Source organism: Pseudomonas sp. BN417 (genome assembly GCF_029871205.1).
In the GTDB taxonomy this organism is placed as follows: Bacteria; Pseudomonadota; Gammaproteobacteria; order Pseudomonadales; family Pseudomonadaceae; genus Metapseudomonas.
This window is the reverse complement of the sequence record NZ_SSOJ01000140.1, coordinates 1-56,048: the sequence shown is the minus strand read 5'-3', so window position 1 is coordinate 56,048 and position 56,048 is coordinate 1. Positions and strand designations below refer to the sequence as shown.

The window sequence follows — 56,048 nt, the reverse complement described above, 5'->3', positions numbered from 1 at the left end:
AATTGAAGCAGTGCGCGGCGTGCCAGCCGAAGGCGCCGAAGCTGTTGGCAAAGCCGCGGTAGAGCGGGCCGGCGGCGTAGATGCCGACGAGATCGAGGCCAGCTGCCGCGGCATCAATTTCCGCCAGCACCGTGGCGCAGTCGGGCAGGGCGGCCTCGTCCACCGAGCGCCGGTGCCAGGCCGAGCGCTCCAGCTGCAGGTAAGGGTCGGGGGGAATCTGGCCGACGACCAGGCGCAGTTGCACCAGGCCTTCGGCCAGGTTCCGGCGGTCGCAGTCGAGGTCGCCGGAGAGGGTGATGGCGATCTCCGCGCTGCGCTCGTCGCGAATCAGCCGCAAGCGGCCGGTGGCCTGGCTGACATGGCCTGCCTGGCGCACCTGGGCACGATTGAGGCGGATGAACTCGGACTCCTCGGCGCTGTACCAGAGGCTGAAGTCCTCGCCCGGCTGCAGGCTGGCGCCGAGGCTCTCGGCGAGGGCGGTGAAGCGGGATTCTGCGTCGGCCATCACTGGGCTCCTCCAAAGACTTCCACTTGTCTGAAGACGCATGCCGGCGAGGCATGGCCCACGCGTACCACCTGGTTGGGCTCACCCTTGCCGCAGAAGGGCGTCCCGTGGACTTCGAGGGTGCTGGCGTCGCCCACGGCGGCGAGGCTGCGCCAGAAGTGCGCGGAAACGCCCCGGTAGTTGGGGTTCTTCACCACACCCCGGAGTTCGCCGTCCTCGATCAGCCGGCCCCATTCGCAGCCGAACTGGAACTTGTTGCGCGCATCGTCGATGGACCAGGACCTGTTGGTGCTCATCAGCACGCCGCGCTCGATGCCGCCGATCAGCTGCGCCAGGGTCTGGTCGCCCGGTTCCAGGTTGAGGTTGGCCATGCGGTCGATGGGGGCGCGGTTCCAGCTGCTGGCGCGGCTGTTGGCCACCCCCGGCAGGCCGCTACGCAACTGCGACAGGGCGCCGCCCAGCGGCCGCAGCAGCAGGCCGCCCTGGATCAGCATTTCCTTGCGTGCCGGCATGCCGTCGTCATCGTGGCTGTAGCTGGCCAACTCTTCGGCGATGCCGGGGTCGAAGCTGATGTTGAGAAGCTCCGAGCCGTATTGATAGCGACCGAAGTCCGCCAGATCGATGAAGCTGGTGCCTGCGTAGTTGCGTTCGTCGCCGAGGATGCGGTCCAGCTCCAGCGGATGGCCGATGGATTCGTGGATCTGCAGCATCATCTGGTCCGGCATCAGCAGCAGGTCAGTGGTGCCGCTCGGGGTGTTGGGCGCCAGCAGCAGCTGCAACGCCTCGTCGGCCACCCGCGCGGCGGCGCCCTGGAAGCCCAGACGCTGCAGCACTTCGCCGCCGCCCTGCTGGCCGCTGCCGTAGCCGCCGAAGCTGCGGGTCTGGCTGTCGTTGCCGTCGAAGGCGGTGACGCTGATGCCGGGATAGGTGAAGCGCAGGTCCTGCCATTGCTCGGCGCCGGCGCTGTTGAGGTAGAGCTGCTCGAAGCGCTGGCAGTCCAGGTAGAGGCTCCAGTTGACCAGGCGCGGGTCGGTGGGAATGCGCGCGGACTCCTCCGCCAGCAGGTCGAAGCGTTCGGCGAGGCCGGGGAAGGGCGCATCCAGCCCCGGCGACTGGTAGCGCGCGCCATCTCGTGGCGGCTCCAGGCGGCTCTGCTCCACCAGGGCATGGCGGGCGATGCGCCGGGCCAGTTCCTCGGCCTTGTCCAGCGCCCGCTGCAGGCCGGCCGGGCTGAGGTCGGCGGTGGCGGCATAGGCTTCGACGCCGGCCAGGCGCACACTGAGCATGGCGCCCAGGTCGCGGGTGAGGAACGGCGGCTCGGCGACGCCGCGGCGCAGCAGGGTCTGCTCCGCGGTCTGGCGGACAACGCGCAACGAGTGGAACTCGGCGCGGGTGGTGAGGGCGGCGAAACGCTGCCGGATACCTTCGAACACGGAACTCTCCCAGTACCTGTGAATTCACTGCGTGCCAGGCCAAGGCGGCGGTCGGCACGCCACTAGTCTAGCCAGCGGCGTAAGCGCTAGGTAAATAGCCGGTAAATTGGCTTTGCCTTCTGCTTTCAACTGCTTATCGTTCACGCTCTCGCATAGCTCGACCTCGATCATGTCCCCGAAAACTGAGAAGACCCCGCTTTCCCGTTCCCTCCGTCACTGGCTGACCATTGCCTTCACCTTGCTCGCGCTGCTGGCGCTGATCTGGTGGTTCTGGCCGGAAACCGCCGCCAAGGCCAACCAGCAGGGCGGCAGGGGAGGGCCGGGCCGTCCGGGCTTCGGCGCCTTCTCGGGTCCCGTCCCGGTGCGCGTAGCCACCATCACCCAGGGCGACTTCCCGGTCTACCTCAAGGCCCTCGGCACCGTCACCGCGTTGAACACGGTGAACGTGCGTGGCCGCGTCGACGGCGAGCTGGTCAAGCTGCAGTTCGAAGAAGGCCAGCAGGTCAAGGCCGGTGACCTGCTGGCGGTGATCGACCCGCGTCCCTACCAGGTGGCCCTGCAGCAGGCTGAAGGCACGCTGGCGCAGAACCGCGCCCAGCTGAAGAACGCCGAGATCGACCTGGCGCGCTATCGCGGCCTGTATGCCGAGGACAGCATCGCCAAGCAGACCCTGGACACCCAGGAAGCGCTGGTGAACCAGTACCGCGGCACCCTCAAGTCCGATGAGGCGGCGGTGGCCGAAGCCAGGCTCAACCTCGGCTTCACCCAGGTGCGCGCGCCGATCGCCGGCCGCCTCGGCCTGCGCCAGGTGGACCTGGGCAACCTGGTCAGCAGCGGCGATACCACGCCACTGGTGGTCATTACCCAGACCAAACCCATCAGCGTCGCCTTCACCCTGCCCGAGGGCCAGCTGCCCGCGGTGGTCAGCCGCTTCCGCGCCGGCCAGCCGCTGGTGGTCGAGGCCTGGGACCGCGACGACAAGCGCCTGCAGGCCGAAGGCGTGTTGCAGAGCCTGGACAACCAGATCGACACCACCACCGGCACCCTCAAGCTGAAGGCTCGATTCGCCAACGAGGACGAAATCCTCTTCCCCAACCAGTTCGTCAATATCCGCCTGCGCGCCGAGCTGCTGCCCAAAGCCGTGCTCATCCCCTCGGCCGCCGTGCAGTTCGGCAGCCAGGGCACCTTCGCCTACGTGATGGATGGCGAGAAGAAGGTCAAGGTGCGCAAGCTGGAGACCGGTCCGGACGACGGCGAGCACACTGTGGTCAGGAGCGGCCTGCAACCGGGCGAGCGGGTGGTGCTGGAAGGTACCGACCGCCTGCGCGACGGCAGCGAGGTGGAAGTGGTGCACGACAGCGACGAAGTGCCCGTCCAGCCCACCGAGCAGTTGCAGGGCGCCAAGCCTGAAGGCCAGGACGCGAAAGGCGGCGTATGAACCTCTCCCGCCTGTTTATCCTGCGGCCGGTCGCCACCACCCTGAGCATGCTGGCGATCCTCCTCGCCGGCCTGATCGCCTACCGCCTGCTGCCGGTTTCCGCGCTGCCGGAAGTGGACTACCCGACCATCCGCGTCCTGACCCTCTATCCGGGTGCCAGCCCGGACGTGATGACCAGCGCCGTCACCGCGCCCCTGGAGCGCCAGTTCGGGCAGATGCCGGGCCTGACCCAGATGTCGTCCACCAGCTCTGGCGGTGCCTCGGTCATCACCTTGCGCTTCAGCCTGGAAGTGAAACTGGACGTGGCCGAGCAGGAGGTGCAGGCAGCCATCAACGCGGCTACCAACCTGTTGCCCAACGACCTGCCAGCGCCGCCGGTCTACAACAAGGTCAACCCGGCGGACACCCCGGTGCTGACCCTGGCCATCAGTTCGAAGACCATGCCGCTGCCCAAGCTGCATACGCTGGTGGACACCCGCATGGCGCAGAAGCTGGCGCAGATCAATGGCGTCGGCATGGTCAGCATCGCCGGCGGCCAGCGCCAGGCCGTGCGCATCCGCGTCAATCCCGAGGCCCTGGCGGCCAATGGCCTGAACCTGTCGGACGTGCGCAGCCTGGTGGGCGCGTCCAACGTCAACCAGCCCAAGGGCAACTTCGACGGCCCGACCCGCGTCTCCATGCTGGATGCCAACGACCAGCTGAAGTCCGCCGAGGAGTACGCCAACCTCATCCTCGCCTACCAGAATGGTGCGGCCCTGCGCCTGAAGGACGTGGCCGAGATCGTCGACGGTGCCGAGAACGAACGCCTGGCCGCCTGGGCCAACCAGAACGAGGCGGTGCTGCTGAACATCCAGCGCCAGCCCGGCGCCAACGTGATCGAGGTGGTGGACCGCATCCAGGCGCTGCTGCCGGCGATGACCGCCAACCTGCCGGCGGGCCTGGACGTGGTGGTGCTCACCGACCGCACCCAGACCATCCGCGCGGCCATCACCGACGTGCGGCACGAGCTGTTCCTCGCCGTTGCCCTGGTGGTGATGGTGACCTTCCTGTTCCTGCGGAGGATGAGCGCCACCATCATTCCCTCCATCGCCGTGCCGCTGTCCCTGGTGGGCACCTTCGCGGTGATGTACCTGGCCGGCTTCTCCATCAACAACCTGACCCTGATGGCCCTGACCATCGCCACCGGCTTCGTGGTGGACGATGCCATCGTCATGCTGGAGAACATCGCCCGCCACCTGGAGGAGGGCGCGACACCGCTGGAGGCTGCACTCAAGGGTGCCCGGCAGATCGGCTTCACCCTGATCTCGCTGACCTTCTCGCTGATCGCCGTGCTGATCCCGCTGCTGTTCATGGCCGATGTGGTGGGCCGGCTGTTCCGCGAGTTCGCCATCACCCTGGCGGTGGCCATCCTGATTTCGCTGGTGGTGTCCCTGACCCTGACGCCAATGATGTGCGCCCGGCTGCTCAAGCGCGAAACATCGGGCGAGGAGGGCGGCTTCTACAAGGCCAGCGGCGATTTCATCGACGGCATGATCGCCCAGTACGGCCGCGGCCTGACCTGGGTGCTCAGGCACCAGGGGCTGACCCTGCTGGTGGCCGTCGGCACCCTGGCACTCACCGTTGTGCTTTACCTGGCCGTGCCCAAGGGCTTCTTCCCGGTGCAGGACACCGGCGTTATCCAGGGCATCACCGAGGCGCCGCAATCGGTGTCCTTCCGCTCCATGAGCGAGCGCCAGCAGAAGGTCGCCGCGCTCATCCTCAAGGACCCGGCGGTGGCCAGCCTGACCTCCTACATAGGGGTGGACGGCGACAACGTCACCCTCAACAGCGGGCGCATGCTGATCAACCTCAAGCCCCACGGCGAACGCGACGTTACCGCCAGCGAGGTGATCCAGCGCCTGCAGCCCGAGCTGGACCGGCAGAGCGACATCCGTCTTTACCTGCAGCCGGTGCAGGACCTGACCATCGAAGACCGGGTCAGCCGCACCCAGTTCCAGTTCAGCATGGAGTCGCCTGACGCCGAGCTGCTCAACGAGTGGACCGGCAAGCTGGTGGACGCCCTGCGCCAGCAGCCGGAGCTCTCGGACGTGGCCAGCGACCTGCAGGACAAGGGCCTGCAGGTCTACCTCAACATCGACCGCGACATGGCCGGGCGCCTGGGCGTGGAAATATCCGCCATCACCGACGCGCTCTACGACGCCTTTGGCCAGCGGCAGATCTCCACCATCTTCACCCAGGCCAGCCAGTACCGCGTGGTGCTGGAATCCGCCGCCGGCGAGCGCATCGGCCCGCAGGCGCTGCAACAGATCCACGTCGCCACCAGCGCCGGCACCCAGGTGCCGCTCTCGGCCCTGGCCAAGGTGGAGGAGCGCCAGGCGCAACTGGCGATCAACCATATCGGCCAGTTCCCGGCGGTGACCCTGTCTTTCAACCTGGCCCCCGGCGTCGCCCTGGGCGAGGCGGTGGCGGTGATCGAGCGGGTGCAGCAGGAGATCGGCATGCCGGAAGGCATCCAGACCCGCTTCCAGGGCGCGGCGGCGGCCTTCCAGGCGTCGCTGTCCAGCACCCTGCTGCTGATCCTGGCCGCCGTGGTGACCATGTACATCGTCCTCGGCGTGCTCTACGAGAGCTACATCCACCCGGTGACCATTCTCTCGACGCTGCCGTCGGCCGGCGTCGGCGCCTTGCTGGCGCTGCTGCTGACGGGCAACGACCTGGGCCTGATCGCCATCATCGGCATCATCCTCTTGATCGGCATCGTCAAGAAGAACGCGATCATGATGATCGACTTCGCCCTGGAGGCGGAGCGCAACCAGGGGATGCCCCCGGAGGCGGCGATCTACCAGGCGGCGCTGCTGCGCTTCCGGCCGATCCTGATGACCACCCTGGCGGCCCTGTTCGGCGCCATCCCGCTGATGCTCGCCACCGGCTCCGGCGCCGAACTGCGCCAGCCCCTGGGCCTGGTGATGGTCGGCGGGCTGCTGCTGTCCCAGGTGCTGACCCTGTTCACGACGCCGGTGATCTACCTGGCCTTCGACCGCCTGGCCCGTCGCTTCACCGGCCGCAGCGCGGCGGGGGTGGCGGTATGAACCGCCTTTGCTCCCTCTCCCTCTGGGGCGAATCAGGCACGCTTTTGGAAGCACTGCTTCCGGTGCCTGTGAGCGCCAGAAGGCGAAGCGTTCTGGCCGGGGCGCAGAGCGGGGCTGGGGTGAGGGTAACCATGCCCCGCTCGGTCTCCAGCGACATCCACCATCCCTCATCCGACCCTTCGGGCCACCTTCTCCCAGAGGGAGAAGGGAAATGAACCTCTCCGCCCCCTTCATCCACCGTCCGGTGGCCACCATGCTGCTGAGCCTGGCGATCCTGCTGCTGGGCAGCGTCAGCTTCGGCCTGCTGCCGGTGTCGCCGCTGCCGCAGATGGACTTCCCGGTAATCACGGTGCAGGCCAGCCTGCCCGGCGCGAGCCCGGAGATCATGGCCTCCAGCGTCACCACGCCGCTGGAGCGGTCCCTCGGTACCATCGCCGGGATCAGCCAGATGACCAGCCGCACCAGCCAGGGCTCGACGCGGATCATCGTGCAGTTCGACCTGGACCGCGACATCAACGGCGCGGCCCGCGACGTGCAGGCGGCCATCAATGCCTCGCGCAACCTGCTGCCGAGCGGCATGCGCAGCATGCCCACCTACAAGAAGGTCAATCCGTCCCAGGCGCCGATCATGGTGCTGTCGTTGACCTCCGACGTAAAGGAGAAAGGCCAGCTCTACGACCTCGCGTCCACCATCCTGGCCCAGAGCCTGTCCCAGGTCAGGGGCGTGGGCGAAGTGCAGATCGGCGGCAGCTCCCTGCCGGCGGTGCGGGTGGAGCTGGAACCGCAGTTGCTGACTCAATACGGCATCGCCCTGGACGACGTGCGCAGCACCATCGCTGCGGCCAATCAACGCCGCCCCAAGGGCGCGGTGGAAGATGCCGGCCGGCATTGGCAGGTGGGCGCCAACGACCAGCTGGAGAAGGCCGCCGACTACGCGCCGCTGATCCTCCGCTACCAGGACGGCGCCGCGCTGCGCCTGGGCGACGTGGCCAAGGTCCGTGACGCGGTGGAAGACCGCTACAACAGCGGCTTCTTCAACGACGACTCGGCGGTGCTGCTGGTGATCAACCGCCAGGCCGGTGCCAACATCATCGAGACCATCGAAAGCATCAAGCAGCAGCTTCCCGCGCTGCAGGCGGTACTGCCGGCCAGCGTCAAGCTGGACCTGGCGATGGACCGTTCACCCGTGATCCGCGCCACCCTGCACGAAGCCGAGCGCACCCTGCTGATCGCGGTGGCGCTGGTGATACTGGTGGTCTACCTGTTCCTCGGCAACCTGCGCGCCTCGCTGATCCCGGCGCTGGCGGTACCGGTGTCGCTGGTGGGCACCTTCGCCGTGATGTACCTGATGGGCTTCTCCCTCAACGTGCTGTCGCTGATGGCACTGATCCTCGCCGCCGGCCTGGTGGTGGACGATGCCATCGTGGTGCTGGAGAACATCTCCCGGCACATCAACAACGGCATGGCGCCCTTCAAGGCGGCGTTGCAGGGCACCCGCGAGGTGGGCTTCACCCTGCTGTCGATGAACCTCTCGCTGGTGGCGGTGTTCGTCTCCATCCTGTTCATGGGCGGCATCATCGACCGGCTGTTCCGCGAGTTCTCCCTGACCCTGGCGGTGGCCATACTGGTCTCGCTGCTGGTGTCCCTGACCCTGACGCCCATGCTCAGCGCGCGCTGGCTGAAGCCTCATGTGCCGGACCAGGACAGCCGCCTGCAACGCTGGAGCGAAGCGCTGCACCAGCGCATGGTCGGCGCCTACGACCGTACCCTGGGCGTGGCCCTGCGCCATCCGCGCCTGACCCTGGCCAGCCTGCTGGTGACCATCGCCTGCAACGTCGCCCTCTATGTGCTGGTGCCCAAGACCTTCCTGCCGCAGCAGGACACCGGCCAGCTGATCGGTTTCATCCGCGGCGACGACGGCCTGTCCTTCAGCGTGATGCAGCCGAAGATGGAAATCTTCCGCCGCGCCGTGCTCGAGGACCCGGCGGTGGAAAGCGTGGCCGGCTTCATCGGCGGCAGCGGCGGCATCAACAACGCCTTCATGATCGTGCGCCTGAAGCCGATCAAGGAGCGCAAGGTTTCGGCGCAGAAGGTCATCGAGCGGCTGCGCGCCAGCCTGCCCAAGGTACCCGGCGGCCGGTTGATGCTGATGGCCGACCAGGACCTGCAGTTCGGCGGCGGCCGCGAGCAGCGCAGCTCGCAATACGAGTACGTGCTGCAGTCCGGCGAACTGACCGACCTGCGCACCTGGGGCCCGAAAGTCACCGCTGCGCTGAAGTCCCTGCCGGAGCTCACCGCCATCGACGCCAACGAAGGCGAGGGCGCCCAGCAGATCACCCTGGTGGTGGACCGTGACACCGCCAAGCGCCTGGGGGTGGACATGGCCATGGTCAGCTCGGCGCTGAACAACGCCTACAGCCAGCGGCAGATTTCCACCATCTACGACACCCTGAACCAGTACCAGGTGGTGATGGAGGTCAACCCGAAGTACGCCCGGGATCCGGAAACCCTCAAGCAGGTCCAGCTGATCACCGCCGATGGCCAGCGGGTGCCGCTGTCCAGCTTCGCCCGCTACGAGCGCAGCCTGGAGGAAGACCGGGTCAACCATGAGGGCCAGTTCGCCTCGGAAAGCATCGCCTTCGACCTGGCGCCCGGCGTCAGCCTGGACAAGGCCACCGTGGCCATCGAGAAGGCGGTGGCCGCCATCGGCCTGCCCAGCTCGGTGATCGCCCGCATGGGCGGCAGCGCCGATGCCTTCCAGACTACCCAGCAGAACCAGCCCTGGATGATTCTCGCCGCCCTGGTGCTGGTGTACCTGGTGCTGGGCATCCTCTACGAGAGCTACATCCACCCGCTGACCATCCTTTCCACGCTGCCTTCGGCGGGCGTCGGGGCGCTGCTGGCGATCCTGCTCACCGGCGGGGAGTTCAGCCTGATCTCGCTGCTCGGCCTGTTCCTGTTGATCGGCGTGGTGAAGAAGAACGCCATCATGATGATCGACCTCGCCCTGCAACTGGAGCGCCAGGATGGGATGTCCCCGGACGAGTCCATCCGCCAGGCCTGCCTGCTGCGCCTGCGGCCGATCCTGATGACCACCATCGCCGCCATCCTCGGCGCCGTGCCGCTGCTGATCGGCGGCACCGAGGGGGCGGAAATGCGCCAGCCCCTGGGCATGGCCATCATCGGCGGCCTGGTGCTGAGCCAGTTGCTGACCCTCTACACCACCCCCGTGGTCTACCTCTACCTCGACCGTCTGCGCCACCGCTTCAACCGCTGGCGCGGCGTTCGTACCGACGCTGCTTTGGAAACACCGCTATGAACACCGCCGCACTTCCCGTCAAACCCCTGCGCCGCGCCGTGGCCCTGGCCCTTGCCGGCCTGCTGCTCGCCGGCTGCGCCATAGGCCCGGATTACCAGCGACCGGAGCAGAGCGTGCCGGCGCAGTTCAAGCACGCCGAAGGCTGGACCCTGGCCAGCCCGGCGGACCTGGAACACCGTGGCCGCTGGTGGGAGCTGTACGGCGACGCCACCCTCGACGACCTGCAGCGGCGCCTGGAGGCCTCCAACCAGACTCTGGCCCAGTCCGTCGCCCAGTACCGCCAGGCCCAGGCCCTGGCCCGTGGCGCCCGCGCGTCCTTCTTCCCCTCGGTCACCGCCAACGCTGGCAAGACCCGCTCGGGGCAGGGCGGTGGCGACAGCACGGTACGCCTCGCGGACGGCTCCACCGTCACCAGCTCCGGTGGCGGCGGCGTGTCCAAGAGCTATGACGCCAGCCTCGGGGTGAACTGGGAAATCGACCTCTGGGGCAAGCTGCGCCGGCAACTGGAGGCCGACACCGCGAGCATGCAGGGCAGCGCCGCCGACCTCGCCGCCGTGCGCCTCAGCCTGCAGTCGGAACTGGCGCAGAACTACCTGCAGCTGCGCGTGCTGGACGCCCAGAAGCGCCTGCTCGAGGCCACCATCGCCGCCTACCAGCGCGCCCTGACCCTCACCGAGAACCAGTACAGGGCCGGCATAGTCACCCGCGCCGATGTGGCCCAGGCCACCACCCAGCTGAAGAGCACCCAGGCCCAGGCCATCGACCTCAAGTACCAGCGTGCCCAGCTGGAGAACGCCATCGCCGTGCTGGTGGGCCTGCCGCCGTCGGAGTTCAGCCTGGCCGAGGTGGACAGCGTGCCGGCGCTGCCCGAAGTGCCGACCCTGCTGCCGTCGCAACTGCTGGAACGACGCCCGGACGTGGCCACCGCCGAGCGCGACGTGATGGCCGCCAACGCCCAGATCGGCGTGGCCAAGTCGGCCTACTTCCCCAGCCTCAGCCTGAGCGCCGCCGGCGGCTACCGCAGCGGCAGCCTGCAGGACTGGATCACCACGCCCAACCGCTTCTGGTCCATCGGCCCGGAATTCGCCATGACCCTGTTCGACGGTGGCCTGATCCGCTCCCAGGTGGCCCAGGCCGAGGCCAGCTACGACCAGACTGTGGCCTTCTACCGCCAGACCGTGCTCGACAGCTTCCGCGAAGCCGAGGACTACATGGTCCAGCTCGATGTGCTGGAAGAGGAGAGCGGGGTGCAGCAGGAGGCCCTGGACGCCGCCCGCGAAGCGCTGCGCCTGATCAGCAACCAGTACAAGGCCGGTACCGTGGACTACAACAGTGTGGTCACCAACCAGGCCACCGCCCTGAACAACGAGCGCACCGTCCTCACCCTGCTCGGCAGCCGCCTGACCACCAGTGTCCAGCTGATCGCCGCCCTCGGCGGGGGTTGGGACCAGGGGCAGCTGGAGAAGGTGGATTCGGATTCCGAGGAAACCCCCTGATTCACGGGGCATCGCTCCCACATCTGTTTCCCCCTAGGAAGACAGTCAGTAGCCCGGATGAAATCCGGGAATAGTCCCACCGCGGCTCCCGGATTTCATCCGGGCTACGATTTGCTTCTTTGTGGGGGCGAATTCATTCGCGAAGGACAGCGCAGCTGTCCCATTGGAACATCCAGGGCGTGCCTGCGGCCCGCTTAGCGAATGAATTCGCCCCCACAAGGGTCATTCCCCTCACACACACCCTTCAACCGTTCCACCAACTCCTCTCCTGCACCACCCAACCCGGCCCGCCCATAAAGCGCCAGGCGCAAGCCCTGGATCTCCGGCAATCCTTCTTCCTCTCCCAGCAACCGATGCTCCGGCCCCAGCACGCGCAGCGGCAGCAAGCTCACCCCCAGCCCCGCCGCCACCGCCGCGCGCACGCTGGCCAGGCTGGCGCTGGAGTAGGCGATGCGCCAGCGCCGGCCTTGCACGTCCAGGCCATGGAGCATTTCGTTGCGGTACAGGCCGCCGGCGGGGAACACCACCAGCGGCATGGGCTCGCGGCCGAAGGCCGGTTGCCTGGCGCTGTCGACCCAGCCGAGGGGCTCCGGCCAGGACGCCAGGCTGTCGCTGTCATCGCCCATGCGCTTGATCAGCAGCAGGTCGAACTCGCCGCCCTGGTAGAGCCGCAGCAGTTCCGGGCTGAGGCCGCTGGTCACCTCGAGGCGCACGCCGGGATGGGCGGCGGAGAACTCCGCCAGTACCGGCATCAGCCGTTCGGCGGCGAAGTCCTCGGGCACGCCCAGGCGCAGCACGCCGCTGCCGGGCTGGTGGAGCAGTACCTCGGCGGCTTCTTCCTGCAGGGCGAGGATGCGCCGGGCGTAGCCGAGCAGCTGTTCGCCCTCGGCGGTAGCCACTACCTGACGCTGGCTGCGGTCCAGCAGGCGGCAACCCAGGCTTTCCTCCAGCCGGCGCAATTGTTGGCTGACGGTGGACTGGGTCAGGTGCAACCGCTCGGCGGCGCGGGTGAAATTGCCGCAGTCGGCCACCGCCACGAAGCTGCGAAGGAGGAGCGGATCGAACATGTGAGTATTCCTGGATCAACTGATAGGCATGGTTATATTTAATTTCAGAATACTTGACCAGAAGGACATAATTTCGCCCATTCTTTCGCGCCCGGAGGTACGCCATGAAAGCCGGAATCATCCCGACCCTGTCCCTTGCCGCCGGGCTCCTCCTCGGCGGCCAGGCGAACGCCGACCAGGCGTCGGCACAGCGCCTGCTGCAGGCCGCCGGCGCTGGTGACCTGCCGACGGTCGACGCCCTGCTCGAGCAGGGCATGGCCGTGGACGTGCGCGATGCCCAGGGCAACACGCCGCTACTGCTGGCCACCGCCGCCAACCGGGTGGAGGTGGCGCGCCGGCTGATGGACGCAGGGGCCGACGTCAACCTGCAGAATCGCATGCAGGACAGCGCCTACCTGCTGGCCGGCGCCAGTGGCTACCAGCAGATCCTCGAACTGACCCTGGCCCATGGCGCCGACCTGCGCAGCACCAACCGCTTCGGCGGCACCGCGCTGATCCCCGCTTGCGAGCGCGGCCATGTGGACACGGTGCGCACCCTGATCGCTGCCGGAGTGGACCTCGACCACGTCAACAAGCTGGGCTGGACCTGCCTGCTGGAAGCCGTGCTGCTGGGCGACGGCGGCCCGGCCCACCAGCGCATCGTCGAGCTGCTGATCGCCGCCGACGCCGACCTCGACCTGCCCGACAAGGATGGCGTCACCCCCTTGCAACATGCCGAGCAGCGCGGCCAGCGGGAAATTGCCGCCAAGCTGCGCGCTGCCGGCGCCCGCTGAATACTGGAGTACCCCATGACGGAAGACCGCAACTACCTCGAACAGGCCGTGGAACTGGCGCGACAGAATGTCGAGCAGGGCGGCCGTCCTTTCGGCGCGCTGCTGGTGCGCGATGGCCAGGTCCTGTCCCGCGCAGTGAACGAAATCCACCTCAGCCAGGACCCCACTGCCCACGCCGAACTCCAGGCCATCCGTGCCGCCAGCCGGCAGCTGGGCCCGCGCCTGGACGGCTGCGTGATCTACGCCAGCGGCCAGCCGTGCCCCATGTGCCTCGCGGCCATGCACCTGTGCGGGGTGGCGCGGGTGGTATTCGCCGCGGCCAATGCCGAGGGCGAACCCTTCGGTCTTTCCACCGCCGCCGTCTACCAGCAGATGGCCCTGCCGCTGCAGCAGCAGAAGCTGGACATCCAGCACCTGCCGCAACCGGCCATGGCCGAGATCTACGCCCGCTGGAAGACCCTGCATGCCGCGCGCTGATCGCCTCGAAACCTTCGCCGCCTGGGCGCTGCTGGTGGTCCTGGGGCTCAACCTGCGGCCCATCCTCAGCTCGGTCAGCCCGTTGCTGGCGGACATCCGCGCCGCCACCGGCATGGGCTTCCAGACTGCCGCCCTGCTCACGACCCTGCCGGTGATCTGCATGGGCCTGGTGGCCTTGCTGAGCAACCGCCTCGGCGGCCTGGGCGAGCGCCGCGGCATTGGCCTCGGCCTCGCGCTGATCGCCGGGGCCTGCGTGGCACGGCTGCTCTGTGGCCAGGCGGGGCCGCTGCTGGCCACCGCACTGCTGGGAGGCGCCGGCGTGGCGTTGATCCAGGCGTTGCTGCCGACCATGATCAAACGCCGTTTCGAAGGCCACGTGGCCCTGGCCATGGGCGTCTACTCGGCGTCCCTGATGGGCGGCGGTGGTCTGGCGGCGCTGTTCAGTCCGCTGCTGGCGCAGCAGTTCGAGCACTGGCAGGCGGGGCTCGGTCTGTGGATGCTGCCGGCGCTGCTGGCCCTGGCGCTCTGGCTGGCACGCCCCTTGCCCAGTCCGGCACCGGTTGCCGCCGCCAGGCCGACGAGCTTCCTCGGCAATCGCCGCGCCTGGTTGCTGGCGCTCTATTTCGGCCTGGTGAATTGCGGCTACATGAGCATGGTGGCCTGGCTGCCGGCCTACTATCAGCAACTCGGCTGGAGCCCGACCCGCAGCGGCTCGTTGCTGGCATTCATGACCATCTTCCAGGTGCTGGCCGCCCTCAGCATGCCGGCCCTGGCGCAACGCGGCAGCGACCGCCGGCCACTGCTGTCGGTGAGCCTGCTGGCTCAGGTCGTGGGCTACGCCGGCCTGATCTGGGCGCCCCTGGCGTTCGCCGGCCTTTGGGTGGCGCTGATCGGTTTCGGCCTGGGCGCCTGCTTCGCCCTCAGCCTGATCCTCACCCTCGACCACCGCCGCGACCCGCGCGAGGCTGGCCAGCTGGCGGCTTTCGTGCAGGGCGTGGGTTTCCTGATCAACGCCGTCTCGCCCTGGCTCAGCGGCTGGCTGCGGGAGCTCACCGGCAGCTTCACAAGCGCCTGGCTGGTGCTGGTGGTGAGCGTGGTGTTGATGTTGGGGGTGACCCGGCTGTTCAGCCCGGCAAGCTACCGGCCGGTGGCGGAGAGGCGGCCACTGGTGGAGTTGAACTAGAGGGCGCTCCCTCTCCCTCTGGGAGAGGGCGGGGGTGAGGGCAGTGTCCGTCCACTCGGACCAGCGTTGGGCTTCGCTGCGCTCTGCCCAACCTACGAAGTCCGCTGATGGCCGGTGCCGCACACCGCGCCAACTCCGGCTATACCACTGAAATACCCTGCAGCCGGCATAGGCCGGGGCTTCGAGGGGTACCCGGGAGGCTCGCATGTCGCAATCCGCTAGAACCGCCATCGTCACCGGGGCATCCCGTGGCATAGGCGCCGCCATTGCGCGACGCCTGGCCGCCGATGGCATCCAGGTGGTGGTCAACTACGCCACCCGACCGGAGGCCGCGGAACAGGTGGTACAGGAGATCAGGCTGGCGGGGGGCCAGGCCTACCCGATACTGGCCGATATCAGCGACCCGGTGGCGGTGGCCGTGTTGTTCGACCAGACGGAAATGGAGTTCGGCGGCATCGACATCCTGATCAACAACGCCGGGGTGATCCAGCCCGGTCTTGTACCCCTGGCCGACACCGACATGGCGCTCTACGACCGCCTCTTCGCCATCAATACCCGCGGCACCTTCAACACCCTCAAGTTGGCGGCCACGCGCCTGCGCAGCGGTGGGCGCATCGTCAACCTGTCCAGCAGCGTAGTGGGGATGGGCCTGCCGGGCTATGCCATCTACGCCGCGTCCAAGGCGGCGGTGGAAACCATGAGCGCGATCTTCGCCCGCGAGTTGCGCGGCCGGAACATCTCGGTCAACTGCGTGGCACCGGGGCCCACGGCCACCAACCTGTTCCTCGAAGGCAAGCCGGCCGAACTGGTGGAGCGCCTGACCCGGCAGGCGCCCCTGGAACGAATAGGGAATCCGGAGGACATCTCCAGCCTGGTGGCCTTTCTGGTCGGGCCGGAAGGAGCCTGGGTCAACGGCCAGACCCTGCGGGTCAATGGCGGGATCGTGTAGCCCCGGATCGGCTCAGGCCGCGACATCCAGCAGCGTCTCGGTTTCTTCCAGCAGTTCCTCCAGCAGGAAGTCGTCCATGTCCGGCTCCAGCGCCGCGGCGCTGCCGAGCTGTCCGGTGGGGACCAGGCGCACCTGGTTGCCGTCCCGCTCGACCCGATGCTCGCCGCCGCAGGCGCGGCAGTAGACGAGGGATCCGCTGGGCTGGCTGTGCTTGACCACGATGATCGGTCCGCAGCCGGCGCAGTGCTGCAGCGGGATATGCGGCTCACTATGGCCGACTATGTGCTCCAGGGCGCCGCGCTCGCCCAGGGCGATCAGCCGTTCGCCGCATTCGCGATCGAACTGTCTGCCGAGGTACTCGGCGACGATGTCCAGCGCCGTGGCGATGGGCATGGCACTGCGATAGGGGCGGGTGCTGGTCATGGCGTCGAAGGCGTCCGTGACCCCGACTATCCGCGCTTCCAGGGGAATAGCCTCGCCGCGCAAGCCCTGCGGGTAGCCGCGACCGTCCGGGGTCTCGTGGTGCATCAGCACCGCCGGCAGCACCAGGGGCGCCAGCGGGTGACCGCTGAGCAGGCGCTGGCCGACTTCCGGGTGGGTGCGCATGATTTCCAGCTCATGCTCGTCGAGCGGCCCTGGCTTGTTCAGCACGGCGTCGGGCACGCCTATCTTGCCGAGGTCATGGAGAAATCCGCCGAGGGTGATGCGCGCCACCTCTGAGGGGGGCAGGCCCAGGTCCATGGCCAGCAGTTGGGAAAACTGGGAAACGCGCCAGAGGTGGCCGCCGGTATAGGCGTCCCGGGCCTCCACCAGGGCGGCCATCACGTAGAGGCTTTTCAGCAGCGGGTGGATGGCGCTGGCCGCGACGCCGAGACGGGGCCGGTAACCGGGGATGTTCATCAGGTGTTCCTCCGCAGGGTTGGAGGTGGAACAGCACGTGAGGGACCTTCCTGATTACGCCCGACCGCGGCCGTTGGGAAGGGCGCTTCATCGGCTGGTGCCGGCCATCGACAAAGGGGCGCCGTCCACGGTCCGGGTGCCATGCTTGAATTGGGCAGGAGGCAGTCATGAAGGGTTACCAGCTTACGCTCTACACGCAGCAGAACCGCCGGCACCAGGGCAAGATGCTCGCCGACTGGGTAGTCGGCCTGGCCATGGACATGGGCTTGCGCGGCGCCACCCTGGTTTCCGGTATCGAGGGGTTCGGCCATACGAGGCAGTTCCATTCCCACCACTTCTTCGAGATGGCCGACCAGCCGATGCTGATCCTCATGGCCCTTTCCGAGGACGAATGCGACGCCCTGCTGAAGCGCCTGGACGAGGAGGGCGTGCCGCTGTTCTACGTCAAGGTGCCGGCCGAGTTCGGGCTGCTGGGCACACCGGTGGATGCCTGAGCCGCGCGGCTCTGCGACAATCGCCCATCCGTGTCCGCTTTCTCGAGAGCTCGATGAATCCTGAAGACCTGCTGCTCCTGGTCACCCGCGAAATGCCCTACGGCAAGTACAAGGGCCGGCTGCTCGCCGACCTGCCGGGGAACTACCTCAACTGGTTTGCCCGCGAGGGCTTTCCCAAGGGCGAGATCGGGCGGCTGCTGATGCTGATGCAGGAGATCGACCACAACGGGTTGAAGCCGCTGCTGGAGCCGTTGCGCAAGAAGCGCTGATGCCGCGCTTTCCCTTTTTGTGGGGGCGATTTCAATCGCTGAGCAGTCCGCAGGACTGCCCCGCAGACATCGAATCGGGGCAACTGCGTTGCCCTTAGCGAATGAATTCGCCCCCACAGGGACTTGAGTCCACTGAGGGATTCCACGAATCCCGTCCGATAACCGCCCACCCCCGCCACACCCCATCCCCGCACCAACCGCTCTACCTCGCCGCCCGCCCGCCATTGTTCTCGATTCGCAAACACTCAAATCGCCGAAACCGGAATTGTTGGGGGAGGAGGGCGCTTGTAGCTTGCGATCCAGCCGGACGACAGGACCTGCATTGCCAGCAGGACCCGCCTCGGCACCAGGCTGACTAATAACAACAAGGTAGCTGCCATGATCCCTCGCAAGCATCTTTCCGCGTCCTCCCTGCTCGGCCCGGTCCTGGCGGCCGCTGCGCTCTTCCCCCAGTTCGCCCAGGCCGCCGAACCCGGCGCGAGCGGCTCGCTGTTCCGCAGCGCCTTCGGTGACGGCCTGGAGAAGGATTACGGCATCAAGGTCCACGGCTGGGCCCAGGCCGGCTGGATCTACAACGACAACGGCAGCGACGACGTGAGCAAGCAGGCCTTCTTCAACAATGACGAAGGCTTCAACCTCAACCAGTTCGCCCTGGCCATCGAGAAGGTGCCCAAGGGCAACGTGGTCGGCCGCGTCGGTCCCTTCCCCGGCCCCATGCCGCAGGAAGCCGACTGGGGCTTCAATGTCACCGCCCTCTACGGCAAGGATGCGCGCTTCTTCAAGACCTACGGCTTCGACGAAGACCTGGGCGTCAACCGCGATGCCGACGGCAACGACGAGAACTTCAACATCGCCCAGGCTTACCTGGATTTCTACATCCCGGTGCTCGGCGGCTCCAACCTGATGCTCGGCGTGTTCCACACCCCGCTGGAGAACGAGATCGGCTTCGCCCTCGGCAGCCCGGCGCCGGCGGACTTCTACAGCCACACCTATTCCTTCATGCACGGCCCGGCCAAGCACACCGGCGCGCTGTATTCCTTCAAGCTGCCGCAGGAAGATGGCGGCAGCATGCTCGGTTTCGAGCTGGGCCTGGTGCAGGGCTGGAACAACATGCAGGACCCCAACGGCGACCCGGATGTGATCGCCAACCTGCGCTGGCGATCGGCGGACTTCCGCACCTGGGTGGACTGGGAAAACATCTACGGCAATGGTGCCGGCGACAGCTTCGCCGAGTGCGCCTGCGGCTCGCCGATCCCCGCCGGCACCGACGACGAGAACCTGACCCGCTACGCCTCCTACCTGACGGTTTCCCATGTGCTGGACGAGCGCAATCGCGTCGCCGTCGAGTTCAACTACGGCCAGCAGGAAGACGGGGCCTTCGCCGGCTTCGCCAACAAGGACAATGCCCACTGGTACGGCACCGACGTCAACTGGTACCACCGCCTGGGCGACAACCTGATGTGGAACAGCCGCGCCGAGTGGTTCTACAGCGACGCCCCGGTGCATGTGGTGATGGCCAACATCGACCCGCAGACCGGCATCCCCGACCCCAGCTGGGGCAGCTTCTATGGCTTCACCACCAACCTGGCCTGGACCCCGGTGCCGAACCTGCGCCTGCGGCCCGAGCTGCGCTACGACATCCACAGCGGCAACGGGCGTGACGCCTTCGGCGACGGTCGCGAGGACAGCCAGCTGGTGGGCTCCTTCGACGTCACCCTGTTCTTCTGATTCGCCTCCTTCCCACTGCACCCCGGCCGGGCCCGCGTGCCCGTGCCGGTACGAGGTATCCGTCATGGACAACAACAAGAAACTCCTCGGTGCCGGGTTTTCCCGGCGTGATTTCCTGCGGGCCAGCGGCGTCGTGGCTGGCGGCTCGCTGCTCGCAGGCTTTTCTTCAGGTCCGCTGCTGGCAGCGGAGAAGGTCATCCGCATCGGCTACGTCAGCCCCCAGACCGGGCCGCTGGCGCCGTTCGCCGCGGCGGATGCCTACATCATCGAAAGCCTCGCTTCGGTGCTGAAGAACAGCATCACCGTGGGCGGCCAGCGCTGCCGCCTGGAGGTGCTGGTCAAGGACAGCCAGTCCAACCCCAACCGCGCCGCCGAAGTGGCCAACGAGTTGATCCTCGAAGACGGCGTCGACCTGATGCTGGTGTCGTCCACCCCGGAAACCACCAACCCGGTGTCGGACCAGTGCGAGATCAACGAGATCCCCTGCATCTCCACCGTGGCGCCCTGGCAGCCCTGGTTCTTTACCCGTGGCGGCAAGCCGGACCAGGGCTTCGAGTGGACCTATCACTTCTTCTGGGGTCTGGAAGACGTGATCGCCAGCTACACCGCCATGTGGGGCGGCATGGGCAGCAACAAGGTGATCGGCGGGCTGTTCCCCAACGATGGCGACGGCAATGCCTGGGGCGACGACAAGCTGGGCTTCCCGCCGGTGCTGTCGCAGAAGGGCTTCCAGCTGGTGGACCCGGGCCGCTTCCAGAGCCTGACCGACGATTTTTCGGCGCAGATTTCCGCCTTCAAGAAGGCCGAGGCGGAGATCGTCACAGGCGTCGTCATTCCGCCGGACCTCACCACCTTCTGGACCCAGGCGCGCCAGCAGGGCTTCCAGCCCAAGGCGATGTCGGTGGGCAAGGCGCTGCTGTTCCCCTCGGCGGTGGAGGCCCTGGGCAAGGCCGGGCACAACCTCTCCACGGAGATCTGGTGGAGCCCGAGCCACCCCTTCAGCTCCTCGCTCAACGGCCTCACCGCCGGGCAACTGGCCGCGCGCTACACCCAGGCCACCGGCAAGCAGTGGACCCAGCCGCTGGGCTTCGTCCATGCGTTGTTCGAGCTGGCGGTGGACATCCTCCAACGCACCGAGGAGGTCGGCAATCCGGCGGCCACGCGGGATGCGTTGCTGAAGACCGAGCTGAACACCGTGGTCGGCCCGGTGAGCTGGAAGAACGGCCCGGTGAAGAACGTCGCCAAGACTCCGCTGGTATCCGGCCAGTGGCGTCTCGGCGGGCCCTTCACCTACGACCTGGTGATCACCAGCAACCAGACCGCGCCGCAGATTCCCCTGGGTGGGGAGATGCAGGCGATCACCTATGGCGGTTGAGTCCGAGCGCGGGCTCCCTCTCCCCAGCCCTCTCCCTGAAGGGAGAGGGGGCCGTTCGTAGCCCGGATGAAATCCGGGAATCCCCGCACGGTTCCCCCGGATTGCATCCGGGCTACAGATTCATACAGGTAACGAAACATGCAACAACTCCTCGTACTGGAGCAGGTGCACAAGCGCTACGGCTCGGTGAAGGTGACCGACGACCTCAGTCTGGCCCTGGCGCCGGGCGAGGCGCTGGGCATCATCGGGCCCAATGGCGCCGGCAAGAGCACCCTGTTCAACCTGATCGCCGGGGGCGTGGCCCCCGACAGCGGGCGTATCCACTTCCAGGGCCAGGACGTGACCCGCGAGCCGGTGTTCAAGCGCTGTCAGCGCGGCATCGGCCGCTCCCACCAGATTCCCCACCCCTTCGTGAAGATGACGGTGTTCGAGAACCTGCTGGTGGGCGCCACCTTCGGCGCCGGGCAGGCGGAGCAGGACAGCTACGCCTGGTGCGCACACATCCTCGAGCTCACCGGCCTGATGAAGAAGGCCAACGCCCTGGCCGGCTCCCTGACCCTGCTGGAGCGCAAGCGCCTGGAAATGGCCCGCGCCCTGGCCACCCGGCCGCAGCTGCTCTTGCTCGACGAGATCGCCGGTGGCCTCACCGAGCCCGAGTGCCTGGAGCTGGTGGGCACCATCCAGGGCATCCACCGCTCGGGTACCGCGATCATCTGGATCGAACACATAGTCCACGCGCTGCTGGCGGTGGTCGGCCGCCTGGCGGTGATCAACTTCGGCCGCAAGCTGGACGAAGGCGAGCCCCATGCGGTGATGGCCAACCCCAGGGTGCAGGAAATCTACATGGGCATCGGGAGCTGAAGCCATGCTGACGATCCGCAAACTGCGCGCCGGCTACGGCGACTTCCAGGCCTTGTTCGACATCGACCTGGACCTGACCGAGGGCGAGACCCTGGCCATCATCGGCTCCAACGGCGCCGGCAAATCCACCTTCCTGCGCTCGCTCGCCGGGCTGATCCGCAACGACCCCGGCGCCATTCGCTTCAAGGGCGAGTACATCGGCAGCCAGCCGGCCAACCGCGTGCTGGAGCGGGGCATCGCCCTGGTGCCGGAAGGGCGCAAGCTGTTCCCTTCGCTCAGCGTCGAGGAAAACCTGCTGATCGGCGCCTACAGCAAGCGCCCGGGCGCCTGGAACCTGCAGCGCATCTACGCGCTGTTCCCGGTGCTGGAGACGCTGCGCAAGCGCCCCGGCACCGCGCTGTCCGGCGGCCAGCAGCAGATGGTCGCCATCGGCCGTGCGCTGATGTCGAGCCCGAGCCTGCTGCTCTGCGACGAGATCAGCCTGGGCCTCGCGCCCACCACCATCAAGGACATCTATTGCGCGCTGCCGTCGATCAAGGCCGACGGCACGGCGGTGATCCTGGTCGAGCAGGACATCAACCAGGCCCTCGGCGTCGCCGACCGCTTCTACTGCTTCCAGGAGGGGCGCATTTCCCTTTCCGGCAAGCCGGGCGAAGTGAGCAAGGAGCGGATCAAGGCGGCCTATTTCGGCCTGGCGGAGGCATGACGATGGAATGGCTCAATACCCTGGTGCAAGGCGTGCTGCTCGGCGGCCTCTACGCCATGTTCGCGGTCGGCCTGTCGCTGATGTTCGGCATCATGCGGCTGGTCAACATCGCCCACGGCGACTTCATCGTGCTGGCGTCCTACCTGGCCCTGGTGGTGGTGGAAGCCCTCGGCCTGTCGCCGCTCGCCAGCCTGGCGCTGGTGGTGCCGGTGATGTTCGTGGTCGGCTACGGCCTGCAGCGCGGGCTGCTCAACCGCACCCTCGGCCAGGACATCCTGCCGCCGCTGCTGGTGACCTTCGGCCTGTCGATCATCCTGCAGAACGTCCTGCTGGAATTCTTCAGCGGCGACAGCCGGAAGCTCTCCCAGGGCGACCTGGAAGTGGCCAGCCTTTCCCTCGGCGGGCTCAGCCTCGGGGTGATGCCGCTGATGGTGTTCGGCTGCGCCCTGCTGGTGATCGGCGGCCTGCAGCTGCTGTTCTACAAGACCAGTCTGGGCCGCGCCTTCCGCGCCACCTCGGACGACCAGCAGACGGCCCAGCTGATGGGTATCGACAACCGCAACATCTTCGGCCTGGCCATGGCCCTGGCGATGGCGGTGGTGTCCATCGCCGGGGTGTTCCTCGCGGTGCGCACCAGCTTCGACCCCAGCGTCGGCCCGGCGCGCCTGCTCTACGGATTCGAGGCGGTGATCATCGGCGGCCTCGGCAGCCTCTGGGGCACCCTGGCCGGGGGCGTGATCCTCGGCGTCGCCCAGGCGGTGGGGGCGCGCATCGATCCGGGCTGGCAGATCCTCGCCGGCCACCTGGTGTTCCTGCTGATCCTGGTATTCCGCCCGCGCGGCCTGTTCCCCCGGAGTGTCGACTGATGAATGCGATCAACAATGCCTACCTCGTCCAGCGCGCCACCCGCAGTAGCCAGGTTGGCCTGGCGCTGCTCGGCGTGCTGGTGCTGGTGCTGGCTTCCCTGCCGTTCTGGGCGGACCGCGCAGTGCTGCGCCTGGTGGTGGAGTTCGCCTACTACCTGGCGCTGGCGCAAATGTGGAACCTGCTGGCGGGCTACGCCGGCATGGTTTCGGTGGGCCAGCAGGCCTTCGTCGGCCTGGGCGGTTACCTGCTCTTCGTGCTGGCTTCGCACCTGGGCGTGCCGCCGCTGGCGGCGGTGTTCCTCTCGGGACTGGTGGTTGCCGTCCTGGCCGTGCCTACCGCGCTGGTGCTGTTCCGCCTGCGGGGTGCCTATTTCGCCATCGGCACCTGGGTGGTGGCCGAAGTGTTCCGCCTCGGCCTCGCGCAGGTGAGCAGCCTGGGCGGTGGTTCTGGGCAGAGCCTGCCGGCCTCCATCGTGCGGCAGATCGGCAGCAGCCGCGACGGCCGCGAGATGCTGCTGTACTTCAGCGCCCTGGTCATCGCTGTCGCGGCGATGCTGGTGGTCTATCTGTTGCTGCGCTCGCGCCAGGGCCTGGCCCTGACCGCCATCCGTGACTCGGAGCCGGCCTCGGGGAGCCTCGGCATCAATGTGTTCCGCACCAAGCTGATGGTCTATGTGCTGGCCGCCGGCTGCACCGGTGTAGTGGGTGCATTGATCTTCCTGCAGAAGCTGCGCATCTCCCCGGACGCCGCGTTCAGCGTGCAGGACTGGACCGCCGCGGTGATCTTCATCGTCATCATCGGCGGCATCGGTACCCTCGAAGGGCCGCTGATCGGCACCCTGATCTACTTCGTGCTGCGCAGCTGCTTCGCCGAGTTCGGCGCGCTGTACATGATCATCCTCGGCAGCGTCGCGGTGCTGATGATGCTCAAGGCGCCCCAGGGTGTCTGGGGCCTGGTGAGCGATCGCTTCGGCTGGCAGTTGTTTCCGATGCAACGCAGGCTGGTAGCGGGCTAACGCTCTTGTGGGGGCGAATTCATTCGCTAAGGGGCGCGAAGCGGCCCCAATGCATAGCGAATGAATTCGCCCCCACATGTTTCAATCCTGCAATTCACTGCCAAACCGGAAAACACCATGGACCGCCTGCTCAGCATCGAAGCCTTCGTCCGCGTCGCGGAAACCGGCAACTTCGCCAGGGCCGCCCAGCAGCTAGGGGTGACCCGTTCGGTCATCAGCCATCGCATCCAGCAGCTGGAGGACTACATCAGCGCGCCGCTGTTCCACCGCAGCACCCGCCATGTGCGGCTCTCGGAAGTGGGGGAGACCTACTACAAGGAATGCGCCGACATGGTGGCCAGCTTCAACAGCCTCACCGAGCAGATGCGCGACCTGCGCGCCAAGCCCACCGGCAAGCTGCGGGTGCAGATGCTGCCGGGCTTCGCCATCGGCCACTTCGGCAGGCTGCTGGCGGAGTTCACCGAGCTGTACCCGGACATAGAAGTCGACGTGATCGTCAACGACCGGGTGGTGGACCCGATAGAGGAAGGCTTCGATGTGGCCTTCCAGATGTTCCCGCCGCTGGCCGAGTCGCTGATCGAACGCAAGCTGTTCAGCGTGCGCCGCCTGTTCTGCGCCTCCCCGGACTACCTGGAGCGCCATGGCGGCCCCGCCGTGCCGGCGGACCTGCAGGCGCACAAGGTGGCTCTCTACGAGGGCTACCCGTCGCGCAACAAGTGGGTGTTCAACGGCACTGATCAGGTAGAGCTCAACCTCACCGGCCAGGTGCGTTCCAACTCCGTGCACCTGTTGCGCGACTACGCCCTCACCGGCACCTGCGTGGTCTGCCTGCCGACCCTGGTGGCCAGTGACGACCTCCTGGCAGGAAGGCTGGTGCCGGTGCTCACCGACTATTCGCTGACCTCCTTCAACTTCTCCGCGGTCTACCCGGCCACCCAGCGCCGGGCGCTGAAGGTGCGCAGCCTGATCGAGTTCCTGGTGGAGCGCATCAGTGACGAACCGGCCTGGGACAGGCCGTTGCTGGAGCGGGGCTGGGTGAAGGAATAGACGGTCCGCAGAACGTAGCCCGGATGAAATCCGGGAGCGGGTCCGACATTCCCCGGATTGCATCCGGGCTACCGAATCCTGCGGCTCCTGCGCAGGACAGGCCAACCTATGGGGTTTGCCTTCGGGCCGCGACCAACACCAGCGCCGCCACACAGAAAGCCGCGCCGGCGAGGAAAGTGCTGGCCGCGCCCAGGCTTTGCCAGAGCCAGCCGGCGAGCAGGCTGGCCAGCAGCAGGGCGGCGCCGCTGGCGAGGTTGAAGAGGCCGAAGGCGGTGCCCTTGAGGTCGGCCGGGGTGGTCTCGGCCACCAGAGCCGCGAGGATGCCCTGGCTGAACCCCATGTGCAGGCCCCAGAAGGCCACGCCGACCAGGAGCAGGGCGGGTGATCCGGCCTGGGCCAGGCACAGGTCGGCGATGATCAGCAGCACCAGGGAAAAGGCCAGCAGGGCACTGCGGCTGAGGCTATCGGACCATTTCCCCGCAGGGTAGGCCGAGAGCATGTAGAAGCCCGCCATCACCACCATCACCAGGGGCACCCAGGTGGTGGAGAAGCCGGCGTCCTGCGCGCGCAGCACCAGGAATGCCTCGCTGAAGCGAGCCAGGCTGAATAGCGCTCCCAGAGCCACCACCCACCAGTAGGTCGCCGGAAAGCTGCGCCAGGCGCGGAAACGAATCGGCGAGCGCAGGCGCTGGGGCGGGTGGGGAACGTCGGGTTCCCGCACGCCGACAACGATCAGCCCCACCGACACCAGCGCCGGCAGCACGGCGAACCAGAGCACCAGGCCGATATCGCCGGCCAGCAGGCTCATCAGCAGGATGGCCAGCAGCGGCCCGAGGAATGCGCCCACAGTGTCCATGGCCTGGCGCAAGCCAAAGCAGGCACCGCGAATCTCCGCTGGAGCGATATCGGCCACCAGGGCATCCCGTGGCGCACCGCGAATGCCTTTGCCGATGCGGTCCAGCAGGCGGGCGAAGAACACCTGGTCGACCGAGGCTGCGAGGGGGAACAGCGGCTTGGTCAGCGCCGCCAGCCCGTAGCCGAACAGCAGCAGGACCTTGCGCTTGCCCAGGTAGTCGCTGATGGCGCCGGAGAACACCTTGACGATCAGCGCGGTGGCCTCGGCCAGGCCTTCGATGAGGCCGACCGCCAGCATGCTCGCGCCGAGGCTGCCCACCAGGAACAGCGGCAGCAGGCTGTGCACCAGTTCGGAGGAGAGGTCCATGAACAGGCTGACGAAGCCCAGCGCCCAGACGGTGCGCGGGATGCTGCGGGTGGTGGTGGATGCGGGCATGTCCCTGTCCTGTCGATCCGGTGTAGCTGGCCCTGTCTACGTTAGCCCGTCCGGGTAGGGTGCGCCGCGCGCACCAGATTTTGGTGTCGGCAGACCCGATGTCAGGCCCTGGCATCGGACTGGTGCGCATAGCGCACCCTACGGCCGGCTTCTCGATTTCAGTCGTTCTCCACCAGCTCCGCCAGGCGATAGCCGACGCCGTGGATGGTGTGCAGAAGCGCTTTGTCGAAGGGCTTGTCCAGAACCTGGCGCAGTTGGTGGATATGGCTGCGCAGGCTGTCGCTGTCGGGGCAGTTATCGCCCCAGAGGGCTTCTTCAAGAACTTCCCGGCGCACCACCGCCGGGCTCTTGCGCATCAGGGTGGTGAGCAGCTTGTGGCCAATGGGGTTGAGCCGCAGGGTCTGGCCTGCGCGGGTGGCTTCCAGGGTGTCGAGGTCGTAGCTGAGGTTGCCCACTTGCAGCCGGGTCTTGCGGCCGCCATGGCTGCGGCGCACCACGGCCTCGATGCGCGCGACCAGTTCGGAGAGGGCGAAGGGTTTGACCAGGTAGTCGTCGGCACCGGATTTCAGCCCGGCCAACCGATCCTCCAGGGTGTCGCGGGCGGTGAGCATGATGATCGGCGTGTCGCGGCGGGCGTCCTGGCGCAGCCGGTTGCACAGCTGCAGTCCGTCGATGCCCGGCAGCATGATGTCCAGCACGATCAGGTCATAGTGCTGGGTGGTGGCCAGGTGCAGGCCGCTGAGGCCGTCCTGGGCGCAGTCGACGCCGTAGCCCTTGAGCTGGAGGTAATCCAGCACGTTGGCGAGGATGTCGCGGTTGTCTTCGATGATCAGTACACGCACGGAATGCCCTCTGTCCGGCGGCCAGGCGCCGTTGATGGTTTTTTCACAAGTCCTTTACCAGTTGCTCACGCGCGTCCGGGCAGACTGCCCGTGCCCTAACTGTAAAAGGACCTCTGGATGCCGTATTCCCGTCCCTTCAACTTCCTGCTCTGGAGCGGCCTGCCGCTGGCGGTCATGGCACTCCTGCTGCTGGTGGATGTGCCCCGGCTGGACTTCGCCCTGGCTCACCTGTTCTACGATCCGCAAGCCGGCTTCATCGGCCGTCACAGCGCCTTTCTCGAGGACGTGCTGCACGACCGCGCCAAGCAGGCGGTGATCCTCCTCGGCGTGCTGGCGGTGGCGGGCTTCGTCGCCAGCCTGCTGCCCACCCGCTTGCGCCAGTGGCGCCGTCGGCTGGGCTACCTGGTGCTGGCCCTGGGGCTGTCCACGGCCATCGTCACGCCGCTGAAGGCCGTCACCGCCGTGCAGTGCCCCTGGAGCCTGGCCGAGTTCGGCGGCGTGGAGCCCTACGCGCCCTTGCTGGGCCACCACCCCTATGTCGACAAGCCCGGCCGCTGCTGGCCCGGCGGTCATGCCTCGGCCGGCTTCTCGCTGCTGGCGCTGTTCTTCGCCCTGCGCGACCGCCGTCCGCGCCTGGCCAGGGCGGCCCTGGTGGGCGCGCTGGCGCTGGGTACGCTGTTCTCCATCGGCCGCATGATGCAGGGCGCGCATTTCCTCTCTCACAACCTCTGGACCTTGCTCTTCGACTGGATGATCAGCCTGGTCTGCTACCGCCTGCTGCTCTATCGCCCGGCGCCGGCCCCGCAAGCGCTGGCGGAGGACGAGGTGGCGAGCCTCAGTTCTTCCTGAAGCGGTAGAAGAGATTGGGTTCGCTGACCACATAGAGGCGGCCCGCGTCGTCGAGGGTCAGGCCTTCCGCCTGGCCCACGCCCCGCTTCAGGTCGCCGAGGTGCCCGAGCAGGGTGCGGAAGCTGACCATCTCGCCGTTCTCGTCCAGTTCGATCACCAGCTTCGACTCATGGCTGAGCACCAGCAGATGTCCGGTCTTTCCGTCGTAGTGCAGGTCGGAGATGTCCGTGGCGAAGACGCTGCGCTCGATCCAGTCGCTGAGGTCGCGCACCTCGATCCGCAAGCGGCCGCCGAGGCTCGCCTTGATGCCCGAGACGGCGTAGAGGCTTCGCGGGTCCCGCTCCTTGGCGACGAACAGGCGGTCGTGGGCGGCGTCGTAGGCCACCCCTTCGAACCCCTTGTTGTGGGCGCTGGAGGCGAGGTTCAGGGCGAGGGTCGGGGCGTCCTGCTTGTCGACGGCCTGACCCGGTTGCTCGGGGATGCGGAAGAACACCAGCTCCTGGCGGTCTTCGTCGGTCACCACCAGCAGGCCGTCGCCCATATAGGCCAGGCCTTCGACGTCCTCGAACCCGTTCAGCGGGTACTGCGCAGTGATGGTGCCTTCGCGGTCCAGCTCCACCAGCTTCATGGGCGGGGCATTGGTCACGGCCAGCAGGCGCTGCCTGTCCGGGTCGTAGTCGATGGCGGAAAGGTCGTCGGCGATATCGGCCAGCGGCTGGGCGTCGATTTCCACCCGGTAGTCCGGTAGCCAGACGCTGCGCCCGGCCCATTGCCCGGCGTGCATCTGGCTGGTGACGTAGTACCAGGCGCGCTCATGCCAGTGGAGCCTGGCGCAGGCCAGCCCGGCCAGGAGCAGGGCGGCCAGCGCCAGTCCCCAGAAGCCGAAGGTCCTCAGGCTGTGCGTTGGCTTGAGGTTCATCTTGTTGTGTTCAACGGCACTGTTCATCGGGTTGTCCTGTCTTGCGGGCGAGCGCTGCCGCCGAACCCCGCATCCAGCGAAGTTCGTGGCGGCCATCCGGGCATCAGTCGAGCGGCTGCTTCCAGGCGAAGCGATAAGGCTGTTGTGGGATGGCGGTGGCGTCGTGGCACTGGCCGTTGTCGGCGTCGGCCTGCACCAGGTACCAGTCTTCGTCGTCGCCATCCCCGATTCGTTTCGCCTTGTCAGGCAAGAAGCAGCGCGGCAGCTCCTCGGGGCGGATCAGCGCGTAGTTGCCGGGGTGGCTGCGCAGCCATTGCGCAGCCTTTTCCGTCTGCTGCGGCGCGACCACACCGAAGTGCGCCAGCGGCTGGCGGGCATAGAGCCAGTGGCCTTCGCGCCAATGGGTGAGCATCAGCTCGACACCGTTGGTGGCCTCGGCCACGTCCTCCATCAGGGTCTGGCGCGGGTTGACGCCCTCCTTGATCGGCTCGACGAAGCCGCGGGCGAACCAGGCGAAGAACCAGAACAGCGCCAGGCCGATGAAGATCTTCCGTCCGCGCGGGCGCTGGGAGAACCAGCGGCGCAACAGCCAGGGCACCAGCGGCGCCATGGCCAGCACCAGCCCGGGCAGGGCGGGGTAGATGTACAGTTTGCGCTTGCCGCTGCTGAGACTGAAGAACAACAGCACCAATATCACCCAGCCGAGCAGCACCAGGTAGCGGCCGTCGTGCTTGGCCAGCTGGCGACGCCAGGCCGGCACCATCCAGGGCAGGGCCAGCACCAGGGGGAGCCAGTACTTGGGGATCACGTTGGTGAAGAAAAACCAGAAGGGCTCGCGATGGTGCCAGGCATTGGCGTAGCGATGCGCGGTCTGGCGCAGGAGGATCTCGTCGAGGTAGGCGCGGCTGGCCTCGTCGCCGAACAGCGTCACCTTGATGATCAGCGGCAGCAGCCAGGTACCGATGGCCGCCAGGGCCACCACCAGGCCGAGGAGCCAGGCGCGGCCTTCGCCGGGCATTCGCGCCACGCCGTTCCAGCCACGGCGGACGGCGAAGGCGTAGGGGATGAGCATCAGCGCCGGGAGGAAGCCCACGCCCTTGCTGATGATGCCGAAGCCCATGGCCGCGCAGGCCACATAGAACCAACCCCAGGCCGGGCCGAGCAGCAGGTGGCGGACCATGCCGTAGAGGCCGAGGGCGGTCCAGAGCAGGAGGAAACCGTCGATCTGCCCGGCGCGCTGGATGCTGTAGGTCTGGTAGGTAGCGAGGAACAGCAGGCCGGCGATCAGGCCGATGCGGCGGTTCCACAGGCGCGTGCCGAGGTCGTGCAGGCAGGCGGTGGCCACGACGCCAGCCAGCAGCGCCGGCAGGAACAGGGCGATGGTCGGCGAGGCGCCGAGACGGACGAGGAGGGCGATGGCCCACATGAACAGTGGCGGCTTGTCCGGGTAGATCTCTCCGGCGCGATGGGGAATCAGCCAATCGCCGCCCTGGAGCATTTCCAGGGCCACGCCAAGGAAACGTTCCTCGTCCACGTTGGACGGATGGCGCATGCCCAGACCAGCGCTGATCATTGCCGCGGCGAGCAGCAGCAGGAGCAGCAGCGAGGCGCGCCGGGAGCTGATCAGGCGCATGGGCTCGGCGCTACCGCCTACGGCTGGCGAGATTCGGCCCATGCTCAGCCCTCCAGCTCGCGGGGGCTGGCGTTGAAGCGGGTGCGGCGGATCAGCCACCACACGCCGAACAGGTCGAGGATGCCCACCAGCGCGCGATCCAGGTTGCCGTACTTGGACACGCCGGCGCTGCGCGGGCGGTGGTTCACCGGGTGCACCAGCATGCCGCCCTGGTGGCGTTGGATCAGTGCCGGAATGAAACGGTGCATGTGGTCGAAGTAGGGCAGGCGCAGGAAGGCGTCGCGCTCGATGAGCTTGAGGCCGCAACCGGTGTCCGGGGTGTTGTCCTTGAGCAGCTTGCCGCGCAGCTTGTTGGCGAAGCGCGAGGCCCAGCGCTTGCTGGCGGTGTCGCGGCGGTTCACCCGGTGCCCGGCGATCAGTTTGAGGTTGATCGGCGCTTCCGGCGCGCGAACGATGGCCAGCATGCCGGGGATGTCCGCCGGGTCGTTCTGCCCGTCGCCATCCAGCGTGGCCAGCCAGGTGCCTTCGGCGACCTGGGCCGCATGGTAGATGGAGGTGCTCTGGCCCAGCGAGCGGTCGTGGCTGAGGATGCGCAGCTGCGGGTAACCGGCGTGCTTGAGGGCGAGCAGCCGTGCCGCGGTGTTATCCGTGCTGCCATCGTCGACGACAATCACTTCGAAGGATTCGCCGGAAAGCGCCTGACGAATCTCTTCCAGCAGGCCGGGCAGGTTCTCGGCTTCGTTCTTGGCCGGGATCAATACGGAGAGGTAGGGCCGGTTCGACATTCTGGATCCATTAATCAAGGTGTTGGTTCAAGTTGCTGGCGCGGCGTCGCGCGGGCCAGTGTGGCTGCCCAGGGTTGCAGGCGGACGACAACGCGGATCGCTCGCGCATCAGGATTGCTCCGCCTCGCCCAGGGCGGCATCGACCTTGTCGTCGATGCCGAGGCCGTGGCGATGGCGGTGGTACAGGTAGGCGCCGAGCATCCCGGACAGCAGGAACAGCACCGTGGCCAAGCCGACTCTCAGCGTCGGTGCGACATTGATGCCGCTGCCCACCAGGGTGAACACCAGGGTCTGCGGCAGGAAACCGATAAAGCTGGCGGCCAGGAAGGGCGCCATGCGTGCGCTGGAAATGCCGGCGGCGAGGTTGGTCAGCAGGTTGCTGCCCACCGGCAGGAGGCGGATCAGCAAGGTCATGGAGAAGGGATGTTCATGGATGAACTGGTCGAAGCGCGCGGCGCGCTTGCCGAGGCGCTCGCGCAGCAGGCTCCTGCCGAACGAACGCGCGTAGATGAAGGTGATGAGGCAGCCCAGCAAGGCCGCGAGGGTGCCGAGCAGCGTGCCCGGAACCAGGCCGAAGGCATAGCCGGCGAGGAAGGCGATGATCTGCCGGGGCAGGCCGACGGCGGTGAACAGCGCGCCCATGGCGAGGAACAGCAGGGTGCCTTCGAGGCCGTGGCCACGGATATGCGCGTCGATCCAGGCTTCATTGACGGCATTGCCCAGGTCGCTGCTGTCGAACAGGTAGCCGACCAGGGCCAGGCTGAGGATGAGCCCGAGGCCCTTGATCACTGCACGCAGGGGCATCATGGGCGTACCCCGTAAAAGGAGCGGTACCAGTCGACAAAGCGCGCGACGCCCTCGTTGAGCGGTGTGGCGGGGCAGAACCCAGTCCGCTTGGCCAGTGCACTGACATCGGCCCAGGTCTGCGGCACGTCGCCCGGCTGCATGGGCTTCATCTGCTTGATGGCCTTGACGCCGGTGGCTGCCTCGATGCACCCGACGAAGTCCAGCAGTTTGACCGGCGAGCCACGGCCGATGTTGAACAGCCTGGCGGGTGGCGCTTGGCGGGTCTGGTCCGACTCATCGGAGTAGGGTGGCGGACAGTCCTGGATGCGGAGGAGCCCTTCGACGACATCGTCGATATAGGTGAAGTCCCGCGACATGTCGCCGCCGTTGTAGATGTCGATCGGCTTCCCTTCGAGGATCGCCTTGGTGAACTTGAACGGCGCCATGTCCGGGCGCCCCCAGGGGCCGTACACGGTGAAGAAGCGCAGGCCTGTAGTGGGAATCCGGTAGAGGTGGGCGTAGGTGTGCGCCATCAGCTCATTGGCACGCTTGGTGGCGGCATAGAGCGAGATCGGGTTGTCGACGGGGTCTTCGATAGAGAAGGGCACCTTGGCATTCATGCCGTACACCGAGCTGCTGGAGGCGTAGACAAGGTGGCCGACGCCGTTCTGCCGGCAGCCTTCCAGTACATTGACGAAGCCGGTCAGGTTGGCGTCGGCATAGACATGGGGATTGTCCAGTGAATAGCGCACCCCGGCTTGCGCCGCGAGGTGGATGACGCGGTCGATAGGGTGCTCGCGGAACAGCACCTGCATGGCCTCGCGGTCGGCGATATCGAGCTTGATGAAACCGAAATTGGCGAGTCCGCGCAGCTGTTCCAGGCGGGCGAGCTTTAGCTCGACGCTGTAGTAGTCGTTGAGGTTGTCGACGCCCAGTACCTCGTGCCCGGTCCGGCACAGGCGCAGGGCGGTGTGGAAGCCGATGAAGCCGGCGGCGCCGGTGACCAGGAATTTCATGGCTGGCTCACTCCCACCGCGGCCCGGCCTATGGGGTAGTAGGCCAGGCCTTCGCGGGCGAGGTGCGCCGGATCGAAGATATTGCGGCCGTCGAAGATCACCTTGTCGCCCAGGCGTTCGCGGATCAGGGCGAAGTCGACGACGCGAAAGTTCAGCCACTCGGTGAGGATCACCAAGGCATGGGCGGTGTCCAGCGCCGCTTCCTTGGAGTCCATCAGGGTCAGGTCGTTGCGCTCGCCGTAGAGGCGCCGGGCTTCCTGCATGGCCTCGGGGTCGAAGGCCTGGACCCGTGCACCGGACGCCCAGAGAGACTCCAGCAGGACCCGGCTGGGCGCCTCGCGCATGTCATCGGTATTGGGTTTGAACGACAGGCCCCAGAGGGCGATGGTCTTGCCGCTGAGGTCACCGTTGTAGTGGCGATGGATGTTTTCGAAGACCTTGTGCTTCTGGCGATGGTTGACTGCTTCCACCGCTTCCAGCAGGTGCGGGCGGTAGCCGACTTCAGCGGCGGTGCGCTGCAGCGCCTGGATGTCCTTGGGGAAACAGGAGCCACCGTAGCCGCAGCCGGCGTAGATGAAGTCGTAGCCGATCCGCGAGTCCGAGCCGATGCCCTTGCGCACCATTTCGATATCGGCGCCCAGGCGCTCGGCCAGGTTGGCCATCTCGTTGATGAAGGAGATCTTGGTGGCGAGCATGCTGTTGGCCGCGTACTTGGTCAGCTCGGCGCTGCGGCTGTCCATCAGGATCAGCTTCTCGTGGTTGCGGCTGAACGGCTTGTACAGCTCGCGGAACAGCTCGACATCGCGCTCGCCGTCCATGCCGATGATGATGCGCTCGGGGCGCATGCAGTCCTCGACCGCCGAGCCTTCCTTGAGGAACTCGGGGTTGGACACCACCTGCATGTCCAGCGCGCGGCCCTGGCGGGCCAGCGCCTCGTCCAGGCGCGCCTTGATGCGCTGGGCGGTGCCTACGGGCGAGGTGGACTTGTTGATCACCACCTTGGCCTCGGCGGCGTGCGTGGCAATGGTGTCGGCCACCGCGAACACGTACTTCATGTCCGCGCTGCCGTCCTCATCGGGTGGTGTGCCCACGGCGATGAAGATGACCTCGGCGAAGCCGACGCCTTCGGCGGCGTCCGTGGTGAAGCGCAGGCGTCGCGCGGCGAGGTTGCCGTGGAGCAGCGAATCCAGGCCGGGTTCGTAGATGGGCGAGTGGCCCGCATTGAGTTGGGCGATCCGTTGCTCGTCAATGTCGACGCAGCAGACCGAGTGACCGACTTCTGCCAGGCACGCGGCCTGGGTCAGACCGACGTAGCCCGTTCCGAAAATGGTGATCTTCATTCAGCGCCTGCTTGTTGTTTTTCTCTATACGCCCGGCGTCCTCATGGCACTGCCGGCCCCGTTCCCTCCCAACCGGGCCGACCACCGGTCGTGAGGCTAACCTAACGCGAGAATTGTGAAAATTGTGTGGTGATACTTCCGGGTGCCCGAAATGGCCCGAATCATGGCTCGGCAGTCGCTCGTTGCAGCTCGAGTACCCGGTTGCGGCCCTGCTCGGCGACCAGGTAGTGGCCCGGGGATGCCTCGACAATGGTCTGGGGAGAGCGCAGGTGGGACAGCACGACGTTCAAGTCGCCTTGGGCGTCGAGCAGCAGCACGCGGGCCATGTGGGTGGCGTCTTCGGTGATCCACAGACCCTCCCGGTTGCACAGCAGGAAGCCGGGTTCGCGCAGGCCATCGAGCACCACCGGGTCGGGACCGTCCGCCTGCAGCTGGCGGATCTGGCCGCGCGACTTCTCGGAATAGAACAGCCGACCATCCGGGCAGATGGTCACCGCTTCGGCTTCGTCCAGGCCGCTGCGCAGGGTCGTGACGCTGGTCGTCTCCGGGTCGTAGCGCAGCAGGTGGCCATTGCCGTGGAGGTCCTCGATGGCATAGAGGAAGTGGCCATCGGTCGCCAGGCCCTCGACGCTGTCGGCGCTGAACAGTTGCCGGGTGCCGTCGCCGCTCATCCAGGACACTGGGTGTTTGCCCTGTTCCTGGCTGAAGGCCACGCCACCGCGATAGGCAATCATGCCGTCGGGCTTGGACAGCCCGGACTCCACCGTGCGTAGTCCGTCGTCCGTCCCGCTGCGCAGGATCATGCCCTTGCCGTCTTGCATTTCCTGGCTGATGTAGAGGCCACCCTTGCCATCTGGCACCAGTGCGCTGACGCGCTCGATGGCATCCAGGTGCACCCGGTAGGTCCAGCCCGGCGCGGCGACGGCCGGGTAGAGGTGTCGCCAGGCGGGTGAGCTGGCGCCAACCAGCAGGAGCAGCGCGAAGCCCGCCAGCAGCCAGCGCGCGGCGCGTCTGTCGAACAAGGGGATGAGCCAATGCGATCGCGGGCGTGGGCGCTTGCCGATGGCTGAACGTCGAAGTGGAAAGGCGGTGGTTTCAGCGGTCATGGGAGCTCCGGCGCTCAAGGCACCTTGCGCAATACGTAGACCCGCAACATGGCGATGCCAGGCAAAAGGTCCAGGTGGGAAAGGATGTTGAAGCCGACGCTGCGGAACTCTGCTTCGATCTGTTCACGGCTCACTGCGCAGCGGGTGCGTTGCCGGCCGGCGGGATCGATCGGAGCCCGGCGCCTTTCCGAACGCTTGCGTCGCCAGGCCTGGTAGTTGCCGTCCACCCAGAGCGACAGGATCAGGGTGTCGCGGCTGACCCGATGGAACTCGCGCAGCATCGACAGGCGACGGTCCACGGTCTCTATCCGCTGCAGCAAACCCATGCAGAAGATCGAATCCACGGCGTTCTCGCCCAGGTCGATGGCGCCGGCGGAGATGGGCAATACGCAGATACGCTCGGCCATTTCCGCAGGTTTCGCGGAGTGGGGTTGCGCCAGCTGCCCGGCCGGATCATCGGCGGCGAGCACCAGGCGATTGGGGTGGCGGGTCAGCAGTGGCCAGAAGCGGCCGCTGCCGCACAGGTCGAGCATCAGGTTGGGCTCACCGGCAATGCGCAGCGCCTGGAGTGCCATGCGCTCCTCGCGCCAGGCCGCCAGCCTGCTGCCCACGCTTGCGCTGCGTGGGTGCGGCTGCGTCTCGGAGCGCTCTCGGTAGGTCGCGCGCGCGCTGTCCAGCTCGAAAGGCTTCGGCCGTGGTTGTGGCATGTACCGCAGCTCCATGTCTGGCGGAAAGAGTGGCCAATCTAGGGGGCGAGCTGTAATGGCGAGGTCAAAAGCCTGTGAAAAAAATGTCAACGCCAGTCGCCGAGGGTTACCGAGAAGCAGCTGCCCGACTCGGGGCTCGATTCCACCCGGACCTCCCAGCCCTGTTGCTGGCAGATGCGCTTGACCAGTGACAAGCCGAGCCCCAGGCCTTCGCCGCGCGCCTGCTGACCGCGCACGAAGCTGTGGAAGATGCGTTCCAGCTCCTCTTCCGGAATGCCCAGGCCACTGTCTTCCACGCGAAAGCCGTCCCCGCCCAGGATCAGCTTCACGCTACCCTGCTCGGTGTAATGCAGGGCATTGCGCAGCAGGTTGGACATCACCGTGCGCAGTTGCGGGGCTTCGTATCGGGTGGAGCCGGCGCCTTCGTCGATGAGGGTGAAGGCCAGGCCCTTGGCCTGGAACTGCGGTGCCCACAGGCGAACTTGCTCGGCGGCGAGGCTGGCCAGGGTGGCCTTGTCGGCGATACCGCCTTCCTCCTGGCCGGCCCGTGCCAGGCGCAGGAAGGTCTGCACCAGGTCGTGCATGTCGGCGCTGGCGCGAGCAATACGGACCACCTGGGCGCGTTCGCCGGCGGTCAGATGGGGGGCGCTGAGCAGCAGTTCGCAGGAGGTAGCGATCACCATCAGCGGGGTGCGCAGCTCGTGGCTGACATCGCTGGTGAACAGCCGCTCACGCTCCAGCGAGTGGCGCAGCTGGCCCAGGGTTTCATCGAAGGCCGCGGCCAGGCGTCCCACTTCGTCGTCCGGGTAGTCGGGCGCCAGACGGGGAGCCATGGGCAGCAACTGGTCACGATGGCGCACCTGCTGCGCCAGGCGTCGCACGGGCGCCATCACCCGGCGTGCCAGCAGGCGTCCCAGGCCCCAGGCGCCGAACACGCTGAGCAGGAAACCAGCCAGGACCACGTCGAACAGCGCCCGCTCGCGGGCCTCGAATTCGTGCTGCTCTTCCACCAGGACGTCTTCATGGCTGTCGTGGCTGCGCTTGAACACGTAGTAGGCCTCGTCGCCGTCCAGCACTTCCGAAAAGCCTTCTGGCAGACCGGTGAAGCGGGGCGGCAAGGCCGCGTGGCCGGTGTGGGAGCTGAAAAAGCGGGTGTTGGCGTCGATGTGGGCCGCCTGGTCGAGCTTGAGTTCTTCATTGATCGCGAAGTCCAGCTCTCGTCCCAGCTCCTCGGACACCAGGTGCTCTTCGATGAAGTGCACGATGGCGACTATCCCCAGGGAAAAGGTGCCACTGACGATCAGGGTCATCAGCACGAAGGCGAAGATGATCCGCCGCTCCAGTGGCTGTTTGCCTCCCATGGCGCCGACCTATCTCTTGGCGAGGGCCGCGCCATCGGCGCGGCAGGGGGCGAACAGGTCCAGGCCGCCCTTGTATTCCTCGGTTTGCACCTGCAGCAGGCCCAGTACCGAGTGGAAGAAGTTGTCCTGGCTCAGCGGCATGTCGCGCTCCTTGCCCAGGCAGCCGGTGTCCAGGGCGAAGTCCTTCCGGTAGCTGTCGGAGAACCAGCTGAGCATGGCGACGTGCTTCTGCTGGTCCGGGGCCAGCAGGTAGGGCGTGCCATGGAGGAAGAGGTTGTACTCGCCCAGTGATTCGCCGTGGTCGGCGATGTACACCATGGCCGTGTCGACCTTGTCCTGGTTCTTGCGCAAAAGGTCGATCAGATTCGACAGCACGTAGTCGGTATAGACCAGGGTGTTGTCGTAGGCATTGACGATGCTTTCCTGGCTGCAGTCGTTCAGGGCGTTGCTGGTACACACCGGGGTGAACTTCTCGAAGCGCTTGGGATAGCGCTTGGCATATTCCGGGCCATGGCTGCCCATCTGGTGCAGGACCAGCACCGAGTCATCCTTGAGCTGGTCGATATAGGCCTGCAGGCCCTTCAGCAGGATTTCGTCATGACACTCTCCGCCACTGCACAGTACGGGGTCCTTGCGGTGACTGAGGTCCTCCTGGGCAACCCGGTCGCAAGTGCCCTTGCAACCGGACTGGTTGTCGTGCCAGCTCACGGAGAGGCCGGCATGCTCCAGCACATCCAGCAGGCCCTCCTGGCTGCGGGCGCGGGCGGCGTCGTAGTCGGCGCGGCCCATGTTGGAGAACATGCAGGGCACCGAGACGGCGGTTTCGGTGCCGCAGGAGCGCACATTGGAGAAGGCGAGGATGCCTTGCTGGGCCTTGAGCAGGGGGGTGGTATCGCGCGGGTAGCCGAGGATGCCGAAGTTCTCCGCCCGCGCGCTTTCGCCGATCACCAACACGGTCAGCGACTTGCGCTGGTGGTCCTGCCAGGCCGGGGCCTTCCGGGCGTCCAGGCCGATCTGCCGCAGCGGCGCCTTGGCGACCGTCAGCTGCTCGCGCATATAGCCGTAGGAGGCGTTCAGGTAGTTGCTGGGCACCACCAGCAGGCGCAGCTCATGGTGGTTGCGGAACAGTGACGCCAGGCCCTGGTAGTTGGCCAGGGCCACCACGCCGAGCACGGCCACCGAACCGATGGCGAGCGCGAGTTTGCCGAGCAGTTCGCGGCGCAGCGGCTGGTGCCGCACCGGCAGCTTCCACAGCAGCCAGCTGGGCAGCACGCCCAGCAGCAGGATAAAAAGGAGCAGCTTGAAGGAGAGCAGGTCGCGCACTTCGTGGACGTCGGTTTCGGCGACGTTGCGCAGCATGTTGGCGTCGATGAGCACGCCGTACTGGCTCATGAAGTAGGCGACACCGGAGCTGGCCAGGAACAGGACGATCAGGACCGGCTTGAGCACCCAGCGGAAGGACACCAGCACCAGGACGAAGTTGAACGCGGCGAGCACCATCAGGCCGAAGGCCAGGCGCATCCCCAGGCCGCCGGCATCCGCCGGGACTATGGACGAGAGGTGTTGCCAGAGCGGGACGTTGTACAGCGAGAGCAGGAGCAGGCTGGTCAGGAGGGTGAGGCTTTCAGGACGAACCGAGATACGTTTGAACATGAACCAGGCGGCTCCCAATTGGAGTACCTATCCATCAAGGATAGGGCGCCGAGGATAGGAACGCCCGTATCAAACTTTCGTGAAAAAAACCTCGGGAAAATGTTGGGTTTGTGAAGGGAACGTTCGGGAAGCGGACCGGTGTCCTGCAGGGCAGGCCTGCGGCCTGCTTCGCGAGTGAACATCCACGCTCGTAGAACCTGGACTTGCCTGCACGTGCCCCCCCGTAGGGTGCGCCATGCGCACCGAGCGCGGAATCAACCCCTGCGCCGCGCTCAACCATTGGTGCGCGCGGCGCACCCTACCGGGTCGACTCCGTCGCTCTATCCAGACAACCTGAGTCGTCACAGGCAGAGCCGGTGACTCATGACCACGCCCTGAGGACGTGGTTTCCCAAGTTCAAAAGAATTCGCGCCTGCAGGGGGCGGGGAGACGGAAGCCCCGGCCGGTTCATCAAGGTCTTACTGCACCGCCACTTCCGGCAGGACGGGCACGTACTCCAGCTGCAGGCGCTCGCTGCTCCAGGCGCGGACCTGGTTGGTCAGCTCCAGGTCGTTGTTCAGCTTGCGGCCGTAGGAGGGGATGATCTCCTTCAGCCTGGCCTGCCACTCGGGGGTCTGGACCTCGTCCTTGAAGGTCTTCTCCAGGACGCTGAGCATGATCGGCGCGGCGGTGGAGGCGCCCGGCGAAGCGCCCAGCAGGGCGGCGATGCTGCCGTCGGCGGAGCTGACGACCTCGGTGCCGAACTGCAGGATGCCGCCCTTGTCGGCGTCTTTCTTGATCACCTGCACGCGCTGGCCGGCGGTCAGCAGCTCCCAGTCCTCGTCCTTCGCTTGCGGGAAGTACTCGCGCAGCTCGTGCATGCGATCGGCCTGGCTCAGCATCAGCTGGCCCATGAGGTAGGTGCTCAGCGGCAGGTTGTCGAGGCCGGCATGGGTCATCGGGCCGATGTTGTCGGTGGTCAGGGCGCTGAACATGTCCAGCAGCGAGCCGTTCTTCAGGAACTTGGTGGAGAAGGTGGCGAAGGGGCCGAACAGCAGCACCTTCTGGCCGTCGATCACGCGGGTATCCAGGTGCGGCACGGACATGGGCGGGGAGCCCACGGACGCCTTGCCGTAGAGCTTGGCCTGGTGCTGGGCCACCACTTCCGGGTTGCGGGTGACGAGGAACTGGCCGCCCACCGGGAAGCCGGCGTAACCCTCGGCTTCCGGGATGCCGGATTTCTGCAGCAGCTTGAGGGCGCCACCGCCGGCGCCGATGAAGACGAATTTGGCCTTGACGCTGGTTTCCGCTTCGCCGTTGCCGAGGTCGGCGACGGTGACCGTCCAGGTACCGTCGTCATTGCGCTGGATGTCGCGCACTTCGTGCTTGAGGTGCAGCTTGACCTTGTCATTGCGGGTCAGGGAATCGATCAGCTGGCGGGTTATTTCGCCGAAGTTGACGTCGGTACCGATGGCCATGCGGGTGGCGGCCACTTTCTGCTCGGCCGGGCGGCCTTCCATCGCCAGCGGCGCCCATTTGTTGATCTGCTCATGGTCCTCGGAGTACTCCATGCCACGGAACAGCGAGCTGTGCTGCAGGGCGGCGTGGCGCTTCTTGAGGAAGGCGATGTTGTCGTCGCCCCAGACGAAGCTCATGTGCGGAACACTGTTGATGAAGGACTTCGGGTTGCTCAGCACATTGCGCTCGACCTGATAGGCCCAGAACTGCTTGGAGATCTCGAAGGATTCGTTGATCTCGACCGCCTTGCTGATGTCGATGCCACCATCGGCGGTTTCCGGGGTGTAGTTCAGCTCGCAGAAGGCCGAGTGGCCGGTACCGGCGTTGTTCCAGGGGTTGGAGCTTTCTGCGGCGACCTGGTCCAGGCGTTCGTAGATGTCGATGGTCCAGTCCGGTTCCAGCTCGTTGAGGTAGGTGCCGAGGCTGGCGCTCATGATGCCGGCGCCGATCAGCAGCACGTCGACCGTCTTCTCCGGCTCTTCATGCTTGGCACAGCCGAGCACGGTGAGGCAGAGGAGCCCTAGGAGGAGTTTTTTCATGGGACCGTCCCTTTGCGTTTCTCGAAAAGGTCGGTGCGTAGGCAAGGGGCGTGCCGGATCTGTGAAATGTCCATGAAATAGCCATGTCGGCTCTTCTCGGGCCGGCCAACGCATGCGGGGTTGGCGAGAATCCGCCAAGAATGGACGCTTCAGGCGGCTTAGGCGGCGGATTTCCGCCACTGCTGCAGCGGAATCTCGATTTTCAGGGAAAGCGGCGGAGGGCGGACAAGCCCCGGTTCGCCGGATAAGCTCGAGCGCTACCTGTTCGATGGACTCGCCCCATGGTCACCACCTTGCCTTCCCTCAGCACGCCGCGACTGTTGCTGGAACCCCTGTGTCTGGAGGATGCAGAAGCGATCCAAGGCGTCTTCCCGCAGTGGGAGGTGGTGCGCTATCTGTCCTGCCAGGTGCCCTGGCCCTATCCCGAGGATGGCGCGCTGAGCTACCTGCGCGACGTCGCCTTGCCGGCCATGGCGGCCGGGCGCGAATGGCACTGGAGCATTCGCCCGCGCAGCGAGCGCGGGCGCCTGATCGGGCTGATCAATCTGCGCGAGGAGCCGGGCAACAACCGCGGTTTCTGGCTCGACCCGGCCTGGCAGGGGGAGGGCCTGGCGAGCGAGGCCGCCGAGGCGGTGACCCGCTACTGGTTCGAGGTGCTCGGCCGGCCGTTGATGCGGGTGCCCAAGGCCGCGGCCAACCTGGCGTCCCGGCGGATCTCCGAGCGCAGCGGCATGCGCCTGGTGGCGACGGAGGAGCGCGACTACGTCTCCGGCCGCCTCAGCACGGAAGTCTGGGAGCTGACACGGGAGGAGTGGCTGGCGCAGCAGCGCCCCTCGACCGACCGCTGACACAGCCTTGCCGTTGCGAGCCGCGGGTCAGGGCTTGCGGTCGACCCGGAAGCGGCAGACCTGGCCGTGGCGGAGCATGCATTCGAGGTGTTCGACCTGGCCGCCGCCGAGGGTGCCGATCAGCGCCAGGTCGAGTTCGCAGACTTCCGGGTGGGCTGCCGCCAGGTGATGGAAGACGCAGTTGTGCGCGACGATCTCCGGCTCGCCGGAGGAGCGGAAGAAGACTTCCGCCTCGTAGCCGGCCTGGTTCATGTGCTGGACGATACGTGCCTCGTCCACCACCTGCGCTTCCATGTCGGTGGCCAGCTTGCGGCCCAGGGTGCGCATCAGGCGCAGCAGGGCATCGCGGCCGATGATGGCGGCGACTTCGTCGATCAGCAGGTCGGCGAGCAACTGGTACTGCCGGGGAAACAGCTCGCGTCCGTGCGAGCTGAGCAGGTAGAGCTGCTCGGGGCGGCGGCCGGTGGGCCGCGTTTCGCCCCGCAGGATCAGCCCGTCACGCTCCAGCGCGGCCAGGTGCTGGCGGATCGCCGTACGGGTCACCGCCAGGTGGCCGGCCAGCTCGTCGATGCTCATGCCGCCCGGCTGGTAGAGCAGGGCCCCGAGCAGGTCCTGCTGGGTTCGTCCCATTCCTTGAAGCATTCGACTACCTCGCAAGGCCCTGCGGCCGGTTTCAGAACTTGTCCGGGAACTGCTTGACCAGCGCCGCTGTGAGGGTGTCGGCCAGCACCAGCATATGTTTGCGCATGGCTTCCCAGGTATTCGCTTCACCGGCGAAATCCCCTTTGCTCAACTGGTCGACCTGCGCCACGTGGTGCCCGCCATGGGCACTGAGCATGTTGACCAGGGCGTCTTCCGGCAGGTTGGGGTTGGCACTGGACAGGAACTTGGCGATGCCCTTGGCATTGCGGGTCAGGTCGCTGACTGCTGCTTTCTTGCCATCGGCATCCTTGGCCACGCTGGCATCGCTGTAGTGCTTCACGGCGCTCCAGTGACCGGCCAGCAATTCCAGCAGCTGGTCCGCCGCCGGCTGGCCGTAGAGCGGAGCGATGCTGTTGGCGATGGCCTTGGCGTTGCTCACCACGCTGGTGGCGGCGGCTTCAGCCTGTTTTTTCTGCCCATCCTGGTTGGCGATGGCGTAGCTCCTGACCCAGAAGATGTGCTCCACCCAGAGGTCGCGCAGCGCCAGGCGGGTGGTCAGTGCGGCGCTGTCGGCGGTGGCCTTGGCCGGCTCCTGCGCGGCCTGGGTCCAGAGGGGTTGGGCGAGCGTGACAAGCAGCAGTAAAGCCAGTGTCCGGAGTTTCATGACGGAATCCTCGCATGGCGGAAAGTCCTACAAAATCAATTAAAGCATAAAAAAATGCCATTATTGGTTTTTTCAGGAAATTCGCCGAACGGCCGCGCTACTGCTTCTTGTGCAGCCAGCTGAGGAAGCCGCCTTTCTTGATCGCCTGGGGTTTCTGCAGCAGCAGCGAACGGCTGGCCTGTTCGCGGAAGCTGCGCAGCCGGGTGAGGGCGGCGCGGACTTCCACGCGCTCGTCCAGGCAGGTACGGATGGCCTCTTTCTCGATGCGGTAGAGCACGCAGGAGGTGAGGGCGGTGAACTGCGCCTGGGACGGCGCGTCGCCCGCGATGCCTTCTTCGCCGAGGATCTCCCCCGGCCCCATGCGGCCCGCCTCGAGCATGCCGGCGCCGTCCGGCACCGCCGCCGAGACCACGCCGGTGCCGATCACCAGCAGGCCGTCTGACACCTCGCCGAAGCCGAGCACCACCTGCCCGGCGGAAAAGGCCAGGGGCGACATCAGCTGGCTGAGGTTGTCCTTTTCCTCGTGGCTGAGTGCGCGGAAGACTTTCACCTCCTCCAGCAGCAGGCGCGGGCGCGACCAGGGTTGGGGCGCGGCGTCGCTGCTGAAGGCGATGCCGGCGGCTTCCAGGTGGCGGTGCGCCAGGTCGTACATCAGGTTGCGGATCTCGGTCTTGTTCTCGCCGGTGCGGATGAAGCCGCTGGCCTCGTATTCCATGGATTCCAGGTCCGAGCCCTTGATCGCCACCTTGGGTTTTGGCGAGGGGAGCAGGGCGCTGATGCCTTGCACCGTCTTCTCCAGGGCATCCAGCACCCGCCGCGGGCGTACCTGTGTGGCGACCTTGAGGCTGATGGACACGCCCGTCAGGTCGTTGGGGCGGCTGAAGTTGTGCACCTTGGTCTTGGCCGCCACCGAGTTGGGGATCACCACCGTGCTGCCCTGGCTGGTGAGCAGGTGGGTGGCGCGCCAGTCGATCTCCACCACCTTGCCTTCGGTGCCGTCGATGGAGATCACGTCATCCAGCTGGTAGGGCTTGGTGGTGTTCAGGACGATGCCGGAAAACACGTCACTGAGGGTGCTCTGCAGCGCCAGGCCGATGACGATGGCCATGATCCCGGAAGTGGCCAGCAGGCCCTTCACCGGCAGCTGCATCACATAGGCCGCCGCGGCGACCACCGCCACCAGGAAGATCACTGCACCCAGCAGGTCCTGCAGCAGCCGGCCGGCATGGCCGATGCGCGGCATCAGCAGGCCGAGCACCACCGTCAGGGTGCGCGCGCAGAACAGCCACCAGACGATTTCCAGCACGGTGGCCACCAGGTTGAGGGTGCTGTCCGGCCAGGGCGGGGGCTGCAGCGGGTTCATCCCGGCGTCGATGATCACCGCGCTGTAGAGAAGGAACAGGCCCAGGCGGCCGCACACCCGCCAGGTCCGGTGTTCGGCGGGAATGAAGCGCCAGGCGAGCAGATCGAGCAGCAACAGGGCGACGCCGAATACCAAGGGGTGGTTCTGGATGAATGCGAGCATGAATTCCCTTCCGCGAGATGGCCTGCATCACGTTAGCAGAGCGCCGCACCCAGGCGGTATGGGCCGGTTGGCCGAAGGGTTGCGCCATTTCCCCGGAAACGGAGTCAGAGCAGTTGGAGCACCTCGAACGTACCGAAGAGGGTCAGATGGCCAAGTTCGTTCCAAGGATCGCGCTGGCACTCGGCGCGTTCAGTCTTCATGCCGCAGTTCTGGCCTGTCCGCCGGGGCAGTACGAGGTCTGCGTGACCTCCTGCATCTGCCTGCCCGATGCCAGGGAGGTGATAGGGCCGTTGCCCGGCGAGGTCACCCAGGTGGCGGCCGACGCCTTGCAGCAGTGGCTGGTGCAATCCCGCGCGGCTGCGGCCGCTGCGGGAACCGAGGCTATTCCGCCCGAGATCAGGCGCCAGTTGCTGCCTTATTACGATGCCGCGCTGCTGGACGCGGTGCGTTACCGGATCGGCGACAGCAGCGAGCTCAGTGCCGCCAGCGCCATGCTGCAGAACCCGGATATCAAGGCCGTTACCCTTGTCGACATCATCGTCTTCCGCTTCCCCGAGGGCGCCACGGAGGATCTGGCGCTTTGGGCCCATGAGCTCCGGCATGTGCAGCAGTACCGGGAATGGGGCGTGGAGGAGTTCGCGGCGCGCTACACCCGCGACCCGGACAGCGTGGAAGGACCGGCCTACGAGATGCAGTTCAGGGTGGCGAAGGAGTTGCGGGGGAAGGGGACGTAATGGCGAAGCTCGTCGGATGGTCGGGAGGACAGCCCTGCGGTCTGCTCAGCGATTGAAATCGCCCCCGCAGGAAGAACGGTTCCCTTTGCATTTCCCAAAAAGAAAGAAGGCGCCACAAGTGGCGCCTTCTGCCTGTCGAGGGGATGCATACATCGTGATTGCCTGCCTCTGGTTGCCTCGGGATCAGCTGATGCGGTTGGCGCCAGTGCGGTCGGAACCACCTTCAGCGACATCGAAGCCCTTGGTTCGGTCGGAACCACCTTCGGCTACGTCGAAGCCCTTGGTGCGGTCGGAACCACCTTCAGCGACATCGAAGCCCTTGGTGCGGTCGGAGCCGCCTTCGGCTACGTCGAAGCCCTTGGTGCGGTCGGAACCGCCTTCAGCGACGTCGAAGCCCTTGGTGCGGTCGGAGCCGCCTTCGGCTACGTCGAAGCCCTTGGTGCGGTCGGAGCCGCCTTCAGCTACGTCGAAGCCCTTGGTGCGGTCGGAACCACCTTCGGCTACACGCAGGGACTCGGAACGTTCGGCACCGCTTTCAGCGATACGGTTGGCGCCAGTGCGATCGGCACCGCCTTCGGCTACGCGGTGGATGCTGGTGTGATCGGAGCCACCCTCCGCGACGGACAGCGCAAAAGCAGAGGCGGACAGGCTGGCGATGAACAGGCTGGCAAGGATTTGCTTTTTCATTTTGGGCACCTCGGTGAAGGGGGTTGGAATTCGTCTACGGGGCCCATGTTACTGATGTAATTTCGATCAAGAAGTGATGCTGCGTGATGATTGCTATCGATGCCAGTGATACTTGGGTGTGGTCTTTTAAAAACAATAAGTTAGAAAGAAAATAAGAGCACCTTTACGCAAAATGGAAAGGTTTTTCCTTTGAATTGGCATAATCGATTTATTCGATTTATTTGGGCGATAGGCCCAGTCCATCGCTTGCTGCAGGGCGGAAATTTCCCTTGAAGCGAGGTCTGGGGATTCGCTGAAATCCGCGTAATAGAGCCTCTTCTGCACTGTTCGCGTTTCGCAAACACTGTTGTCGCCTGCCCTGGAATTGTTGGCCGGCGGCCCTGCTCGTAACGTTCACTTCACCCACTACAACAACAAACGGTGAATGAGATGAGCACTGCCGCGTTCCGTACTGTCTTCGGCTCGCTCGAGGACCATCGCAAGGGTTCGATCGAGATCATCCAGGGCGAAGCCCGCCACTACGCCTTCTCCAACATCTTCGAGGTCGCCGCAAAGTCCGCCCCCTATGAAAAGGTGGTGGTCGGCCTGAACCTCGGCTACGTCATCGAGACCCTGCGCGCCGAAGGCCAGTCCCCCTGGTTCACCTGCGCCCACGACGAGTTCGCGATTTCCGTGGACGGCGAACTGCGGGTGGATTTCCTCAAGCTCGACCAGCCGCTGACCGAAGGCGAGGGCACCCGGCTGGCGGGGGATCAGCCCAAGGGGCGCCCCATGGGCTACGTGCTGCTGAAGGGCGGCCACCAGGCGCTGCTGCCGGCTGGCTGCGCCTACCGCTTCGAGAGCGCGCGCCCCGGCGTATTGCTGCTGCAGACCATCAAGGGACCGCTGTCGGTGGAGAAGTGGGCAGACATCTGCCTGAAGTGACAGCCCCGACCGACAACCAGAACAAGAGGACATCCACCATGGCCATGCTCGAAACCCTCGACACCTCCGCCAGCTTCGCCGCCGATGAAGTCGAAGCCAGCCTGCCCGATACCGTTACCGGCTACCGCACCTTCAAGCTGGGCGCCTTCACCCTGTCCCGCGACGAGTACTTCGTGCGCATCCAGTGGCCGGCCAAGGGCCAGGAGCGTTCGCACCTGATCCCCGCCGACGCCTTCCTGCGCGCCACCATGCGCGACGTGGCCTGGGGCTTCTTCTACGGCTGGGTGAACTTCGACGAGGTGATCGGCACCCGCAACCACTACGGCAAGGTCGACCTCTACGCCGGCACCTTCAATGGTGTGCTGCGCGAGGCGGGCGTCGACTACACCGAGCAGTTCGAGACGCCGAAGATCATGGCTACCTTCAAGGCCATCCTGCGCGACTGGACCAACGCCGGCTTCGACCCCTTCGCCGCGCCGGAAGAAACCGGCAGCGCCTTCGGCCGCAAGAATGGTGACAATATCGAGGCCATCGAGCGCTTCCGCGTGGCCACCCGGCGCATGCCCGGCCTGCCGGACGACTCGCCGCTGCGCAACGACCTGCCGGTGAACCGCCAGTTCGCCGACGTGCCCCAGGACGAACCGGAAGTCCACGCCGCCGAGGGCTTCGAAGGTGAGCTGCACGCCTTCAACCTGTACAAGTACCTGTCCCGCTCCGACGTGACCTGGAACCCCTCGGTCAGCTCGGTGTGCAAGGCCAGCCTGTTCTGCCCGACCACCGAGGAGTTCATCCTGCCGGTGTTCCACGGCAATGACCGCGTGGAGTGGTTCCTGCAGCTGTCTGACGAAATCATCTGGGACGTGGCCGACAAGGACGATGGCGCACCGCGCGCGCGCATCACCATGCGCCCGGGCGATATCTGCGCGATGCCGGCGGACATCCGCCACCAGGGCTACTCCACCAAGCGCTCCATGCTGCTGGTCTGGGAGAACGCCACGCCGAACCTGCCGCAGCGCTACGAGAGCGGTGAGCTCCCGCCGTATCCGGTCGAGTTCTGAGGTCGCCACACCCCTCTCCCTAGCCCTCTCCCCGGAGGGGAGAGGGGACTAATCCATCTCACACAGACGTCGCGGTTCGCTGCGGCGCCCGGAGAGCTTTTCCATGCAGAACCAACTCTTCATCGACGGCCGCTTCGTTCCGGCCTTGAAGGGCGGGACCATCGACGTCCTGTCGCCCCACGATGGCTCGCTGATCACCCGGATCGCCGCCGCCGAAGCCGAGGACGTCGACCTGGCGGTGGCTGCCGCCAAACGTGCCTTTCCGGCCTGGGCCGCGCTGTCCGGCGCCGAGCGCGGGCGCCTGCTGCTGAAGCTGGCGGACAAGATCGAGGAGCATCTCGAGGAACTGGCGCAGCTGGAGTCGCTGGATACCGGCCACCCGATCCGCGACTCGCGCAACCTCGACGTGCCGCGCACCGCCGCCTGCTTCCGCTATTTCGGCGGCATGGCCGACAAGATCGAGGGCTCGGTGATCCCGGTGGAAACCGGCTTCCTCAACTATGTGCAGCGCAAGCCCATCGGCGTGGTCGGGCAGATCGTGCCGTGGAATTTCCCGCTGATGTTCACCAGCTGGAAGATGGGCCCGGCCCTGGCCGCCGGCAACACGGTGGTGATCAAGCCGTCGGAGATCACCCCGCTGTCCACCCTGCGCATCGCCGAGCTGATGAAGGAAGTGGGCTTTCCCGATGGCGTGGTCAACGTGGTGCCGGGCTACGGCCATACCGCCGGCCAGCGCCTTGCCGAGCACGAGGACGTGGGCAAGATCGCCTTCACCGGCTCCACCGCCACCGGCCGGCGCATAGTCGAGGCCTCCCAGGGCAACCTCAAGCGCGTGCAACTGGAGCTGGGCGGGAAGGGCGCCAACATCGTCTTCGAGGACGCCAACCTCGACGCCGCCGTGAATGGCGCCGCCTGGGCCATCTTCCATAACCAGGGCCAGGCCTGCATCGCCGGTTCGCGGTTGATCCTGCACGAGCGCATCGCCGACGAGTTCCTTGAACGCTTCATCGGCCTGGCGCGTTCCATCCGCCTGGGCAGCCCGCTGGACCCGGACACCGAGATGGGCCCGCTGACCTCCGCCCAGCACCGTGACCGCGTGCTGGCCTACGTGGACATCGCTCGCGAGCAGGGCGGCCGCATCCTCTCTGGCGGCAAGGCGCCGACGGACCCGGCCCTGGCCGATGGCTACTACATCGAGCCGACGGTGGTGGAAGCCCAGCCGCATCACCGCGTCGCCCAGGAAGAGGTATTCGGCCCCTTCGTCACCGTGCTGCGCTTCTCCACGGACGAGGAGGCCCTGGCCATCGCCAACGGCACCCAGTACGGCCTCGGCAGCGGCCTCTGGACCCGCGACCTGCAGCGTGCCCATCGCATGGCGGCGCACATCCAGGCCGGCATGTGCTGGATCAACTGCTACAAGCGCGTCAGCCCCGGCAGCCCTTTCGGAGGCGTCGGCCAGTCCGGCTACGGCCGCGAAATGGGCTTCGAGGCCATCCATGACTACACCGAGGCCCGCTCCGTGTGGGTCAACGTGGACGCCAAGATCCCGCCCCACTTCAAGCGCTGAGGTCGACCATGAACCCCTTCATCTATCAGGGCCTGGCCTCCCGCGTGGTATTCGGCTGGGGCAAGCTGGAATCCCTCGCCGAGGAGCTGGACAAGCTCGGCGCCCGCCGCGCGCTGATCCTCACCACCCCCGAGCAGCGCCACCTGGGCGAGCGGGTGGCGGGCATCCTCGGCGAGCGCGCCGCCGGGGTCTATCCGCAGGCGGTGATGCATGTGCCGGTCGAGGTGGCCCGCGCCGCCCGCGCCGAGGCGGCAAGGCTCGACGCCGATTGCTGCGTGGCGATTGGCGGCGGCTCCACCATCGGCCTGGGCAAGGCCATCGCCCTGGAGTCCGGGCTGCCGATCCTGGCGGTGCCGACCACCTACGCCGGCTCCGAGATGACGCCGATCTACGGCCTCACCGAGAACCGCCTGAAGAAGACAGGCCGCGACTTCCGCGTATTGCCGAAGACCGTCGTCTACGACCCGCAGCTGACCCTGAGCCTGCCGGTGGCCATTTCCGCCTGCTCGGGCATGAACGCCATGGCCCACGCGGTGGAAGCGCTCTACGCCCAGGACGCCAATCCCATCATCGGCCTGATGGCCGAAGAGTCCATCCGCGCCCTGGCCGAAGCCCTGCCCGGGGTGGTGACCAACCCGCTGGACGCCGAAGCCCGCAGCCGCGCCCTCTATGGCGCCTGGCTCGCCGGCATCTGCCTGGGCTCGGTGGGGATGGCCATCCACCACAAGCTCTGCCACACCCTGGGCGGCACCTTCAACCTGCCACACGCCCAGGCCCACGCCGTGGTGTTGCCCCATGCGGCCCACTACAACCGCGAAGCCGCCGCCGAACCCCTGCGCCGTGCCGCCCGCGCCCTGGGGGGACGGGAAGCGGAGGAGGTGGGGCCGTTGCTCTTCGCCCTCAACCGCAAGCTGGGCATTCCGGCCTCCCTGGCGGAAATCGGCCTGCCCAAGGAGGGCCCGGCGGAAACCGCGGAGATCGCCTGCTCCAGCCCCTACTACAACCCGCGCCCCTTCGAGCGCGACGCCATCGAAGCCCTGCTGCTCCGCGCCTGGCAGGGGCTGCCACCGACATGACTCCTTCTCGTAGGGTGCGCTGTGCGCACCGATGCCTCCGTGCGGGATTTTCCGTGCGCACGGCGCACCCTACGGTCGATTCGAACCGAGACCCACGGGAATAAGAGATGAACGATATCCCGCCCAACGAAGCGAAAATCTCCGCCCAGGCCGTCGCCGCCTTCGGCAATACGCCCACCCCGCGCCTGCGCCAGGTCCTGCAGGGGCTGGTGCGCCACCTGCACGCCTTCGCCAGCGAGGTGGAGCTGAGCGAGGAAGAGTGGCTGGAAGGCATCCGCTTTCTCACCGACACCGGCAGGATGTGCGATGGCGTGGTGCGCCAGGAATTCATCCTGCTGTCGGATGTGCTTGGCCTGTCCATGCTGGTGGACGCCATCAACCACCGGGCCGCCAAGGCCGCCACCGAGACCACGGTGTTCGGTCCCTTCTACATTGCCGGCATGCCCGAACGCGGCCAGGGCGAGAACATGGCCTTCACCCCTGGCGAGCCGGCCCTGGTGCTGGGCCGGGTGCTGGATACCGACGGCGAGCCCATCGCCAACACTGTGCTGGACGTCTGGCAGACCGCCGAGAACGGCATGTATTCCGGCCAGGACACGGAGCAGCCGTTGAGCAACCTGCGCGGCCGCTACCGCACGGATGAGGAAGGTCGCTTCGCCATCCGCACCATAGTCCCGGTGAGCTATCCCATCCCCACCGACGGTCCGGTCGGCCGCCTGCTGCAGGCCAGCGATCGCCACCCCTGGCGCCCGGCGCACCTGCACTTCATGGTCATGGCCGAAGGCCGCCGCACCCTGGTCACCCACCTGTTCAACCATGACGACCCTTACCTGGAGTCGGACGTGGTGTTCGGCGTGAAGGATTCCCTCAAGGTGGTCTACCAGCGTTGCCAGGCGGACCATCCGCTGGCGGAGCGGTATGACTTCGACGGACCGTTCCGCCTGGCCGCCTACGACTTCGTGCTGGAGCGGGCATGAGCCAGTACTTCGCCGTCTTCGCCACCGACAAGCCGGATAGGCTGGCGCTACGCAACCAGGTGCGTCCGGCCCATCGCGAGCACCTGCGCAATCCCTATCCGCACCGGGTGGTGGTGCGCCTGGGCGGCCCCACCCTGGACTCCGGCAACGGCTATATGAACGGCACCCTGCTGGTGGTGGAGGCCATGAGCCTGGCGGATGTGCAGGCCTTTCTCGGCGACGATCCCTACGTGCGCGCCGGGTTGTTCGAACAGATCGAGATCCGTCCCTGGAACTGGGGGCTGGGCAATCCGGAGCTGCGTGGATGAGCGGGCTCTGCGAGCTGGCCGCCATCGCCGATGGCGGTGCCCTGGCCCTGGAGGCCGAGCTGGAAGGTCACGCCCAGTCTGTGGTGCTGGTGCGCCGGGGCGAGGAGGTATGGGGCTATCGCAACCGTTGCCCGCATTTCTCCGTGCCCCTGGACTACCGGCCCGGCGAGTTCTGCACCTACCGTGGCCAGGTGCTGATGTGCGCCCATCACAGCGCCATGTTTCGCTTCGAGGATGGGCACTGCATCGAAGGCCCCTGCGAAGGCAGCCGGCTGGAGGCGGTGCCGGTGAAAGTGGTGGAGGGGAGGGTGGTGCTGGTGCGATGATGCTTTGGTGCTGCTCTTGTTGTGGGGGCGATTTCAATCGCTATGCGGACCGAAGGTTCGCCCTTGGGCCTCCCAGGGGCAGCTGCGCTGCCCTCAGCGAATGAATTCGCCCCCACAAGGGTTCGCAGGGCAGCTACCTGTCTTAACGAATGCCAATGCCCAAATCCGCCTAACCTGCAATAAAGGCTCATCGCCCCTCACTGGCAGCCAGAGATGAACCTGTTCGAAGACATGCGGGTATTTGTAGTCGTGGTCGAGGCCGGTGGCTTTTCGGCGGCGGCTCAGCGGCTGAACATCGCCAAATCGGTGGTCAGCCGGCGCATGAGCGCCCTGGAACGGCACCTGGAGTGCCGGCTGTTCAATCGCACCACGCGGCGGCTCAGCCTGACCGAAACCGGCCTGGACTATTTCGAGCGCACCCAGCGCATCCTCCTCGACCTGGCCGAGGCCGAAGAAGCCACCCGCAGCCTGCAGAGCGAACTGCGGGGGCGGCTGCGGCTGGCAGCGCCCATGTCCTTCGGCCTCAAGTATCTGTCGCCGGCGCTCAACCAGTTCATGCAGGCCCATCCCGGCCTGGAAGTGGAACTGGACCTCAACGACCGCTATGTGGACCTGGTCAACGAGGGCTACGACATCACCCTGCGCATCGGCCGGCTGAGCGATTCGACCCTGGTCGCCCGCGAGCTGGGGCCCTGTCCTCATGCCGTCTGCGCCAGCCCCGGCTACCTCGCGGCCCATGGCCGGCCCACGGTGCCCGACGACCTGCGCGAGCACGTCTGCCTGGGGTACAAGAACCGCGCCAACAGCAGCCAGTGGCAGTTCCTCATGGGCCGAGAATGGCGCTCGGTGGCGATACGACCGCGATTGATGGCGAACAATGGTGAGGTGCTGGTGCAGGCCGCGGTGGATGGCCTGGGGCTGGTGTCGCTGCCACGCTTCCTGCTGGCGGAGAGCCTGGCCAACGGCCGGCTGGTGGAGGTCCTGCAGGAGTACCCGCTGCCCAGCTCGCAGATCTACGCCGTGTGCCCGCCGGGGCGGCGGCTGCCGGTCAAGGTGCGGGCCTTTATCGATTTCCTGGTGGATCGATTCGCTCAACAGCCTGCAGCGGGTTAGGCTAATGGCACTTTTCAGAAGACGGATGCCGCAATGTCCACCGAGATCCATGCCCAGTTCGCCGAATCCCCCCTCAATGCCATCGAGGCCCGACTCCTCGGCAGCCTGATCGAGAAGCAGGCCACGACCCCGGAATCCTACCCGCTGACCCTCAACGCCCTGGTGCTGGCCTGCAACCAGAAGACCAGCCGCGAGCCGGTGATGAACGTCACTCCCGGCCAGGCCGGCCAGAGCCTGCGTGGCCTCGAGTCGCGTGGCCTGGTAAGGCTGGTGATGGGCAGCCGTGCCGACCGCTGGGAGCAGCGCACCGACAAGGCCCTGGAACTGGTGCAACCGCAGCTGATCCTGATCGGCCTGCTGCTCCTGCGCGGCCCGCAGACCCTCGGCGAGCTACTGACCCGCAGCAACCGCATGGCCGACTTCGACGACACGGAGCACGTCCGCCACCAGCTGGAGCGCCTGATCGGCCGGGGCCTGGCGGTGCTGCTGCCGCGCCAGGGTGGGCAGCGCGAGGACCGCTACATGCACCTGATGGGCGAGCCGGCCGACCTCGAGGCCCTGCTGGAAGCCCGCGCCAGCCAGCCGGAGCGTGGCGAATCCCGTGCTGCCGCCGATGCCCGTATCGAAGAACTGGAAGCCCGGGTCGCCGACCTGGAAGCGCGTCTGGCCAGGCTGGAAGATCGGGGCGAATGAGTCACGCCCGGGGCGCGCCGGCTGTCCGTCCGTGTCGCCCCGACGATTTCCCCGCGCAATGCGACCTGCGATCCTGTTGCAACCGTGAAACACCGCCCTGAGGTATCCATGAAGATCAGCTCGGACTTCGACAGCGGCAATATCGAAGTGATTGATGCCAGCAACCCGCAACAGGTGCTGCTGGCCATGCGCCCGGACCTGAAGAGTCACCACTTCCAGTGGTTCCACTTCAAGGTCGAGGGTCTCACCCCTGGCCAGCGCCACGCCTTCAGCCTGACCAATGCCGGGCAGTCCGCCTACAGCCATGCCTGGACCGGCTACAACGCCGCCGCCTCCTACGACCAGGTCCACTGGTTCCGCGTACCCAGCAGCTTCGACGACAAGGGCCTGCACTTCGCCCTGGAGCCGACCCACGAGCAGATCTGGTTCGCTTATTTCGAGCCCTACAGCCGCGCCCGCCACGAGTGGCTGGTCAGCGAGGCGCTGGACAAGGCCGGCGCCGAGGTGCTGGCCATCGGCAAGAGCATCGAGGGACGCGAGATCCCGCTGCTGCGCGTCAGCCGCAACCCCGACGCCCAGCGCAAGGTGTGGATCATCGCCCAGCAGCACCCCGGCGAGCACATGGCCGAGTGGTACATGGAAGGGGTGATCGACCGCCTTTCGCGCCGTGACGATGCCGAGATGGACGCGCTGCTGGCCAAGGCCGACCTCTACCTGGTGCCGAACATGAACCCCGACGGCGCCTTCCGCGGTCACCTGCGCACCAACGCCGCCGGCAAGGACCTCAACCGCGCCTGGCAGTCGGCCGACGACACCGAGACGCCCGAGGTGTTTTTCGTCCAGCAGCAGATGCGCAAGGTGGGCGTGGACCTCTTCCTCGATATCCATGGCGACGAGGAAATTCCCCACGTCTTCACCGCCGGCTGCGAAGGCAACCCCGGCTACACGCCGCGCCTGGAAGCCCTGGAAAGCGAGTTCCGCAAGCGCCTGGTGGACATGGGCGCGGAGTTCCAGACCGCCTTCGGCTACCCCCGCGACGAACCGGGCAAGGCCAATACCACCCTGGCCTGCAACGCCGTGGGCATGGCCTTCGACTGCCTGTCATTCACCATCGAGATGCCGTTCAAGGATCACGACGACAACCCGCACCCGCGCACGGCCTGGAACGGCGAGCGTTCCAAGCGCCTGGGCAAGGATGTGCTGTCGGTAGTGGCCGCGATGGTCGACAAGTTGCGCTGAGCGACACCCTGATACGCAACCGGCCCCTGATGGGGCCGGTTTCGTTTATGGCTGACGTTCTGTTTGTAGGTTGGGAAGAGCGCAGCGAAGCCCAACGCGGAGCCAGCCGGGATGTTGGGCTTCGCTTAGCTCAGCCGCAACCTACGGGATCGAGCAGACGCTTCCCTCCCACAACAATCAGCGGTGTGCAGGTTGGGAAGAGCGCAGCGAAGCCCAACGCGGAGCCGGCCGGGAATGTTGGGCTTCGCTTAGCTCAGCCGCAACCTACGGGATCGAGCAGACGCTTTGGCCCTCCCACAACAATCAGCGGTGTGCAGGTTGGGAAGAGCGCAGCGAAGCCCAACGCGGAGCC

Annotated in this window: 51 protein-coding genes (1 of these 51 running past the window's edge); 30 read left to right on the top strand and 21 right to left on the bottom strand. The window is 66.6% G+C overall.

Translation table 11 applies throughout. The features are described 5' to 3' along the window. Both E8F11_RS19505 and E8F11_RS19500 read right to left on the bottom strand, forming a co-directional pair. On the bottom strand, positions 1–505 hold the beginning of the coding sequence (locus E8F11_RS19505; RefSeq protein WP_280290506.1) for a TldD/PmbA family protein. 824 nt of this gene lie to the left of the window's left edge; only the first 505 of its 1,329 coding nucleotides appear in the window; the start codon lies at positions 503–505; the stop codon falls past the left edge of the window. After that, the gene (locus tag E8F11_RS19500; protein WP_280290505.1) at positions 505–1,938 is read right to left on the bottom strand and encodes a TldD/PmbA family protein; all 1,434 of its coding nucleotides are present in this window, start codon (positions 1,936–1,938) and stop codon (positions 505–507) included. The genes E8F11_RS19505 and E8F11_RS19500 overlap by 1 nt, the downstream gene beginning before the upstream one ends. Positions 1,939–2,107: 169 nt before the next feature. Between E8F11_RS19500 and E8F11_RS19495 the strand changes: the two genes are divergently transcribed. From E8F11_RS19495 to E8F11_RS19480, 4 genes are all read left to right on the top strand, one after another. Beyond that, positions 2,108–3,376: an MdtA/MuxA family multidrug efflux RND transporter periplasmic adaptor subunit gene (locus tag E8F11_RS19495; protein WP_280290504.1), complete on the top strand. Its 1,269-nt coding sequence runs from the start codon at positions 2,108–2,110 to the stop codon at positions 3,374–3,376. Continuing rightward, positions 3,373–6,465 carry an MdtB/MuxB family multidrug efflux RND transporter permease subunit gene (locus tag E8F11_RS19490; RefSeq protein WP_280290503.1) on the top strand — a complete coding sequence of 1,031 codons (3,093 nt, stop codon included), beginning with the start codon at positions 3,373–3,375 and terminating at the stop codon, positions 6,463–6,465. The genes E8F11_RS19495 and E8F11_RS19490 overlap by 4 nt, the downstream gene beginning before the upstream one ends. A 211-nt stretch (positions 6,466–6,676) precedes the next feature. After that, positions 6,677–9,784, top strand: coding sequence for an efflux RND transporter permease subunit (locus E8F11_RS19485; RefSeq protein ID WP_280290502.1), 3,108 nt, complete (start codon positions 6,677–6,679; stop codon positions 9,782–9,784). Next, positions 9,781–11,280, top strand: coding sequence for an efflux transporter outer membrane subunit (locus E8F11_RS19480; RefSeq protein ID WP_280290501.1), 1,500 nt, complete (start codon positions 9,781–9,783; stop codon positions 11,278–11,280). The genes E8F11_RS19485 and E8F11_RS19480 overlap by 4 nt, the downstream gene beginning before the upstream one ends. 194 nt (positions 11,281–11,474) lie before the next feature. Here the strand turns inward: E8F11_RS19480 and E8F11_RS19475 are convergent, their stop codons facing one another. Beyond that, complete coding sequence (locus E8F11_RS19475; protein WP_280290500.1) at positions 11,475–12,347, bottom strand: LysR substrate-binding domain-containing protein; 873 nt, start codon at positions 12,345–12,347, stop codon at positions 11,475–11,477. A gap of 104 nt (positions 12,348–12,451) precedes the next feature. Here E8F11_RS19475 and E8F11_RS19470 point away from each other — a divergent pair, with 104 nt between their 5' ends. From E8F11_RS19470 to E8F11_RS19455, 4 genes are all read left to right on the top strand, one after another. Then, the gene (locus E8F11_RS19470; RefSeq protein WP_280290499.1) at positions 12,452–13,120 is read left to right on the top strand and encodes an ankyrin repeat domain-containing protein; all 669 of its coding nucleotides are present in this window, start codon (positions 12,452–12,454) and stop codon (positions 13,118–13,120) included. A gap of 15 nt (positions 13,121–13,135) precedes the next feature. Continuing rightward, positions 13,136–13,597 carry a nucleoside deaminase gene (locus E8F11_RS19465; RefSeq protein WP_280290498.1) on the top strand — a complete coding sequence of 154 codons (462 nt, stop codon included), beginning with the start codon at positions 13,136–13,138 and terminating at the stop codon, positions 13,595–13,597. Then, positions 13,584–14,780, top strand: coding sequence for a CynX/NimT family MFS transporter (locus E8F11_RS19460; protein WP_280290497.1), 1,197 nt, complete (start codon positions 13,584–13,586; stop codon positions 14,778–14,780). Before E8F11_RS19465 ends, E8F11_RS19460 begins: the two co-directional genes overlap by 14 nt. A gap of 205 nt (positions 14,781–14,985) precedes the next feature. Continuing rightward, positions 14,986–15,729, top strand: a complete 744-nt coding sequence (locus E8F11_RS19455; RefSeq protein ID WP_280290495.1) for an SDR family oxidoreductase — start codon at positions 14,986–14,988, stop codon at positions 15,727–15,729. 12 nt (positions 15,730–15,741) lie between these two features. Here the strand turns inward: E8F11_RS19455 and E8F11_RS19450 are convergent, their stop codons facing one another. Then, positions 15,742–16,629 (bottom strand): HD-GYP domain-containing protein, encoded by an 888-nt coding sequence (locus E8F11_RS19450; RefSeq protein ID WP_280290494.1) that lies wholly within the window; start codon positions 16,627–16,629, stop codon positions 15,742–15,744. A 167-nt stretch (positions 16,630–16,796) separates the two neighbouring features. On the opposite strand from E8F11_RS19450, the gene E8F11_RS19445 reads away from it, so the two are divergent. From E8F11_RS19445 to E8F11_RS19405, 9 genes are all read left to right on the top strand, one after another. Then, the gene (locus E8F11_RS19445) at positions 16,797–17,123 is read left to right on the top strand and encodes a DUF190 domain-containing protein (protein WP_280290493.1); all 327 of its coding nucleotides are present in this window, start codon (positions 16,797–16,799) and stop codon (positions 17,121–17,123) included. A 53-nt stretch (positions 17,124–17,176) separates the two neighbouring features. Then, positions 17,177–17,392, top strand: coding sequence for a DUF3820 family protein (locus E8F11_RS19440; RefSeq protein ID WP_280290492.1), 216 nt, complete (start codon positions 17,177–17,179; stop codon positions 17,390–17,392). Between the two features lie 378 nt (positions 17,393–17,770). Further along, positions 17,771–19,120 carry an outer membrane beta-barrel protein gene (locus tag E8F11_RS19435; protein ID WP_280290491.1) on the top strand — a complete coding sequence of 450 codons (1,350 nt, stop codon included), beginning with the start codon at positions 17,771–17,773 and terminating at the stop codon, positions 19,118–19,120. Positions 19,121–19,184: 64 nt separating this feature from the next. Then, the gene (locus E8F11_RS19430) at positions 19,185–20,495 is read left to right on the top strand and encodes an ABC transporter substrate-binding protein (RefSeq protein ID WP_280290490.1); all 1,311 of its coding nucleotides are present in this window, start codon (positions 19,185–19,187) and stop codon (positions 20,493–20,495) included. Positions 20,496–20,633: 138 nt separating this feature from the next. Further along, complete coding sequence (locus tag E8F11_RS19425) at positions 20,634–21,356, top strand: ABC transporter ATP-binding protein (RefSeq protein WP_280290489.1); 723 nt, start codon at positions 20,634–20,636, stop codon at positions 21,354–21,356. Between the two features lie 4 nt (positions 21,357–21,360). Then, positions 21,361–22,062 carry an ABC transporter ATP-binding protein gene (locus E8F11_RS19420; RefSeq protein WP_280290488.1) on the top strand — a complete coding sequence of 234 codons (702 nt, stop codon included), beginning with the start codon at positions 21,361–21,363 and terminating at the stop codon, positions 22,060–22,062. A gap of 2 nt (positions 22,063–22,064) precedes the next feature. After that, entirely contained in the window at positions 22,065–22,928 is an 864-nt protein-coding gene (locus E8F11_RS19415; RefSeq protein WP_280290487.1) for a branched-chain amino acid ABC transporter permease, read from the top strand. Then, a complete protein-coding gene (locus E8F11_RS19410) occupies positions 22,928–23,944 on the top strand; it encodes a branched-chain amino acid ABC transporter permease (RefSeq protein WP_280290486.1) in 1,017 nt (338 codons plus the stop codon). The genes E8F11_RS19415 and E8F11_RS19410 overlap by 1 nt, the downstream gene beginning before the upstream one ends. Positions 23,945–24,061: 117 nt before the next feature. Further along, on the top strand, positions 24,062–24,991 hold the full coding sequence (locus tag E8F11_RS19405) for a LysR family transcriptional regulator (protein ID WP_280290485.1): 930 nt from the start codon (positions 24,062–24,064) through the stop codon (positions 24,989–24,991). Between the two features lie 106 nt (positions 24,992–25,097). Here E8F11_RS19405 and E8F11_RS19400 read toward each other — a convergent pair whose 3' ends face one another. Both E8F11_RS19400 and E8F11_RS19395 read right to left on the bottom strand, forming a co-directional pair. Continuing rightward, positions 25,098–26,282, bottom strand: a complete 1,185-nt coding sequence (locus tag E8F11_RS19400; RefSeq protein ID WP_280290484.1) for an MFS transporter — start codon at positions 26,280–26,282, stop codon at positions 25,098–25,100. 158 nt (positions 26,283–26,440) lie between these two features. Then, a complete protein-coding gene (locus E8F11_RS19395) occupies positions 26,441–27,124 on the bottom strand; it encodes a response regulator transcription factor (protein WP_280290483.1) in 684 nt (227 codons plus the stop codon). A gap of 117 nt (positions 27,125–27,241) precedes the next feature. Here E8F11_RS19395 and E8F11_RS19390 point away from each other — a divergent pair, with 117 nt between their 5' ends. Then, positions 27,242–27,973: a phosphatase PAP2 family protein gene (locus E8F11_RS19390; RefSeq protein WP_280290482.1), complete on the top strand. Its 732-nt coding sequence runs from the start codon at positions 27,242–27,244 to the stop codon at positions 27,971–27,973. On the opposite strand, the gene E8F11_RS19385 is transcribed toward E8F11_RS19390, so the two are convergent. From E8F11_RS19385 to E8F11_RS19335, 11 genes are all read right to left on the bottom strand, one after another. After that, positions 27,960–28,919: an SdiA-regulated domain-containing protein gene (locus E8F11_RS19385; protein WP_280290481.1), complete on the bottom strand. Its 960-nt coding sequence runs from the start codon at positions 28,917–28,919 to the stop codon at positions 27,960–27,962. The two genes, E8F11_RS19390 and E8F11_RS19385, sit on opposite strands and share 14 nt — an antisense overlap. A gap of 76 nt (positions 28,920–28,995) precedes the next feature. After that, entirely contained in the window at positions 28,996–30,525 is a 1,530-nt protein-coding gene (locus E8F11_RS19380; protein ID WP_280290578.1) for a glycosyltransferase family 39 protein, read from the bottom strand. Between the two features lie 44 nt (positions 30,526–30,569). Continuing rightward, positions 30,570–31,310 (bottom strand): glycosyltransferase family 2 protein, encoded by a 741-nt coding sequence (locus E8F11_RS19375; RefSeq protein ID WP_280290480.1) that lies wholly within the window; start codon positions 31,308–31,310, stop codon positions 30,570–30,572. A gap of 108 nt (positions 31,311–31,418) precedes the next feature. Further along, a complete protein-coding gene (locus tag E8F11_RS19370; RefSeq protein WP_280290479.1) occupies positions 31,419–32,117 on the bottom strand; it encodes a VTT domain-containing protein in 699 nt (232 codons plus the stop codon). Beyond that, positions 32,114–33,112 carry an NAD-dependent epimerase gene (locus tag E8F11_RS19365; protein WP_280290478.1) on the bottom strand — a complete coding sequence of 333 codons (999 nt, stop codon included), beginning with the start codon at positions 33,110–33,112 and terminating at the stop codon, positions 32,114–32,116. The genes E8F11_RS19370 and E8F11_RS19365 overlap by 4 nt, the downstream gene beginning before the upstream one ends. Beyond that, the gene (locus E8F11_RS19360) at positions 33,109–34,452 is read right to left on the bottom strand and encodes a UDP-glucose/GDP-mannose dehydrogenase family protein (protein WP_280290477.1); all 1,344 of its coding nucleotides are present in this window, start codon (positions 34,450–34,452) and stop codon (positions 33,109–33,111) included. The genes E8F11_RS19365 and E8F11_RS19360 overlap by 4 nt, the downstream gene beginning before the upstream one ends. 161 nt (positions 34,453–34,613) lie before the next feature. Further along, positions 34,614–35,558: a hypothetical protein gene (locus E8F11_RS19355; protein WP_280290476.1), complete on the bottom strand. Its 945-nt coding sequence runs from the start codon at positions 35,556–35,558 to the stop codon at positions 34,614–34,616. Between the two features lie 14 nt (positions 35,559–35,572). Next, positions 35,573–36,265, bottom strand: coding sequence for a methyltransferase domain-containing protein (locus E8F11_RS19350; RefSeq protein ID WP_280290475.1), 693 nt, complete (start codon positions 36,263–36,265; stop codon positions 35,573–35,575). Positions 36,266–36,351: 86 nt separating this feature from the next. Further along, entirely contained in the window at positions 36,352–37,626 is a 1,275-nt protein-coding gene (locus E8F11_RS19345) for a HAMP domain-containing sensor histidine kinase (RefSeq protein ID WP_280290474.1), read from the bottom strand. A 9-nt stretch (positions 37,627–37,635) separates the two neighbouring features. Further along, positions 37,636–39,279, bottom strand: coding sequence for a phosphoethanolamine--lipid A transferase (locus E8F11_RS19340; RefSeq protein WP_280290473.1), 1,644 nt, complete (start codon positions 39,277–39,279; stop codon positions 37,636–37,638). Positions 39,280–39,737: 458 nt separating this feature from the next. After that, positions 39,738–41,315 (bottom strand): malate:quinone oxidoreductase, encoded by a 1,578-nt coding sequence (locus E8F11_RS19335; protein WP_280290472.1) that lies wholly within the window; start codon positions 41,313–41,315, stop codon positions 39,738–39,740. A 281-nt stretch (positions 41,316–41,596) separates the two neighbouring features. Here E8F11_RS19335 and E8F11_RS19330 point away from each other — a divergent pair, with 281 nt between their 5' ends. Continuing rightward, positions 41,597–42,163: a GNAT family N-acetyltransferase gene (locus E8F11_RS19330; RefSeq protein ID WP_280290471.1), complete on the top strand. Its 567-nt coding sequence runs from the start codon at positions 41,597–41,599 to the stop codon at positions 42,161–42,163. Between the two features lie 27 nt (positions 42,164–42,190). Here E8F11_RS19330 and E8F11_RS19325 read toward each other — a convergent pair whose 3' ends face one another. From E8F11_RS19325 to E8F11_RS19315, 3 genes are all read right to left on the bottom strand, one after another. Beyond that, positions 42,191–42,805, bottom strand: coding sequence for an HTH domain-containing protein (locus tag E8F11_RS19325; RefSeq protein WP_280290470.1), 615 nt, complete (start codon positions 42,803–42,805; stop codon positions 42,191–42,193). A gap of 31 nt (positions 42,806–42,836) precedes the next feature. Next, a complete protein-coding gene (locus E8F11_RS19320) occupies positions 42,837–43,469 on the bottom strand; it encodes a hypothetical protein (protein ID WP_280290469.1) in 633 nt (210 codons plus the stop codon). 97 nt (positions 43,470–43,566) lie between these two features. Next, the gene (locus tag E8F11_RS19315; RefSeq protein ID WP_280290468.1) at positions 43,567–44,994 is read right to left on the bottom strand and encodes a mechanosensitive ion channel family protein; all 1,428 of its coding nucleotides are present in this window, start codon (positions 44,992–44,994) and stop codon (positions 43,567–43,569) included. A gap of 146 nt (positions 44,995–45,140) precedes the next feature. Here E8F11_RS19315 and E8F11_RS19310 point away from each other — a divergent pair, with 146 nt between their 5' ends. Beyond that, complete coding sequence (locus E8F11_RS19310; RefSeq protein WP_280290467.1) at positions 45,141–45,728, top strand: DUF4157 domain-containing protein; 588 nt, start codon at positions 45,141–45,143, stop codon at positions 45,726–45,728. Between the two features lie 183 nt (positions 45,729–45,911). On the opposite strand, the gene E8F11_RS19305 is transcribed toward E8F11_RS19310, so the two are convergent. Then, entirely contained in the window at positions 45,912–46,415 is a 504-nt protein-coding gene (locus E8F11_RS19305; RefSeq protein WP_280290466.1) for a hypothetical protein, read from the bottom strand. Between the two features lie 429 nt (positions 46,416–46,844). Between E8F11_RS19305 and E8F11_RS19300 the strand changes: the two genes are divergently transcribed. The 10 genes from E8F11_RS19300 (at position 46,845) to E8F11_RS19255 (ending at position 55,696) form a co-directional block, all read left to right on the top strand. Further along, on the top strand, positions 46,845–47,339 hold the full coding sequence (locus E8F11_RS19300) for a hydroxyquinol 1,2-dioxygenase (RefSeq protein WP_280290465.1): 495 nt from the start codon (positions 46,845–46,847) through the stop codon (positions 47,337–47,339). Between the two features lie 38 nt (positions 47,340–47,377). Next, positions 47,378–48,397 carry a hydroxyquinol 1,2-dioxygenase gene (locus tag E8F11_RS19295; protein WP_280290464.1) on the top strand — a complete coding sequence of 340 codons (1,020 nt, stop codon included), beginning with the start codon at positions 47,378–47,380 and terminating at the stop codon, positions 48,395–48,397. A gap of 103 nt (positions 48,398–48,500) precedes the next feature. After that, positions 48,501–49,964, top strand: coding sequence for an aldehyde dehydrogenase family protein (locus E8F11_RS19290; protein ID WP_280290463.1), 1,464 nt, complete (start codon positions 48,501–48,503; stop codon positions 49,962–49,964). An 8-nt stretch (positions 49,965–49,972) separates the two neighbouring features. Further along, positions 49,973–51,040 carry a maleylacetate reductase gene (locus E8F11_RS19285; protein ID WP_280290462.1) on the top strand — a complete coding sequence of 356 codons (1,068 nt, stop codon included), beginning with the start codon at positions 49,973–49,975 and terminating at the stop codon, positions 51,038–51,040. Positions 51,041–51,147: 107 nt separating this feature from the next. After that, the gene (locus E8F11_RS19280) at positions 51,148–52,017 is read left to right on the top strand and encodes an intradiol ring-cleavage dioxygenase (protein ID WP_280290461.1); all 870 of its coding nucleotides are present in this window, start codon (positions 51,148–51,150) and stop codon (positions 52,015–52,017) included. Beyond that, on the top strand, positions 52,014–52,325 hold the full coding sequence (locus E8F11_RS19275) for a YciI family protein (protein ID WP_280290460.1): 312 nt from the start codon (positions 52,014–52,016) through the stop codon (positions 52,323–52,325). The genes E8F11_RS19280 and E8F11_RS19275 overlap by 4 nt, the downstream gene beginning before the upstream one ends. Then, positions 52,322–52,651, top strand: a complete 330-nt coding sequence (locus E8F11_RS19270) for a Rieske 2Fe-2S domain-containing protein (protein WP_280290459.1) — start codon at positions 52,322–52,324, stop codon at positions 52,649–52,651. Before E8F11_RS19275 ends, E8F11_RS19270 begins: the two co-directional genes overlap by 4 nt. A 213-nt stretch (positions 52,652–52,864) precedes the next feature. Then, the gene (locus E8F11_RS19265) at positions 52,865–53,764 is read left to right on the top strand and encodes a LysR family transcriptional regulator (RefSeq protein ID WP_280290458.1); all 900 of its coding nucleotides are present in this window, start codon (positions 52,865–52,867) and stop codon (positions 53,762–53,764) included. 33 nt (positions 53,765–53,797) lie between these two features. Continuing rightward, positions 53,798–54,457 carry a DUF480 domain-containing protein gene (locus E8F11_RS19260; protein WP_280290456.1) on the top strand — a complete coding sequence of 220 codons (660 nt, stop codon included), beginning with the start codon at positions 53,798–53,800 and terminating at the stop codon, positions 54,455–54,457. Positions 54,458–54,565: 108 nt separating this feature from the next. Next, positions 54,566–55,696, top strand: coding sequence for a M14-type cytosolic carboxypeptidase (locus E8F11_RS19255; protein ID WP_280290455.1), 1,131 nt, complete (start codon positions 54,566–54,568; stop codon positions 55,694–55,696). Positions 55,697–56,048: the final 352 nt, after the last annotated feature.

Excerpts from the sequence above, each read along its gene's own strand:
- E8F11_RS19295 (WP_280290464.1), top strand. The coding sequence starts at position 47,378 with ATGGCCATGCTCGAAACCCTCGACACCTCCGCCAGCTTCGCCGCCGAT.
- E8F11_RS19365 (WP_280290478.1), bottom strand. The coding sequence starts at position 33,112 with ATGAAATTCCTGGTCACCGGCGCCGCCGGCTTCATCGGCTTCCACACC.
- E8F11_RS19360 (WP_280290477.1), bottom strand. The coding sequence starts at position 34,452 with ATGAAGATCACCATTTTCGGAACGGGCTACGTCGGTCTGACCCAGGCC.
- E8F11_RS19415 (WP_280290487.1), top strand. The coding sequence starts at position 22,065 with ATGGAATGGCTCAATACCCTGGTGCAAGGCGTGCTGCTCGGCGGCCTC.
- E8F11_RS19375 (WP_280290480.1), bottom strand. The coding sequence starts at position 31,310 with ATGTCGAACCGGCCCTACCTCTCCGTATTGATCCCGGCCAAGAACGAA.
- E8F11_RS19475 (WP_280290500.1), bottom strand. The coding sequence starts at position 12,347 with ATGTTCGATCCGCTCCTCCTTCGCAGCTTCGTGGCGGTGGCCGACTGC.
- E8F11_RS19450 (WP_280290494.1), bottom strand. The coding sequence starts at position 16,629 with ATGAACATCCCCGGTTACCGGCCCCGTCTCGGCGTCGCGGCCAGCGCC.
- E8F11_RS19490 (WP_280290503.1), top strand. The coding sequence starts at position 3,373 with ATGAACCTCTCCCGCCTGTTTATCCTGCGGCCGGTCGCCACCACCCTG.
- E8F11_RS19320 (WP_280290469.1), bottom strand. The coding sequence starts at position 43,469 with ATGAAACTCCGGACACTGGCTTTACTGCTGCTTGTCACGCTCGCCCAA.
- E8F11_RS19435 (WP_280290491.1), top strand. The coding sequence starts at position 17,771 with ATGATCCCTCGCAAGCATCTTTCCGCGTCCTCCCTGCTCGGCCCGGTC.
- E8F11_RS19370 (WP_280290479.1), bottom strand. The coding sequence starts at position 32,117 with ATGATGCCCCTGCGTGCAGTGATCAAGGGCCTCGGGCTCATCCTCAGC.
- E8F11_RS19340 (WP_280290473.1), bottom strand. The coding sequence starts at position 39,279 with ATGTTCAAACGTATCTCGGTTCGTCCTGAAAGCCTCACCCTCCTGACC.
- E8F11_RS19280 (WP_280290461.1), top strand. The coding sequence starts at position 51,148 with ATGAACGATATCCCGCCCAACGAAGCGAAAATCTCCGCCCAGGCCGTC.
- E8F11_RS19420 (WP_280290488.1), top strand. The coding sequence starts at position 21,361 with ATGCTGACGATCCGCAAACTGCGCGCCGGCTACGGCGACTTCCAGGCC.
- E8F11_RS19310 (WP_280290467.1), top strand. The coding sequence starts at position 45,141 with ATGGCCAAGTTCGTTCCAAGGATCGCGCTGGCACTCGGCGCGTTCAGT.
- E8F11_RS19265 (WP_280290458.1), top strand. The coding sequence starts at position 52,865 with ATGAACCTGTTCGAAGACATGCGGGTATTTGTAGTCGTGGTCGAGGCC.
- E8F11_RS19330 (WP_280290471.1), top strand. The coding sequence starts at position 41,597 with ATGGTCACCACCTTGCCTTCCCTCAGCACGCCGCGACTGTTGCTGGAA.
- E8F11_RS19485 (WP_280290502.1), top strand. The coding sequence starts at position 6,677 with ATGAACCTCTCCGCCCCCTTCATCCACCGTCCGGTGGCCACCATGCTG.
- E8F11_RS19385 (WP_280290481.1), bottom strand. The coding sequence starts at position 28,919 with ATGAACAGTGCCGTTGAACACAACAAGATGAACCTCAAGCCAACGCAC.
- E8F11_RS19270 (WP_280290459.1), top strand. The coding sequence starts at position 52,322 with ATGAGCGGGCTCTGCGAGCTGGCCGCCATCGCCGATGGCGGTGCCCTG.
- E8F11_RS19275 (WP_280290460.1), top strand. The coding sequence starts at position 52,014 with ATGAGCCAGTACTTCGCCGTCTTCGCCACCGACAAGCCGGATAGGCTG.
- E8F11_RS19455 (WP_280290495.1), top strand. The coding sequence starts at position 14,986 with ATGTCGCAATCCGCTAGAACCGCCATCGTCACCGGGGCATCCCGTGGC.
- E8F11_RS19465 (WP_280290498.1), top strand. The coding sequence starts at position 13,136 with ATGACGGAAGACCGCAACTACCTCGAACAGGCCGTGGAACTGGCGCGA.
- E8F11_RS19460 (WP_280290497.1), top strand. The coding sequence starts at position 13,584 with ATGCCGCGCGCTGATCGCCTCGAAACCTTCGCCGCCTGGGCGCTGCTG.
- E8F11_RS19495 (WP_280290504.1), top strand. The coding sequence starts at position 2,108 with ATGTCCCCGAAAACTGAGAAGACCCCGCTTTCCCGTTCCCTCCGTCAC.
- E8F11_RS19430 (WP_280290490.1), top strand. The coding sequence starts at position 19,185 with ATGGACAACAACAAGAAACTCCTCGGTGCCGGGTTTTCCCGGCGTGAT.
- E8F11_RS19315 (WP_280290468.1), bottom strand. The coding sequence starts at position 44,994 with ATGCTCGCATTCATCCAGAACCACCCCTTGGTATTCGGCGTCGCCCTG.
- E8F11_RS19345 (WP_280290474.1), bottom strand. The coding sequence starts at position 37,626 with ATGGGAGGCAAACAGCCACTGGAGCGGCGGATCATCTTCGCCTTCGTG.
- E8F11_RS19470 (WP_280290499.1), top strand. The coding sequence starts at position 12,452 with ATGAAAGCCGGAATCATCCCGACCCTGTCCCTTGCCGCCGGGCTCCTC.
- E8F11_RS19440 (WP_280290492.1), top strand. The coding sequence starts at position 17,177 with ATGAATCCTGAAGACCTGCTGCTCCTGGTCACCCGCGAAATGCCCTAC.
- E8F11_RS19390 (WP_280290482.1), top strand. The coding sequence starts at position 27,242 with ATGCCGTATTCCCGTCCCTTCAACTTCCTGCTCTGGAGCGGCCTGCCG.
- E8F11_RS19380 (WP_280290578.1), bottom strand. The coding sequence starts at position 30,525 with ATGCGCCTGATCAGCTCCCGGCGCGCCTCGCTGCTGCTCCTGCTGCTG.
- E8F11_RS19290 (WP_280290463.1), top strand. The coding sequence starts at position 48,501 with ATGCAGAACCAACTCTTCATCGACGGCCGCTTCGTTCCGGCCTTGAAG.
- E8F11_RS19285 (WP_280290462.1), top strand. The coding sequence starts at position 49,973 with ATGAACCCCTTCATCTATCAGGGCCTGGCCTCCCGCGTGGTATTCGGC.
- E8F11_RS19410 (WP_280290486.1), top strand. The coding sequence starts at position 22,928 with ATGAATGCGATCAACAATGCCTACCTCGTCCAGCGCGCCACCCGCAGT.
- E8F11_RS19445 (WP_280290493.1), top strand. The coding sequence starts at position 16,797 with ATGAAGGGTTACCAGCTTACGCTCTACACGCAGCAGAACCGCCGGCAC.
- E8F11_RS19255 (WP_280290455.1), top strand. The coding sequence starts at position 54,566 with ATGAAGATCAGCTCGGACTTCGACAGCGGCAATATCGAAGTGATTGAT.
- E8F11_RS19425 (WP_280290489.1), top strand. The coding sequence starts at position 20,634 with ATGCAACAACTCCTCGTACTGGAGCAGGTGCACAAGCGCTACGGCTCG.
- E8F11_RS19260 (WP_280290456.1), top strand. The coding sequence starts at position 53,798 with ATGTCCACCGAGATCCATGCCCAGTTCGCCGAATCCCCCCTCAATGCC.
- E8F11_RS19405 (WP_280290485.1), top strand. The coding sequence starts at position 24,062 with ATGGACCGCCTGCTCAGCATCGAAGCCTTCGTCCGCGTCGCGGAAACC.
- E8F11_RS19305 (WP_280290466.1), bottom strand. The coding sequence starts at position 46,415 with ATGAAAAAGCAAATCCTTGCCAGCCTGTTCATCGCCAGCCTGTCCGCC.
- E8F11_RS19300 (WP_280290465.1), top strand. The coding sequence starts at position 46,845 with ATGAGCACTGCCGCGTTCCGTACTGTCTTCGGCTCGCTCGAGGACCAT.
- E8F11_RS19400 (WP_280290484.1), bottom strand. The coding sequence starts at position 26,282 with ATGCCCGCATCCACCACCACCCGCAGCATCCCGCGCACCGTCTGGGCG.
- E8F11_RS19325 (WP_280290470.1), bottom strand. The coding sequence starts at position 42,805 with ATGCTTCAAGGAATGGGACGAACCCAGCAGGACCTGCTCGGGGCCCTG.
- E8F11_RS19335 (WP_280290472.1), bottom strand. The coding sequence starts at position 41,315 with ATGAAAAAACTCCTCCTAGGGCTCCTCTGCCTCACCGTGCTCGGCTGT.
- E8F11_RS19350 (WP_280290475.1), bottom strand. The coding sequence starts at position 36,265 with ATGCCACAACCACGGCCGAAGCCTTTCGAGCTGGACAGCGCGCGCGCG.
- E8F11_RS19480 (WP_280290501.1), top strand. The coding sequence starts at position 9,781 with ATGAACACCGCCGCACTTCCCGTCAAACCCCTGCGCCGCGCCGTGGCC.
- E8F11_RS19355 (WP_280290476.1), bottom strand. The coding sequence starts at position 35,558 with ATGACCGCTGAAACCACCGCCTTTCCACTTCGACGTTCAGCCATCGGC.